Source organism: Veillonella parvula, from assembly GCF_032550495.1.
GTDB lineage: Bacteria > Bacillota > Negativicutes > Veillonellales > Veillonellaceae > Veillonella > Veillonella parvula_G.
The window spans coordinates 115,344-173,014 of the sequence record NZ_JAWFZJ010000003.1; the positions used below are offsets into that span (position 1 = coordinate 115,344).

54 protein-coding genes, 1 tRNA gene, 1 pseudogene and 1 riboswitch (1 of these 57 only partly in view) are annotated in these 57,671 nt (G+C 39.7%); of the genes and pseudogenes, 47 read left to right on the plus strand and 9 right to left on the minus strand.

Annotation, left to right across the window (positions count from 1 at the left end; all coding sequences use genetic code 11):
• The first annotated feature begins 442 nt into the window (after positions 1 to 442).
• Complete coding sequence (gene purB / locus E6X37_RS06885) at positions 443 to 1,786, plus strand: adenylosuccinate lyase (protein WP_118091184.1); 1,344 nt, start codon at positions 443 to 445, stop codon at positions 1,784 to 1,786.
• Between the two features lie 568 nt (positions 1,787 to 2,354).
• Here purB (E6X37_RS06885) and E6X37_RS06890 read toward each other — a convergent pair.
• Complete coding sequence (locus tag E6X37_RS06890; RefSeq protein ID WP_118091185.1) at positions 2,355 to 3,773, minus strand: sodium:solute symporter family protein; 1,419 nt, start codon at positions 3,771 to 3,773, stop codon at positions 2,355 to 2,357.
• A 273-nt stretch (positions 3,774 to 4,046) separates the two neighbouring features.
• On the opposite strand from E6X37_RS06890, the gene E6X37_RS06895 reads away from it, so the two are divergent.
• From E6X37_RS06895 to E6X37_RS06950, 12 genes and pseudogenes are all read left to right on the plus strand, one after another.
• Entirely contained in the window at positions 4,047 to 4,619 is a 573-nt protein-coding gene (locus E6X37_RS06895) for a hypothetical protein (RefSeq protein WP_004694476.1), read from the plus strand.
• Between the two features lie 8 nt (positions 4,620 to 4,627).
• On the plus strand, positions 4,628 to 5,197 hold the full coding sequence (locus tag E6X37_RS06900) for a hypothetical protein (RefSeq protein ID WP_316689708.1): 570 nt from the start codon (positions 4,628 to 4,630) through the stop codon (positions 5,195 to 5,197).
• A gap of 856 nt (positions 5,198 to 6,053) precedes the next feature.
• A complete protein-coding gene (locus E6X37_RS06905) occupies positions 6,054 to 7,274 on the plus strand; it encodes a hypothetical protein (protein ID WP_287531330.1) in 1,221 nt (406 codons plus the stop codon).
• 31 nt (positions 7,275 to 7,305) lie between these two features.
• Positions 7,306 to 7,881, plus strand: a pseudogene (locus tag E6X37_RS06910) (TonB-dependent receptor).
• A 449-nt stretch (positions 7,882 to 8,330) separates the two neighbouring features.
• Entirely contained in the window at positions 8,331 to 8,867 is a 537-nt protein-coding gene (locus tag E6X37_RS06915) for a flavin reductase (protein ID WP_302010179.1), read from the plus strand.
• A 708-nt stretch (positions 8,868 to 9,575) separates the two neighbouring features.
• Positions 9,576 to 10,019 carry a hypothetical protein gene (locus E6X37_RS06920; RefSeq protein ID WP_316581173.1) on the plus strand — a complete coding sequence of 148 codons (444 nt, stop codon included), beginning with the start codon at positions 9,576 to 9,578 and terminating at the stop codon, positions 10,017 to 10,019.
• A complete protein-coding gene (locus E6X37_RS06925) occupies positions 10,019 to 10,618 on the plus strand; it encodes a DNA-3-methyladenine glycosylase I (protein ID WP_077707825.1) in 600 nt (199 codons plus the stop codon). Before E6X37_RS06920 ends, E6X37_RS06925 begins: the two co-directional genes overlap by 1 nt.
• Positions 10,619 to 11,068: 450 nt before the next feature.
• A complete protein-coding gene (locus E6X37_RS06930) occupies positions 11,069 to 11,785 on the plus strand; it encodes a DUF554 domain-containing protein (RefSeq protein WP_316581174.1) in 717 nt (238 codons plus the stop codon).
• 355 nt (positions 11,786 to 12,140) lie between these two features.
• Positions 12,141 to 12,425 (plus strand): type II toxin-antitoxin system RelE/ParE family toxin, encoded by a 285-nt coding sequence (locus E6X37_RS06935; RefSeq protein WP_012864982.1) that lies wholly within the window; start codon positions 12,141 to 12,143, stop codon positions 12,423 to 12,425.
• Positions 12,426 to 12,441: 16 nt separating this feature from the next.
• The gene (locus tag E6X37_RS06940) at positions 12,442 to 12,762 is read left to right on the plus strand and encodes a HigA family addiction module antitoxin (protein ID WP_004694508.1); all 321 of its coding nucleotides are present in this window, start codon (positions 12,442 to 12,444) and stop codon (positions 12,760 to 12,762) included.
• 86 nt (positions 12,763 to 12,848) lie between these two features.
• Positions 12,849 to 13,202, plus strand: coding sequence for a Spx/MgsR family RNA polymerase-binding regulatory protein (locus E6X37_RS06945; protein WP_004698187.1), 354 nt, complete (start codon positions 12,849 to 12,851; stop codon positions 13,200 to 13,202).
• Positions 13,203 to 13,613: 411 nt separating this feature from the next.
• The gene (locus E6X37_RS06950; RefSeq protein ID WP_288565855.1) at positions 13,614 to 14,387 is read left to right on the plus strand and encodes a hypothetical protein; all 774 of its coding nucleotides are present in this window, start codon (positions 13,614 to 13,616) and stop codon (positions 14,385 to 14,387) included.
• Positions 14,388 to 14,495: 108 nt separating this feature from the next.
• On the opposite strand, the gene pgtP is transcribed toward E6X37_RS06950, so the two are convergent.
• Entirely contained in the window at positions 14,496 to 15,818 is a 1,323-nt protein-coding gene (gene pgtP / locus E6X37_RS06955) for a phosphoglycerate transporter protein PgtP (RefSeq protein WP_004694513.1), read from the minus strand.
• 328 nt (positions 15,819 to 16,146) lie between these two features.
• Between pgtP and E6X37_RS06960 the strand changes: the two genes are divergently transcribed.
• Positions 16,147 to 16,992, plus strand: a complete 846-nt coding sequence (locus E6X37_RS06960; protein WP_316581175.1) for an HAD-IC family P-type ATPase — start codon at positions 16,147 to 16,149, stop codon at positions 16,990 to 16,992.
• Between the two features lie 92 nt (positions 16,993 to 17,084).
• Here E6X37_RS06960 and E6X37_RS06965 read toward each other — a convergent pair whose 3' ends face one another.
• On the minus strand, positions 17,085 to 17,675 hold the full coding sequence (locus E6X37_RS06965; RefSeq protein WP_316581176.1) for a nitroreductase: 591 nt from the start codon (positions 17,673 to 17,675) through the stop codon (positions 17,085 to 17,087).
• A gap of 256 nt (positions 17,676 to 17,931) precedes the next feature.
• Here E6X37_RS06965 and E6X37_RS06970 point away from each other — a divergent pair, with 256 nt between their 5' ends.
• The 11 genes from E6X37_RS06970 to E6X37_RS07020 all read left to right on the plus strand — a co-directional run bounded on the left by E6X37_RS06970 (position 17,932) and on the right by E6X37_RS07020 (position 30,416).
• Positions 17,932 to 18,450 carry a MarR family winged helix-turn-helix transcriptional regulator gene (locus E6X37_RS06970; RefSeq protein WP_287541156.1) on the plus strand — a complete coding sequence of 173 codons (519 nt, stop codon included), beginning with the start codon at positions 17,932 to 17,934 and terminating at the stop codon, positions 18,448 to 18,450.
• Positions 18,451 to 18,604: 154 nt separating this feature from the next.
• Positions 18,605 to 19,003 carry a hypothetical protein gene (locus E6X37_RS06975; RefSeq protein ID WP_038125650.1) on the plus strand — a complete coding sequence of 133 codons (399 nt, stop codon included), beginning with the start codon at positions 18,605 to 18,607 and terminating at the stop codon, positions 19,001 to 19,003.
• 89 nt (positions 19,004 to 19,092) lie between these two features.
• The gene (locus E6X37_RS06980) at positions 19,093 to 19,863 is read left to right on the plus strand and encodes a carboxymuconolactone decarboxylase family protein (RefSeq protein WP_316581177.1); all 771 of its coding nucleotides are present in this window, start codon (positions 19,093 to 19,095) and stop codon (positions 19,861 to 19,863) included.
• A gap of 9 nt (positions 19,864 to 19,872) precedes the next feature.
• Positions 19,873 to 20,505 (plus strand): site-2 protease family protein, encoded by a 633-nt coding sequence (locus E6X37_RS06985; RefSeq protein ID WP_004694525.1) that lies wholly within the window; start codon positions 19,873 to 19,875, stop codon positions 20,503 to 20,505.
• Positions 20,506 to 20,857: 352 nt separating this feature from the next.
• Complete coding sequence (locus E6X37_RS06990; protein WP_004694527.1) at positions 20,858 to 21,091, plus strand: (2Fe-2S)-binding protein; 234 nt, start codon at positions 20,858 to 20,860, stop codon at positions 21,089 to 21,091.
• Positions 21,092 to 21,375: 284 nt separating this feature from the next.
• Complete coding sequence (locus E6X37_RS06995) at positions 21,376 to 22,524, plus strand: glycoside hydrolase family 3 N-terminal domain-containing protein (RefSeq protein ID WP_316581178.1); 1,149 nt, start codon at positions 21,376 to 21,378, stop codon at positions 22,522 to 22,524.
• A 254-nt stretch (positions 22,525 to 22,778) separates the two neighbouring features.
• On the plus strand, positions 22,779 to 23,930 hold the full coding sequence (gene fucO / locus E6X37_RS07000; protein WP_316581179.1) for a lactaldehyde reductase: 1,152 nt from the start codon (positions 22,779 to 22,781) through the stop codon (positions 23,928 to 23,930).
• 298 nt (positions 23,931 to 24,228) lie between these two features.
• A complete protein-coding gene (locus E6X37_RS07005; RefSeq protein WP_316581180.1) occupies positions 24,229 to 25,773 on the plus strand; it encodes a ClC family H(+)/Cl(-) exchange transporter in 1,545 nt (514 codons plus the stop codon).
• A gap of 52 nt (positions 25,774 to 25,825) precedes the next feature.
• The gene (locus tag E6X37_RS07010; RefSeq protein ID WP_012864970.1) at positions 25,826 to 26,275 is read left to right on the plus strand and encodes a GNAT family N-acetyltransferase; all 450 of its coding nucleotides are present in this window, start codon (positions 25,826 to 25,828) and stop codon (positions 26,273 to 26,275) included.
• 25 nt (positions 26,276 to 26,300) lie between these two features.
• Positions 26,301 to 27,095, plus strand: coding sequence for a sulfite exporter TauE/SafE family protein (locus tag E6X37_RS07015; RefSeq protein WP_008602031.1), 795 nt, complete (start codon positions 26,301 to 26,303; stop codon positions 27,093 to 27,095).
• Positions 27,096 to 27,593: 498 nt separating this feature from the next.
• Positions 27,594 to 30,416, plus strand: coding sequence for an FAD-binding and (Fe-S)-binding domain-containing protein (locus E6X37_RS07020; protein ID WP_008714663.1), 2,823 nt, complete (start codon positions 27,594 to 27,596; stop codon positions 30,414 to 30,416).
• A gap of 283 nt (positions 30,417 to 30,699) precedes the next feature.
• Here E6X37_RS07020 and E6X37_RS07025 read toward each other — a convergent pair whose 3' ends face one another.
• Positions 30,700 to 30,807, minus strand: coding sequence for a type I toxin-antitoxin system Fst family toxin (locus tag E6X37_RS07025; protein ID WP_227037232.1), 108 nt, complete (start codon positions 30,805 to 30,807; stop codon positions 30,700 to 30,702).
• 85 nt (positions 30,808 to 30,892) lie between these two features.
• Here E6X37_RS07025 and E6X37_RS07030 point away from each other — a divergent pair, with 85 nt between their 5' ends.
• A complete protein-coding gene (locus E6X37_RS07030) occupies positions 30,893 to 31,540 on the plus strand; it encodes a tetratricopeptide repeat protein (protein ID WP_038125720.1) in 648 nt (215 codons plus the stop codon).
• A 425-nt stretch (positions 31,541 to 31,965) separates the two neighbouring features.
• Here the strand turns inward: E6X37_RS07030 and E6X37_RS07035 are convergent, their stop codons facing one another.
• Both E6X37_RS07035 and E6X37_RS07040 read right to left on the minus strand, forming a co-directional pair.
• Positions 31,966 to 32,343, minus strand: coding sequence for a type II toxin-antitoxin system HicB family antitoxin (locus E6X37_RS07035; protein WP_008714666.1), 378 nt, complete (start codon positions 32,341 to 32,343; stop codon positions 31,966 to 31,968).
• Positions 32,344 to 32,352: 9 nt separating this feature from the next.
• Positions 32,353 to 32,529, minus strand: a complete 177-nt coding sequence (locus E6X37_RS07040; RefSeq protein ID WP_008714667.1) for a type II toxin-antitoxin system HicA family toxin — start codon at positions 32,527 to 32,529, stop codon at positions 32,353 to 32,355.
• Between the two features lie 247 nt (positions 32,530 to 32,776).
• Here E6X37_RS07040 and E6X37_RS07045 point away from each other — a divergent pair, with 247 nt between their 5' ends.
• Complete coding sequence (locus E6X37_RS07045) at positions 32,777 to 33,676, plus strand: DUF3829 domain-containing protein (RefSeq protein WP_008714668.1); 900 nt, start codon at positions 32,777 to 32,779, stop codon at positions 33,674 to 33,676.
• 93 nt (positions 33,677 to 33,769) lie between these two features.
• Here the strand turns inward: E6X37_RS07045 and rarD are convergent, their stop codons facing one another.
• Positions 33,770 to 34,666 (minus strand): EamA family transporter RarD, encoded by an 897-nt coding sequence (gene rarD, locus E6X37_RS07050; RefSeq protein ID WP_008714669.1) that lies wholly within the window; start codon positions 34,664 to 34,666, stop codon positions 33,770 to 33,772.
• 168 nt (positions 34,667 to 34,834) lie between these two features.
• Positions 34,835 to 35,010: riboswitch (cobalamin riboswitch) on the plus strand.
• Positions 35,011 to 35,300: 290 nt separating this feature from the next.
• Between rarD and E6X37_RS07055 the strand changes: the two genes are divergently transcribed.
• From E6X37_RS07055 to E6X37_RS07085, 7 genes are all read left to right on the plus strand, one after another.
• Positions 35,301 to 37,463, plus strand: a complete 2,163-nt coding sequence (locus E6X37_RS07055; protein ID WP_008714670.1) for a methylmalonyl-CoA mutase family protein — start codon at positions 35,301 to 35,303, stop codon at positions 37,461 to 37,463.
• Positions 37,464 to 37,467: 4 nt separating this feature from the next.
• The gene (gene scpA, locus E6X37_RS07060) at positions 37,468 to 39,657 is read left to right on the plus strand and encodes a methylmalonyl-CoA mutase (RefSeq protein WP_004694550.1); all 2,190 of its coding nucleotides are present in this window, start codon (positions 37,468 to 37,470) and stop codon (positions 39,655 to 39,657) included.
• Positions 39,650 to 40,903 carry a methylmalonyl Co-A mutase-associated GTPase MeaB gene (meaB, locus tag E6X37_RS07065; protein ID WP_004694551.1) on the plus strand — a complete coding sequence of 418 codons (1,254 nt, stop codon included), beginning with the start codon at positions 39,650 to 39,652 and terminating at the stop codon, positions 40,901 to 40,903. The genes scpA and meaB overlap by 8 nt, the downstream gene beginning before the upstream one ends.
• A 360-nt stretch (positions 40,904 to 41,263) precedes the next feature.
• Positions 41,264 to 41,521, plus strand: coding sequence for a hypothetical protein (locus E6X37_RS07070; protein WP_004698152.1), 258 nt, complete (start codon positions 41,264 to 41,266; stop codon positions 41,519 to 41,521).
• 301 nt (positions 41,522 to 41,822) lie between these two features.
• Positions 41,823 to 42,428 (plus strand): MotA/TolQ/ExbB proton channel family protein, encoded by a 606-nt coding sequence (locus E6X37_RS07075; RefSeq protein ID WP_316689709.1) that lies wholly within the window; start codon positions 41,823 to 41,825, stop codon positions 42,426 to 42,428.
• Positions 42,425 to 42,829, plus strand: a complete 405-nt coding sequence (locus E6X37_RS07080) for an ExbD/TolR family protein (RefSeq protein WP_004694558.1) — start codon at positions 42,425 to 42,427, stop codon at positions 42,827 to 42,829. Before E6X37_RS07075 ends, E6X37_RS07080 begins: the two co-directional genes overlap by 4 nt.
• A 4-nt stretch (positions 42,830 to 42,833) precedes the next feature.
• Positions 42,834 to 43,664: a hypothetical protein gene (locus tag E6X37_RS07085; RefSeq protein WP_058948289.1), complete on the plus strand. Its 831-nt coding sequence runs from the start codon at positions 42,834 to 42,836 to the stop codon at positions 43,662 to 43,664.
• Between the two features lie 154 nt (positions 43,665 to 43,818).
• On the opposite strand, the gene E6X37_RS07090 is transcribed toward E6X37_RS07085, so the two are convergent.
• Entirely contained in the window at positions 43,819 to 44,229 is a 411-nt protein-coding gene (locus tag E6X37_RS07090) for a hypothetical protein (protein ID WP_004698294.1), read from the minus strand.
• Positions 44,230 to 44,409: 180 nt separating this feature from the next.
• On the opposite strand from E6X37_RS07090, the gene E6X37_RS07095 reads away from it, so the two are divergent.
• The 10 genes from E6X37_RS07095 to E6X37_RS07140 all read left to right on the plus strand — a co-directional run bounded on the left by E6X37_RS07095 (position 44,410) and on the right by E6X37_RS07140 (position 54,916).
• Positions 44,410 to 45,357, plus strand: a complete 948-nt coding sequence (locus E6X37_RS07095; RefSeq protein WP_004698199.1) for a zinc metalloprotease HtpX — start codon at positions 44,410 to 44,412, stop codon at positions 45,355 to 45,357.
• Between the two features lie 146 nt (positions 45,358 to 45,503).
• Positions 45,504 to 46,799 (plus strand): adenylosuccinate lyase, encoded by a 1,296-nt coding sequence (purB, locus tag E6X37_RS07100; RefSeq protein ID WP_278467436.1) that lies wholly within the window; start codon positions 45,504 to 45,506, stop codon positions 46,797 to 46,799.
• Positions 46,800 to 46,922: 123 nt separating this feature from the next.
• Positions 46,923 to 48,086, plus strand: a complete 1,164-nt coding sequence (locus E6X37_RS07105) for an MFS transporter (RefSeq protein ID WP_316581186.1) — start codon at positions 46,923 to 46,925, stop codon at positions 48,084 to 48,086.
• A 273-nt stretch (positions 48,087 to 48,359) separates the two neighbouring features.
• Positions 48,360 to 48,713, plus strand: a complete 354-nt coding sequence (locus tag E6X37_RS07110) for a type II toxin-antitoxin system RelE/ParE family toxin (protein ID WP_255263897.1) — start codon at positions 48,360 to 48,362, stop codon at positions 48,711 to 48,713.
• Between the two features lies 1 nt (position 48,714).
• Positions 48,715 to 48,987 (plus strand): helix-turn-helix domain-containing protein, encoded by a 273-nt coding sequence (locus E6X37_RS07115; protein ID WP_004698285.1) that lies wholly within the window; start codon positions 48,715 to 48,717, stop codon positions 48,985 to 48,987.
• A gap of 74 nt (positions 48,988 to 49,061) precedes the next feature.
• A complete protein-coding gene (locus E6X37_RS07120) occupies positions 49,062 to 50,345 on the plus strand; it encodes an adenylosuccinate synthase (protein WP_315308495.1) in 1,284 nt (427 codons plus the stop codon).
• A gap of 539 nt (positions 50,346 to 50,884) precedes the next feature.
• Positions 50,885 to 51,229, plus strand: coding sequence for an ArsR/SmtB family transcription factor (locus E6X37_RS07125; protein WP_004694570.1), 345 nt, complete (start codon positions 50,885 to 50,887; stop codon positions 51,227 to 51,229).
• A gap of 2 nt (positions 51,230 to 51,231) precedes the next feature.
• Positions 51,232 to 52,764 (plus strand): DNA polymerase IV, encoded by a 1,533-nt coding sequence (gene dinB, locus E6X37_RS07130; RefSeq protein WP_315308497.1) that lies wholly within the window; start codon positions 51,232 to 51,234, stop codon positions 52,762 to 52,764.
• 88 nt (positions 52,765 to 52,852) lie between these two features.
• Positions 52,853 to 53,137, plus strand: coding sequence for a hypothetical protein (locus E6X37_RS07135; protein ID WP_004694573.1), 285 nt, complete (start codon positions 52,853 to 52,855; stop codon positions 53,135 to 53,137).
• A gap of 315 nt (positions 53,138 to 53,452) precedes the next feature.
• The gene (locus tag E6X37_RS07140) at positions 53,453 to 54,916 is read left to right on the plus strand and encodes a catalase (RefSeq protein ID WP_008714687.1); all 1,464 of its coding nucleotides are present in this window, start codon (positions 53,453 to 53,455) and stop codon (positions 54,914 to 54,916) included.
• Positions 54,917 to 55,069: 153 nt separating this feature from the next.
• Here E6X37_RS07140 and E6X37_RS07145 read toward each other — a convergent pair whose 3' ends face one another.
• On the minus strand, positions 55,070 to 55,951 hold the full coding sequence (locus E6X37_RS07145; RefSeq protein WP_287521324.1) for a hypothetical protein: 882 nt from the start codon (positions 55,949 to 55,951) through the stop codon (positions 55,070 to 55,072).
• Between the two features lie 265 nt (positions 55,952 to 56,216).
• Between E6X37_RS07145 and E6X37_RS07150 the strand changes: the two genes are divergently transcribed.
• The 3 genes from E6X37_RS07150 to E6X37_RS07160 form a co-directional block, all read left to right on the plus strand.
• Entirely contained in the window at positions 56,217 to 57,209 is a 993-nt protein-coding gene (locus E6X37_RS07150) for a 5'-nucleotidase, lipoprotein e(P4) family (protein ID WP_287521326.1), read from the plus strand.
• Positions 57,210 to 57,257: 48 nt separating this feature from the next.
• Positions 57,258 to 57,334: transfer RNA gene (locus tag E6X37_RS07155), tRNA-Arg, on the plus strand.
• 249 nt (positions 57,335 to 57,583) lie between these two features.
• Positions 57,584 to 57,671: the beginning of a DUF6630 family protein gene (locus tag E6X37_RS07160; protein WP_287531301.1), read on the plus strand. It continues 743 nt past the right edge of the window; 88 of the gene's 831 nt are visible here — the first part of the coding sequence; its start codon is at positions 57,584 to 57,586; the stop codon falls past the right edge of the window.

The window sequence follows — 57,671 nt, forward strand, 5'->3', positions numbered from 1 at the left end:
TTTTGTTACTTTCTCTCTTAAAATGAGGGGTGGATTATTGAAATAAAATAAGTGATATTTATAATATATTAAGTAATTATATTTATTATTTAGTGTGTATAAGATTGGGGAGCTTTCAAAGGATAAATATCATTTGCTATTTCCTAAGATTTCATTATTTTCGAGATGCGCTCGATGTTACGACTCGTCTGACTATCTTTTAATATTATAGAGATAAAGGTATATCATCAAATTAAGATGAATATGTACAATTGTATTAGATTAGTATTCTTAAACGGATTTATTTTGAGTACTGACAATTAAATTTAATAATGAGATGTATAATAAAGTATAGTGATTCAATCAACATAATTTGTATTAGGTATACTCTTGGCAAACCGCATATATGAATGTGTATGGTGTGCAATTCGATGATGTAGTTGGAGAATAGGAGGAGCATATTATGGCAAGCACAGTAATTGATAGTAAAGTGTTTGGTGCATTATTTAGTACTGATGAAATGAGACGTGTATTTAGCGATCTAAATCTTGTACAGAAATGGTTAGATACCGAGACAGCTCTTGCACAGGCGCAAGGTGAGCTTGGTGTAATTCCTAAAACTCAAGCTGAAGACATCGTTAAGTATGCTGATGCTAAGGCTCTTAATATTGACGAGATTGGCGAGTTCTATAAATCCTCTATTACCATTGTTCCTTTGTTGAAAGCTTTCAAAGAAATCCTGCCAGATAATGCAGGCGAATATGTCCATTGGGGAGCCACAAGCCAAGATATTGTTGATACAGGTCTTATCTTGCAAGAGAAAGAGGCATACCAAATTATCTTACGAGATATGAAAGTGTGCCAACAACATGTACTCAATCTTGTAAAAAAATATAAAGATACCATTATGTGTGGTCGTACTCATGTTATTCATGCGTTGCCGATTACATTAGGTTATAAAGTCGCTGTATGGGCCGATGAATTGGGGCGCGATATTCAACGGTTAGAAGAGATTGAAAAACGTGTATTTGTGGGGCAAATGTCTGGTGCGGTTGGTACATTAGCATCACAACCAGAAAAAGGCTTAGAAACACAACAACGCATGATGGAAATTTTGGGGCTCGGTCAACCGACCATCTCATGGCATGTTGCTCGAGATAGCCAAGCAGAGTTTGCTAGTACACTAGCTTTATGTGCCGGTACATTAGGCCGCATTGCTCATGAGATTTTAAGCTTACAACGTACCGAAATTCTTGAGTTAGAAGAACCGTTCTTCATGGGTAAAGTTGGTTCCTCTACTATGCCACATAAACGTAATCCTCAAGTATTAGAAAACATTATCGCTGTTTGTCGTAGCGTACGTACCATTGCTCCTGGTATTGCAGAAGCTATGATTTGTGAAAATGAACGCGATTGGGGATGCTTATTAACAGAATGGGAATCCATCCCAAGAGCCTGTGAATTATTGGCTGCTGCTTTAGAAAAATCTAAAGACGTATTAGAAAATCTTATTGTATATCCAAAACATATGGAACAAAACCTATACAAACTACGTGGCTTGATGATGAGCGAATGTATCATGATGCATTTGGCACCTCGTTTGGGGCGTATGACAGCACATTCCATTGTTTACCGTACATGTATGAAAGCCTATGAAGAAGAAGCACAAATGAAAGATGCCTTGATGGCTGAACCAGAGGTTACGGAAGCCTTTACAGAAGCAGAAATCGACTATATGTTGGACCCTCATAACTACCTTGGTCTAGCCGTTCAATTTGCAGATCGAGTACTACAAAAATATAAATAAATCACTATCCTATGAATACTAAAAAGCCCGTCCTAAGACGGGCTTTCCTTATATATTTATCTGTATATTTCTATTATTCGTTCCTTATTGTATCGTATATCAGTTCGCTCTATAATAGGTTTAGGATAGTTAGACGAGGTTGGGCCTCTCTTCGTCATTGAAGGGAGGGATAAGCCTATGAGTGATTATGAAATAATCATGCTCTTATTACAGGTAATAACGGTTGTTATTGCCTTTGAGGCATTAATAGCGCTTATTTGTCTCACAAAAGACAAATAGCCCTCCGTTGCCTAGTGTAACTAGATAACTGAAAGGCCATTTCCTAATCTTTTTTCAATTTCGAGATGCGCCTGACGTTACGACTCGTCTGACTATCTTCTTATATTATAGTAAGGTTATTATATATCGTCAAATTATGATGAACACGTGTATGGTATACAGTTTGATGATGGTATTGTAAAATGAGAAAACTCCTATTGGCTTTCACCGATAGGAGTTTTTGGTTTTATAATTGTAATTTTATAGCACTTTTAAGTCTATTATTAAGTTACAGATTATAATAAATTGATTATATTTCTTTTACATCATCAGGAATTGCTGGTGGAGCCGGTGGTTTACCCATGGATCTTTCAATAAATACCACAGCCACAAAAACGATGAGGCTGACGATGGAACCAAAGATGATAGACATGATGCCATATGGGTTGCCAACGAATTCCCAGTACACGCCTGCGATGGAGCCGAGCACGATGGACCAAATGCCAGCGCCAGCTGTTGCATTTTTCCAAGTAAGGCCAAGTAGGAATGCGGCGAATGGGCCAGCGGATCTCATTGTGAAAGCAAATACGAGCATCGGAATGATGGCTTTGCTTACGAGGGAGATTATGATAGCGATGATACCGAGGAATAGCACACATAGACGGCTATATCTAGTGAGCTGATCATCGGTGAGGCTTTTACCAAAATGATGTTCCACAATATCCTTGGTAAATACAGTTGCGGCGCCTAATAGGTCGCCTGCGCCTGATGAAAGTGTGGCCGATACGACAGCGGCCATAACGAAGCCCGCCATTACTGGAGGCATGAGGTTAAGTGCTACCGTTGCCACCGCATTGTTCGCCTCGATGTTCGGAAACTCAGCTAATGCTACAAGGCCTAATACGGCAGGAACAAAGGCGAATAGAGCCATAATAATCCCGCAAATGATAGAACCGAGAACGGCCGTTCTTTCATTTTTCGCTGCAAAGTACCGTTGAACTGACTCTTGCCCTGTGGAGAATGTCATGAAGTACATGATGACAAGGCCGATGATGGTTTTCCAACCCACCTTTGTAAAGCCTAGCTGTTCAGGTGGCAATTTTGTCACTACCGATTCCCAGTCACCTACATTGTGCAACACAAACGGCACCGCGAGGGAGAAGCCCCCAACGAGAACGAAGAAATGGATAACGTCTGTCATCGTTACGCTCCACATACCGCCGGACATGGTGTAAATTACGAGTACCGCACCGCAGATGAGGATGGCGAGCTCTGTTGAAAGTCCGGTGAGAACGCTAATAATGGTTGCAGTTGCTGTAATCTGTACGCCTGCTAGTGTAATTGTTGCCAGCATGGACAGAATGGAAGTAATGAGATGACTGGACGCGCCGAAGCGACGGCCGATGATCTCCGGTACAGTTGTTGCCATGGCACGCCGTAAAAGCGGTGCGATGAAAGCAACGAGAATAACACCAATCCCTGCAGATACGACGTACCAACCTGCAGATAAGCCCCACGAACCATACGCTTTCGCTGCTACACCTACGGTGCTCCCACCACCGATTTCTGTAGCCGCTAATGTGCCTGCCGTCATAAGAACCCCAATACGACGACCTGCGAGTAGATAGTCAGTACTATCTTTTACACGAATATGACAATACACGCCGACTAATAAATTCAGTAATAAATAGGCGCAAACAATAACCCAAATAATAGTCAGAGAATCCATATGACACCTCCAAAAATTTACACGATCTAGAGATTCATACTAAATCACCCTTACTACTTGCGGTGCATATATCAAGTATAGTTTAATTATCCATAAAAACTGGGGAAAATACAAAGAGGAGTTTCTTGGAACGTTGGAGAATGTATATATATTAGGAACTAAAATATAAAATTATTAATCATAGGCACAGCCTTGTTTGCATAGTATACTTATGTTAATAAGACTGTGCTTATTTTATTGAGAGACAAGATTCATTTTTTGAGAGAGGTTTTTATGATTCAACGTATTTTGATGCTAGCTCTTGTGTTGCTGGCTTTCACCATGCCTACAGAGGCAATTACTTATCAGGAATTGAAAACGTCGCCACAGTTTAAGCTTGTTTATTCTCAGTCGATGAATGGGCCCATAGAGAGTGGTGGCTTGTATATCTATTTAAACACTTATTCGATTGAGGCCCTACGCTATGCACCGCCACAGTATTCCTTGCGCGGGACTTACTATATTGTGATGGATACGTCTTATCAATCTATCATCAATGAGAGACAGCTCACCGTGGATTATGATACTAACTATTCGTTAGCGACACTTATTCATTCGTCTCGTATCATGAATCCGAGCCCGTCTATGCTGGCTTTGATTGAGGCTAGTGAAAGTAAGTCTGGTTTAGCTATGACAGGGGTAGATGTAGCGAGATATACATTTGATGGGGCGACAAAGCCAATGCATTATGTAAACGATACGCGTAAGGTCCCACTTAACCGTAATAATACTATTATATATGATATAGCGGATGCTATGTTTGTATCTGTATATCAGCAGCATTTTGATGATATTGTGGCCCAATGAGGTGGATGATGAAACGCATATATTTACTTTCACTATGGTTACTAAGCTGCCTCGTGTTGCCAATGCAAATCCAAGCCGTATCACAAGCTGACTTATTAAACGCAGAACGATTTGAACACATCGATTCGAGTGCTGACTCTGGAAGAGGAGATGGAAAATATTTGGATCTTTCATCTGTTAAGTCTGTAACGGCGCCGAATGGCCATCGTCGTATTGAAGCCGTCATTTATGTTTCCATGCCTGCTGCGAATATGATTCAAGGACTTTCAGTACAATACGATTACCAAATGGATCGTTCTTTGCGCCATTTGATTAATGATCATGATAGAAGTTTAAAACAAGGTGATAAGACCCCATATATCTCTATTTGGCGTGCAAAGCAAGGAAGTTCAGGAATTACAGGGACCGTTAATGATGGCGGTACCTATTACAATAATGGACAAATTCGCCAACAACGTATATATGCAGAAAATCTAAAAGCTATGATTCTACCTGCTGAATTTGGTGATGAAAAATATAAATTGCTTAATTTGATCTATAAAAAGATCTTTGGACTATCTTATGATGATGAGTTGTAATATTTATGTATGGCACTAGAGTGGTTAAAACAGTGAATAAACATAGATAAAACTTGTTTTTGGACTCCTAATAAAGCTTGTGCTTTTACTTATTTGGGGAATCTCTATTTGGGCTTTCTATACATTGCTCTATGATCGATATGTATTAGAAGCATATCCATTAAGGGATTATTTGCCAGTATTGATATTTACCTTTGGGAATATTTGGGTTTTACCGTGGCTTATTTTGTGGCATGAGAAACTATATCCAGCGTTTGATAAACCAAAAATTTATTATAGAGTGAAAGCTTGGTACTTTTCTTTGAAAGACCAATCTTTAGTGGGGATATTTATCTTTTATTAGTTTATTCGTATATTTATATAATATAATGCTTATTGTATCGCATATTAGTTCGTTCTATAATAGACTTAGGATAGTTAGGCGAGGTTGGGCCTCTCTTCGTTTTTGAAGGGAGGGTTGCTTATGAGTGGTTATAAAATCATTATGATTATCCTTGGGATTTTATCAGTCATGATATCCTTTGGAGCACTTGTGGCGCTTATTTGTCTAGAAATAGCAAAATAGCCCTTCGTTTCTTCGGAAATTAGATAAAACGAAAAGGCCATTTCTACATGTTATTTGTTTGTGAGATGAGCCTGACGTCACTACTCGTCTGACTATCTACTTATATTATAGGGATAAAGGGATATATCGTCAAATGGAGATAAACCTTATATATACCAATTATAGATATATCATACATATACTAAATTATAAAATTATTAATAATAGGCACAGCCTTGTTTACATAGTATACTTATGCTAATAAGGTTGTGCTTATTTATGTTGTAATGTGAGAGAAAAAGAGAGGGTTTTATGTTACGTAAAAGTTTGATTATCATGGCTGTACTAGCTGCTTTCACCATGAATGTAAGCGCTGTACAGATAGAAGTGCCAGCAGGACAGCCACCTATACCAGGGGCAGATGCGAATATCCCTGCCAATGCCTATGAAAACTATCGGGCCGGTAGCTTGAGCAATGTAGGAGCTAGTGATGTTATAAAATTACATTCTGAATCTAAAAAACGCATGGACATGTATGTAACTGACTGGGGACTAACACGAGATGAAGTCAATCAGATAGCAAGCGATTCGGAGAAGTTGATGGACTTACTTGTTAATGAGTCTGCAGTTGTGTTGTTGCATGATGAGCGTAATAACATTCGGGCATCTGTTCCTGGACTACTATTAGCAAGTAAGTATTACCCAAAACGCAGTGATGGTGAACGTTTATCTATTGTAAGAGAGAATTCCATATTTTTTGCGATTGGTACAAAACAGAATTATGATGATGCATTAGGCAAATTAAAATCAGAGCGAAAAGGGGAGTTTACATATCCGGGTATCACACATGGTAAATGGGCTATTGAAACTGAGTCTTTCGGTGAGAATACGCCTGCTATGGTTGTTGTAGTTGGTTTATTTAATCAACCGAATCAAGAATATATGGTAGGTCTTAGCTACAAAAATCAGCCTGTTACCGGCAAGCTCGAGCACGTTATGAGTAATTATGTAATTCCGTCGATTCGATCGTTAGATGACATGGATCATTATAGTGAAAGTATTCAATGGGATAATTTCACATATCGTATTCCTAAAGGGCTCAAACTAATAGCACAGAAATCGTTAAAGGACTCTGCCGAAATGAGAGACTATCGTGGATCAGGTATCCGACTTATTGTAGCTAAGAAACCTGTAAAAGTAGATGATAAATATATCTATTCATTTATTGACGAGATTTCGGAAATAAAGCCAGAAAGTCAAATCATAGGTGATGTACCTATTCAATCAGCATCTGTTTGGAATAATGGCGTTCCTAGTCTTTTAGTAGATAACTATCAACCAGGAAAAACGTCTTTAATGCATCGATTCTTACGTGATGACAAGAATGTATATATAATGAGCTTAGTTTATATTGATGGGGCTACGCCATATTCTCATATTCAGCTGCGTAATACGGTAGAATATTCTGATTTTGCAAATGTTGAGACACTGCGGAATAAAGTAATCCGTATGCAAAGTAAAGATAAAATGTAATTCAGTTGTTTATAAAATCGTTCAAGAGAACATGAAAAGAAAATACATGATTACGGGGCTTGTTATCGGCCTGCAATTGGTAAGTGGTTATAGTTATGTGACAGATGCAAGTTGGTTGAGCAAAACGTGGGATCGCCTTGAAACAAATGCAGCGAAATAGTCTTACGATTGGCCCAAAGCTGAGCAGTATACTCATTATGCGGGAGGACAACTTGTAGGTGCTAACTTACCAGACGAAAATATGATGGTTCTTGGTGTTTCATTAGGTAATACCTTTGATAGTGTGAAAGCAAGTTTGGGGCAGCCTACTAAAGAAACTAGTAGAGGACTCACCTATGGTGGTGTTACCTTTGGGAGTTTTAAAATGGATGGTGTAGAGTCAGTTGTTACCTATATGATGATCGAGAATCGTGATGCCACAACACATAGAGGCATTGCCGTAGGCGACTCCATGCGAAAAGTCCTTAATGTATACGGTAGACCTGATTTAGTAGACTCTAATAATCGATGGTTTTATGGGAAATATCGCTATCGTACGGATATGATGCATGGCATACTATTTGAACACAAAGGAGATAAAGTAAGTAAAATTATGATTTATAAATGATTATATTTTTACCATATCTATGAAAAAAGCCGAGCTTTTAATTCATAGAATTAGCTCGGCTTTTATTACTGTATTCATATATTTGTATAATATAATGCTTATTGTATCGCATATTAGTTCGCTATATAATAATCATAGGATAGTTAGACGAGGTTGGGCCTCTCTTCGTCATCGAAGGGAGGGATAAGCCTATGAGTGATTATGAAATAATCATGCTCTTATTACAGGTGATAACTGTGGTTATTGCTTTTGGAGCTTTAATAGCGCTTATTTGTCTTACGAAAGACAAATAGCCTTTCGTTATCTTAGATGATTCGATAACTGAAAGGCCATTTCTCAAGCTTTTTTGTTTTCAGAGATGAGCCTGACGGTACGACTCGTCTGACTATCTACCTATATTATAGGGGTAAAGATTTATATCGTCAAATTGAGATAAACTGGAGGTTCTTATGAAAGCATTTGAAACAAAGGATTATAAAGCTTTTACCATGTTTGAGAATCGTTGGGCTCTTGTTACTGCTGGAATGCTTGATGATTTTAATACATGTACGGTTAGTTGGGGCAGTATGGGCAACATATGGGGCCCTAATGGTGGCGATATATCCACGGTGACAGTGTACATTCATCCAGCGCGTTATACTCAAGAGTTTATGGCGAAATATGATACCTTTACAGTTAGCTTTTTCCCTGAAAGTTATCGCAAGGCTCTTGGTTATTTAGGTTCTCATTCTGGCCGCGACGAAAATAAGGTGGCAAATTCTGGACTAACGGCAGTTGCGGCAGGCGATGGGGTAACTTTCAAAGAAGCAGAGTTAACTTTTGTATGTAAAAAGCTATATGAACACCAATTCGATGAAGCCTATTTGGCAGAAAAGGTAAAAGATTATTACGCATCTAATCCTGCTGTATATACACAAGCTGGGCATGATCGTTGGGAACCACATTATATGTACATTGGCGAAGTAGTAGAGGCTATAGAACAATAGAAATATAGAACAATAGAAATATAGAATAATAGTTGTTTAGTTAATAGCTACTTAGCAAGATAGGGCAGAATGCATAATAGATAGATCCTATATAACATATGATTGTGTAGACGATAGATAAAATAAATACAGATAAATAAACGACAAACAAAAAAGGCAGCCCTGAGCTGTATCCCCAAAAATTGGACACCATTTTTGAGAGGTACAGTTTACGTTAGGGACTGCCTTTTTTGCTATTTTTATCAAAAGGAGAAAGTGAGACGGTATTTACTACCTGCATTTATAATAACATAGTTAATGAGTATAAAATGCCACATATTATTGGAATAAATCTATCTGATTTGAATCCTATATTTTTTAGAGCCCATGATTAAGAGAGGTCATGTCTTTGATGAAAAATGAATATACAAGAGCTGACTACAGAAAATGGCTTATATAGTGACTTCTTATGTTAATCAGTACTATAAATAGTGTAAATTGATAAAATTTTTATAAAATATAATCCCACAAGAACTGCAAAATCTGATATAATATTAATATGAAAATCGATGTATGTAAGGACTAAAAATGGTGTATATGAAGTGATTTTCTAGCCTAGAAAATCGCTATATCCTTGGTATTCAGTCGATATAATCGGAATGTTGTATATATGAAATGACTACGCAAATGCGTAGTTTTTATTATTTTTTGTTTGGTGTAGGTAGTCCCATGAGTGTAGTGAAGCCCTTATTATGGCTATTAGAACCGTATATCGTATACAAAGCCTATTTGTGGGGTGCCCGTTTCATGGCACAACCCTTCACGTGGGAAGGCGAATTAGATTGGTTTGCTTTTATGTTAACCCTATTGCTCGTCATTGATGTGGTGGCGTTGCCCTTGGTGATCTTCTATTGCCCTGGTTTGAATCCTGGGGTACGTGTTCCAGACTGGATTCGCCGTTTAGGAATGCCTATTTACACCATCCATAATTGGCTTGATAGTAAGGTGGGTGGCGACACATCTACGCCGATTATATGGCTTCGTAAAGCCTTGCATTCCTTGCTTTTATTCATTTATTATCTAGTGCCATTTTATGTGGGTGGTCATCTCATAATGGGCCTCGTAGTAGCGCTCATGTATGACGTCCTCGTATGGGCTCATGGAGGTGTGTGATGACGACTTGTGAATGGCCGACGACGCCTTTATATCAGGATTACCACGATTACGAGTGGGGCCGACCAATTCATGATGACCAACATCAATTTGAACATCTTTGTCTTGAAAGTCTCCAATGTGGACTCAGTTGGCTTACGATTTTGAATAAACGGAACATCATTCGAGCATGCTTTGATCATTTTGATATTGATGCGGTGGCTGCTTATGGTGAAAGCGACATTGAACGCATCATGCAGACGGTGGGGATGCTTAAGCATCGTCCTAAAATTGAAGCCATTATCAATAATGCTGCTGCTTTTAAACGTATTCAATCTGAATTTGGTTCGTTTTGTAACTATATTTGGGGATTTACAAATCATAAAACGATTATTTATGAAAACCATCCAGAAGGTCATTTTCCTACAAAGAATGGTTTATCTACGCGGATAAGCAAAGACTTAAAGCAGCGGGGCTTTAAGTTTGTAGGTCCTGTTACAATTTATTCGCATCTACAAGCTAGTGGCCTCATCAATGATCACGGTAAAGACTGCCCTTGCTTTGAAGAGATTAATAAAACAGCAGATATCGTATGGTTACCTGTAGACGATGAAGCGTAAGGGCGATAAGTATAAATTAGTTAACAATAGTTTTTATGCATACTTGTGTTTACATAATTGAATTTGTTGTTATGTGGAATTGGGTGTACACTAAAGTCGATGAGGCGATAGCGACTCATCTCATGTCGGCCCGCTTTATATATAAACACATATACTCTCTCTCTCCTAAGCGGGTCTATCATTAGTTCTCTCTCAACGCTATAAACTATACAGAGCCTCTATCTTTATTGGATAGAGGCTTTTTGCTGTATATAATGCTATAAGAGGAGCAATGCTGTATTAGGGAGACCTATAGCAGTATGAATCAGGCTCTATGTATGGTCCTAAAAAACTTTAATTAATCCAATTTCAACTATATATTTTATACCATATAAATTGATTTATTTCGATATGATTGATATACTGAAGTAAATTGATAGTGTTACTTTCACAATTAAAGAAGGGAAATATATGATTGGTTTGGGAACGGCCATTAATGTTGGCCTCATTATAGCTGGCAGCCTATGTGGCCTCGCGTTTGGTCGCTTTATGAAAGAAAATTTAAAGCAAACGCTCATGATTGTGAGCGGTATTATCGTGCTTCTCCTCGGTATGAGCGGGGCCATGCAGTATATGCTCGTCATTGTCAATGGATCTCTACAAACAACGGGCCCTCTATTGATGATTATTAGCATGGTTGTAGGTGCCGTTATTGGCGAAATTATTGACCTCAATCATTGGATTACCGTATTTGGTGACTGGGTGAAAACTCGCACTGGCAACGCTGGTGATCCAAAGTTTACGCATGCCTTTATCACGGCATCTTTGACGTTTACCGTAGGTGCTATGGGTGTACTTGGTTCCATTCAAGATGGCCTTACTGGAAATTATCAGACATTACTTTTAAAAGGCATCCTCGACGGCATCATCGTTATGGTTATGGTATCCTCTATGGGAAAAGGGGCGCTGTTCTCCTTTATTCCTGTAGGTATTACGCAATGGCTCATCACGGCAATGGCACATATTGCAGCGCCTCTGATGACACCTAGTGCCATCGATAACCTATCCTACGTCGGATCTATTCTGATTTTCTGCGTTGGTATCGACCTCATCTGGCCTGGTAAAGTACGTATTGCAAACCTTTTGCCAGCCATCTTCATGGCGATGGGGCTTACATTTTTGCTATAATTAGCATTACAATAATATATAGATTTTTATAAGAGACCTATATTCTCTGAACCTTTGATGTGTACTTTGTACATGATACGGTCGAGGATGTAGGTCTTTTTACTTTTCAAAATCAATTTAGTAGATGTGCGAATTAATGATAGTTTAAATTCAATTATGACAATAAGGTAAATTTATTACATTCCGAAATAGGTGACCAATAGAGTCATCGCAAGTGTAGGATTTAAATGATGTTTTATAGAATTCTTTTACCAAAATTGTTTGTAGAATAATTTCAATTCTATGTATAGTTATTCTTCAAGTATATGTTATTGAATTATACCTGTTTAACAGGTATAATCAAAGGAGAGATTCTATGATTATCGGATTTAAGGATAAGGAAACAGAAAAAGTTTACTATCAAAGCTTTTCCAAACGCTTTTCTCCGTTTATACAAAGACTAGCTCTTCGTAAATTACTATTGTTAGATAATGCTGAATCATTACAAGATTTACGTTGGCCACCAGGTAATCGCTTGGAGTTGTTGCAAGGTGATCGATTTGGACAGTATAGTTTGCGGATTAATAGTCAGTATAGACTGTGTTTTAAAGTGAAAGATATTAGTAGTTTTTATGATGTAGAAATTGTAGATTATCATTAATAGAGAGGAAATTAATATGGAAAAGTTTATTCCTACACCTACCATTAGTGAAATATTAAAGGAAGAGTTTATGGATCCATTAGGACTGTCTGCATATCGATTAGCTAAGGATATACATGTGCCTGTTTCACGGATTCAAGAAATATTGAATGGTACACGGTCTATTTCAGCAGATACATCGTTGCGTTTAGCGAAATACTTTGGTGTTTCGGAAGGGTATTTCTTGCGTTTACAGATGGATGTTGATTTGCGTACCGCAAAACTTAGTGAGGGTATGGATGAAGTATTATCCTCTATTACACATTGTGCTTCATTAGAACCCGTAGACTGTCAATAAGAGATTGATAATTTTCGATGTATTTGGTAAAATTATCTTAAATTAGTAAGTTGTTACAACATTGAATATTGATATAAGGAGAACCTATGTTATTCGTTGAATATCCTAAATGCACAACATGCAAAAAAGCAAAGAAATTCTTAGATGATCACAAAATTAAGTACACAGATCGTGACATCAAGTCCGAAAATCCTACAGCAGAGGAAATCGCTGCTTGGTATCCACAATCTGGCAAGGATTTGAAAGCATTCTTTAATACTTCTGGTATGATTTACCGTGAACAACAATTAAAGGATAAATTGCCAAACCTTAGTGAAGAAGAAAAACTAGCTTTATTAGCATCTAATGGCATGCTTGTAAAACGTCCTATCTTGGTTCTTGAAGACAAAGTACTCGTTGGATTTAAAGAAGCAGAATGGATTGAGGCGTTGAAGCTCTAATTTCATATTAGTTAACCGAAAGAACAGGTCCCTAAAAGCCTCCATAGCGAGCTAAGTCGTTTTTAGGGACCTGTTCTTTCTTGTTTTCAATAAAGAAATTAGAGCTCACGACTAGGATCTCTTTTACGGTTAAGATATTTTTCATTTATCAAAAATTTTGATTTGTATATAACTTATATATTTTGTATAATATTTACATAATAGATATACCCCTATGGGTACTATAAAAATTTAGAATAGAAACAAAAGGTACTCCAGATCGGTAGTTGATTACTGTTAGGTTAATATTAGTACGATATTAACACAAGATTAGTGTCATATTGCATGGGTGTACCTTACTATTTAACAAATTGTTTTGTATTTTATTTCCGGATTAAGTAAGGCCGGTATCTCATTTATAGAGAGGTCTATATGAAGTTTTTACAGTCTTTATCAGCGCAGGTTTCTCTGCGTACGCAGGGGGCTATTTTGGCACTCGGCTTGTTATTTATTATATTAGATGCGCTTACGGAGCCTATGAACCCAGCTATTGATTTGGCGTGGGTAACGGTCATCATTTGTGGCTTGCCATTGCTCATTAACAGCGTGCAAAGTATTTTGGATCATTTAGAGATTCATGCTAATTTTCTCATCGTGATAGCTATGGTGGCGCTTATTGCGATTGGAGATTATCATACGGCGGCTTATGTAGGACTCATCGTACATGGTGGTTTTTTCTTAGAGCAGCTTATTACGGGCGACGTACATTATACATTGGATGATGATATGTTGCCGACCATGCCTACACAGCTTGTAGCCTTGCGTCAGGGCATCAACAATTATTCATCTGTTATTGTTGTGGCTGTTATGTTGCTTTCCATGGGTTCCTATGCATTGACGCAGAACTTTATGCATACCATTACATTGCTAGTTATCCTTTGCCCGTGCTCTTTGGAACTCGTTCTTGTGGCACTCATGATGGGCTCTCTCGTAGATGAAAACTCTCCAACAGCGGGGCTTTCAAAAGAGGCAAAACAATGTCATTTGGGCTTACTCATCGTGTCCATTTTGTTCCACGTTGCCATTATCGGTGCTGGTGTGTTAGGATCTATCAATCCTGTAACGGCCGCTGCATTGCATGGCTTGGCGCGACTTGGTCTCGTGTATAATTTGAAAGTATTAAACGGCTCCTTGTGCATCGCATAAATAATTAAACTCCCCTAGTAATCATAAGTATTACTAGGGGAGTTTTGTATATACAACAGTGAGTTGTACAGTACGTATTTATACATTACGTATTATACAGTACATATTCTATTGTTGTCCTTTGTCTCCAAGGGTGAGGAGTAGGAATACGATGGATAGGATACATGCACCAACGAGGGCAATGAAACCACCATCCCAACCGTAGAGGTCAACCATGAGACCCATGAAAGCACCAGCACCGGCAGAACCGATGAGGTAACCAAGAAGGCCTGTAAGGCCAGTAGCACCACCTGTTGCTACGCGTGGCACCATATCTGCTGCTTGAAGGCCAATCATCATAACAGGACCGTAGATGAGGAAGCCGATAGCGATGAGTGCTAAGTTATCGATGAGAATATTGCCTGCAGGGTTAAACCAGTACACGAGGATCGCCAAGATAACGAATAACATAAAGCAAATCGTAGCTGGAGCACGACGGCCACGGAATACGCGGTCACTCAAGTAGCCACTTACGAGCATGCCTGGAATACCAGCCCATTCGTATAAGAAGTAAGCCCAACGGGAACCTTCTTTTGTGAAGCCTTTCACAGCGGTTAAATAGGTCGGAGCCCAGCTAACTACGCCGTAACGGATGAAGTATACAAAGATATTTGCAATCGCAAGATACCATAAGTATTTATTATGCAAAATATATTTGTAGAAGATTTCTTTGAAAGTACTTTTTTCTTCATTTTCTGTATGTGTATGAACGACTTCATGTTTGTATTCTTCGATAGGCGGTAAGCCACAGGATTGAGGCGTATCTTTCAACAATACAAAGGTAATAATCGCTAACACGATAGAGATAAGGGCAGGGAAGAAGAAGATACTATGCCATGTACCGAATAGGTAGATGCCAAGCGTAGCAAGAGGAGCGATGATGCCACCACCTAGGTTGTGGGAAACGTTCCACCAGGACCACCAAGCACCGCGTTCGGAACGGGAGAACCAAGTTACCATGTTTTTCGCATATGGAGGGTAGCCCATACCTTGGAACCAACCGTTTAATAAGGCAAGAACGCACATGATAGGAATACTGCTCATAACACCTGGTAAGGTGCCGAATAATAACATAACTAAAGCACTAAGCAATAGACCTACTGTGGAGAAGTATTTTGGGTTAGAGCGGTCAGACGCATTACCCATAACAAATTTACTTACGCCGTAAGCTACGGATAAGATGGTCATAACTATACCAAGATCCGCTTTGGTGTAGCCGTACTCAGCAATCATGTACGGAACAGCTAAACTAAAGTTTTGACGGATCAAATAGAATGTAGCATAACCAATAAATGTACCTGCAAAGACTTCGCGACGAAGACGTTTGTAGGTGGAATCGATTTGCGCCTCTGGTAAACGTTCAATATGAGGAGCAGGAGAGAAAATCGACATCGTTACACATCCTTTCTACAACATGTCATTTGTAATAATACCATGTAGGGTATGTAGTCGACTATACTTAATTTTTTATTATAATAAATAGTTATTAGAAAACTGAATTATGGATAATATTAATTAGGGTGAAATAGTATTGAATAGGTTGAAAATATCAGAATATCTTCTATGTAAAAATTATCAATTTGCAAATATATATATGAATAACTGTTCATGCATTTGCGTAATGAGGCTATGTATGAATAATATAATCTTATTGAATCCGCATTTTCCTGTACTTTTGAGTGTACATATCATTATATATAAGCTTTCACAGGAGGTACGTATGGAACGGTGGAGCAAAATAGCAGAATGGTTCGATTTGAATCGTGAAAAAATTACATTAGTAGCCGGCGGTATCGGCGTAGTATTTAGTTTATTAGGCATTCGTTTAGGCTTGCCCTTCGACTGGGCTTGGTTCACAATTCTATTGTGTGGCCTTCCTATCGTGTGGAGCGCAACGGTTGCTTCGGTAGAGACTAAATCTGAGCATCCATTGGGCAAGGCCATCGTGAATGGCTTTGCTACTCGTTATGGTGAAAGCTTCGATTCCATAGATTCCTTCCGTATGGTTCCTGGCAAAGGCTTAGAGGCGACTGTACAAGATAAAGCCGTTTTGGCTGGTAATGAAGCAATGATGACCTTTTCTAATATTTCTATTGCTGACTCTGTGAAAGAGGCTGTTCATGAGCATTTGAATCGAGGTGCATCCATTGTATATGTTACCGTTGATGGTGTAAACGATGCACCAGCCCTTAAAAAATCCGATGTGGGTATCGCCATGGGCGGTGTTGGTAGCGATATCGCGGTAGAGGCAGCAGATATCGTTCTTGTAAACGATAATGTAAAGGAAATTCCTCACTTAGTGGCATTATCTAAACGCATGATGACTACTATTAAAATTAATCTTTCTTTCTCTTTGCTTTTGAATTTCGTAGCTATCATCTTGGCTATGATTGGTACATTATCCCCAGTTTGGGGCGCCCTCGTTCATAACGCTGGTAGTCTTCTCGTAGTAGCGAACTCTGCACTACTCTTACGATGGGCTTACAAATCTAATCACGTAGTAGAGGATGATCATTCCGTACTCGTAAAAGCAGCACGCAAACGCGTATTTGAAGGGGCATGGTAGATTTTACAAACTCAATTAGAGTTGTGGGATAGATAGCGCTTTTGTATTGACCTAATTATCTTATAGGAATAGCTAAGAAACTAATAGTATCTTTAATCAATATATGTTACAGGATAGCCTTTTGGTTCGATTTCGCGGCGGTTAAGGCCGTTTGGCATATCTGGATAGCCGATAGCAAGGCTAGCGTAGACTTTTTCGTCTTCGCTAAGACCTAGTTCACGCATTTTGGCTTGGATGCGTTCATTATCTTGAAGATGACGGATTTGGTTAACCCAGCAACTACCAAGGTCAAGTTCATTGCAAGCAAGCATCATGTTTTGCATAGCACATGACACGTCAGCAAAGTTGTTGGCATAACTTGGTTTACTAGCCAATACGATGAGTACAGGCGCTCCATAGTTGAATACAAATTTGCCTTCGGCGGACATCTTAATGATATTCACCATGTAAGGTAAAGTATTTTCTGTAATCGGCATTTTGCCGTATTCTTCCTGAACAAGAGTTACTAATTCGTTGAGCACATCTTGGTTTGTGATAACCATGAAATGTGTTAATTGTGTGTTGCCACCAGATGGAGCACGGCGACCTGCGTCGAGCACTTGATCGATGAGCTCTCGAGATAATTGATCAGCTTTAAACTTACGTGTACTATGACGAGTTTTAATACATTCTAAGGTATTCATGAGGGCCTCCTGTGACAAATGGAATCTGATATAGAGTTTCTTTTATTATACTACAAGGAAGGACCTAGTAGGGGACGTATAATTTCTTCCTATTAATTCTATAGAAGTGCCTAATTCTTAACGAATAAGAAAATAAATATTAATTAATTGACAAATTTAAAAATATCTGTTCAAAGTGGGCTTTTTGCGTTGACTGTTTACCGTAAAATTGTGTATAATTAATTAGTAGATAATTGTGTGCATATGGAGGTAGAATATGGCAGAAATTGGTGTACTTGAAGGGTACAAACATAAAGAAGATGTTCCTGATTCAGAATATTTAAGATTGGAAAATCAATTGAGCTTTCCACTCTATGTAGTGGCGAAGGAAATTGTTAATGCATATCGTAGTCACTTAGATCCTTTAAATTTGACATATACTCAATACATCGTAATGATGGCATTGTGGCAATATGGTGATTTATCCGTTAAGGAATTGGGACAAGTATTGCGCCTTGATTCCGGTACATTAACACCACTTTTAAAGAAATTAGAAGCAAAAGCATTCTTGAAACGCAAACGCAGTCGTCAAGATGAACGCGTAGTTATGGTAACTCTTACCGACTCGGGTAAAGCATTACGTGATGTAGCGGTTCATATACCACGCCGCTTGGCTGAATCGTCAGGTCCTATATTTGACGTAGATGAGACACGTCAATTGCGTATGTTGCTTAATAAATTGCTAGAAGCAATCGATAACGCAAATGCAAAAACAGCAGAGAACATGAAGGGCTAATTTGATATAACCTCATATGCATATATTCTGTAACTTTGGAAATCTAAAAATTTTATTAAAAATGTGATATACTATACATATAGCGTATTGTATTCAAGTCATGTGAGAGTATGACTGATTCGTGATTTGCCCTCGTGGCACAAAGGAGATCATTATGAATAAAAATTTATTAGGTGCATTTGTATTAGCCGGTACATTATTAGTAGGTGGTGTTGCAAACGCAGCAAACTGGAATGGGTTAGCTAACTACCCAGAGGTTCCAAATAGTGCAAATGGTACAGAAACGTATTTCTTTGATAAAGCATCTGAGTTTAAAGGTATCGATAGCAGCCGTAACAACGTATTTGGTGTTAATGTAATTAACATGCATAATAACCAATACGGGGAAGCTACATTGTTCAAATATCTTGTTAATCCAAGCTTACATACTGTATATCGTTACGCTCCAGATGGTCAAGTTTACCAAATTCAACCTGGAACAAATGAGTTCAATATGTTCATGGCTGCTTGGAAAGAAGTATACGGCACAACTTTCGAATTCCCAGCGTTATAATCTGATGGCCCGTGCCGTAATAATTACATAACTATTGCTGGTGAAAGCTCCTTTTGGGCTTTCACCAGTGTTGTTTATGGAGGTTTTTTATGTCTAAATCTGAATTTGCTCAAGCCTATACGGAGCGTATGTTCCCTGATATTGCAGCCCCAGCAGGTTATATTGATCCAGAGTTTGAAATATTGTTTGATAATTTTGCCTTTGATGAAGTCATCACCGAAGAAGGCCGTAATGTACCGGCAAAGGATCGCTTCTTAGCCATTCTCGCTACATTAGTAGGCGCCTCCGCTGTTGATGAATATGCATTAATGCTACCGGCAGGATTAAACTTTGGCCTTATTCCTGATGAAGTGGTAGAGCTCATTTATCAAGCGGTGCCCTATCTTGGCATCGGACGTGTGCGCCCATTCTTTAAGGTGACCAATAAGATTTTTGACTATCGAGGAGAGGCTATTGTTGATTCCTCTCGCAGCACTATTACTAGTGAGTCTCGTCTAGAAAAGGGCGTAGAAAAACAAGTGGAAATCTTTGGGGAGTCTATGCGCAATTCTTACCAAGAAGGGCCAGAAGATATTCGTCATATCAACAAATGGCTTGCCAATATGTTCGGCGATTACTATACGCGTAAAGGCCTTAGCGTGGCTCATCGTGAAATGATTACCTTCTGTTTCTTGGCGGCTCAAGGAGGCTGTGAGTCTCAACTCAAGGCTCATGTAGAAGGCAATTTGAACGTAGGAAACAGCAAACAATATTTGATTAATATCGCATCCCAATGCGTGCCGTATATCGGCTATCCCCGTACCTTAAATGCCCTTCGTTGCATTCAAGAGGGCTTTACCGCATGGGAAGCCAAACAATAAAGGAGTTTTATGTTATTTTCTGGTATTAGTTTAACGATGATTTTAGCGTCTATTCCAGCGCTTATCATTGCAGCTGCTGGGCATGAATTTGCTCATGCCAAGGTAGCAGATATGCTCGGCGACTCTACGCCGCGCTCCATGGGCCGCTTGACATTGAATCCCGTGGCACATCTTGATTTAATCGGCTCTATAGCATTCCTTATCGGTGGGTTTGGATGGGCTAAGCCTGTAATGGTTGATACGTCTAACTTCCGCGATCCTCGCACAGATTATACCTTAGTATCTATTGCGGGACCTGCGTCTAATGTGCTGATGGCCTTTTTAGGCTACTTAGCACTTCGTTTTCTTGAAAGCTACGGCTTGTTGACAAATGAATCATTAGAGTTAGTACTGACACTGATTGTTGTATATAATATTAACTTTGCCATTCTCAATATGATGCCAATACCACCACTTGATGGTAGTCGCATCATTACAAGCTTGTTGCCTAGGGATTTGCAATTTACATTGGAACGGTTAAGCTTTGTCAGCTTGATTGTACTTATCTTATTGCTTAATACACCTATTGCAGATAAGATTTTCATTCCATTACAACAAACGATTTTACAATTCTTTGACCGTATCGTGAGCATTATTTTATAGGATTTAGATTAAGGCTGATATGGTAAAAGCTATATGGTAACACTATGTAGAAAATACTATATAGTAAACACTTTATGGTAAGTCCTATCATTCAAATTTTATTTTACATTCCTCACTATATTAAAAAGTATCGATATAATTTGCTAAGTATGATATACTAAGTACAGAAATCGTAAATTTTCGATATATTAATATGACAGTGTATTATTAGATACTATCGATAGAGTAAATTGATCCACTACATCGATATGTAAATCAATACACTAAATTGACACGTAAATCGATATATTAAATCGATACATTAAATTGATACAGTATATAGATATTCAAGTGAATAAAAGAGGAATTACATATGAATTTTGAAGAAAACCAAGTGCCAGAGGCGATTCTGGACAAGCTCACAAAGGTGTGCACTTGCCGTAGCATTACGCGCAAAACGATTAAGGAAGCCATTTTAGATGGTGCTCACACGTTTCCACAAGTAAAAGAAGCAACTCGCGCTGGCACGGGCGCTTGCGGTGGCAAAGGCTGTGGGCCTCGTATCGTAAAGCTCTTAGCGGAAATGAAAGAGCAAGGCAAAATTTAATTTGCGAAATGTAACATACACATTTTACACATCCAAAATGTAAGATACATAGTTTACACTCCAAAATGTAAACTATAATGTTTACACAACAAAAATGAAACATATAAAGATTGTTATTTGATTCTCTCAATGGATATACCCGTTGGGTTTTCGAGTAACAATCTTTTTGTTTTGTAAGATGCATGTACTATACTGCTGCTTGTCGTGTATTGATTATGTTGGGCTCGTTTATATTTTTTGATATACTATACATATTACTTTTTAGAGATTTAAGGGAGGTATGCATGTTTCGACGCTTCGTAGCAGCCACTATGATTGGTGCATTAGCACTCACAACGGGTTGCGGTTTACATAATCCATTTACTTCAAAGGCAGAGCCTGTGACCTATGAGTCTGTGGCACAAAGCGAACTTTCACCAGAGCAAAAGGTGGACAAGTTAGTGGCGAATATGTCCGATGCAGACAAGGTGGGCCAATTGTTGATGATTGGCATTCACGGCACAACGCTAAACGATGACGCTAAATTTATGCTCAACGAGTACCGCGTGGGCGGCATCATCTTGTTTGATCGTAATATGGAGTCTAAGGATCAAGTTAAAACGCTCATTACAGATATTAATAAGGCTGGTAAAAGCGCCGGTTTAATGCCATTGTTCCTCGGCATCGACCAAGAGGGCGGTGCAGTAGCGCGCATGGATGATAAGCTCATCAAGGTTCCTCCCGCTGAGGAGGTAGGCAAAATGCCCGTTGAGCAAGCTGTATCCTTGGCAAAACAGTCTGGTGCAGAACTAAAAGACTTGGGCTTTAACATTAACTTTGCTCCTGTGGCGGACTTAGGATTAACCTATGGTCGTTCTTATAGTACGAGCCCTGACGAGGTCGTTCGCTATGCAGGCGCCGTTGGCAAGGCTTACGATGAAGCGGGCTTGTGGTATTCCTATAAGCACTTTCCGGGCATTGGTAAGACCGATGTAGACTTGCACGCGGATACAAGCATCGTTCCTGTATCTAAAGAAACATTGCTTTCAGAGGACACAAAGGTATTTGTAGACCTCATCAAACAGTCCAAACCGAATACCTATACAATCATGGTGTCTCATGCGATGTACCCACAAATCGATCCAGATCATCCTGCTAGTTTATCGAAAGCAATCATTACCGATTGGTTGCGCAAGGACTTGGGCTATAATGGCGTTGTGGTAACGGACGATATGGACATGGGGGCCCTTGCAAATCACTATACTTTTGGCGATATGGCGGTGCAATCCATCCTCGCCGGCAGTGATATCTTGCTCGTATGTCACGAATACGAACACATGCAAGAGGCGTATAATGGCATTATGAAAGCCGTGAAAGACGGTCGTATCTCGAAAGAACGACTTGATGAATCGGTGAAACGGATTTTGCTTATGAAAATGAGCAAAATTTCTTAAGCTATTTAGTTTTATTAGCAGGAATTAATTAAGCGTATAACGAATATAGAAAGTGGAAGTACTATTCATTGAAATCGCATCTGAGTTGACACTTAATGGAGACAAACTTTAGAATCGTTACAATAGAAAAATATATAGTGTATACATAACGAGTTTTCAAGGATTTTATTAAACCGATAGAGAATTAATAGGTAAAGTGATTCTCTGTCGGTTTATTTTTTATTGTATAGTTTGTTTTGTTAGGAGTGAAGTATATGGCTCGCAGAATAATGTTGAACGGTACGTCCTATTTTGGACAAGGCGCGATTCAGGAGATTGTGAACGAAATTAAGAATCGCCATTTCAAAAAAGCCCTCGTTACATCTACGCCAGATTTATTTGAATTTAAAGTGGCTACTAAAGTAACGGATTTACTTGATGCGGCAGGCATCGATTATGAAATCTACGATGGTATCAAACCAAATCCTACCATCGAAAATGTAACGGCTGGTGTTGAGGCTTGTAAGGCGGCTGGTGCCGATGTTATCGTTGCCGTTGGTGGCGGTAGTCCAATCGATACAAGTAAAGCGATTGCTACCATTATTACGAACCCTGAGTTCGCCGATGTACGCAGCCTTGAAGGCTTGACGCCTACTAAGAATCCTTGCTTGCCAATCATCGCTGTTACAACAACATCTGGTACGGCAGCAGAGGTTACTATTAACTATGTTATTACGGATGTTGAAAAGAACCGCAAATTCGTTTGTGTTGATCCTCATGACATTCCAATCGTTGCCATCGTGGATCCTGATATGTCTGCGTCTATGCCAACAGGCCTTTGCGCTGCCACAGGTATGGATGCCCTCGTACACGCCGTAGAAGGTTATATCACAAAAGGTGCGTGGGAGCTAACTGATATGCTTCATTTGAAAGCTATCGAAATTATTGGTCGTTCCTTGCGTAGCGCTGTGGCTGGCGATTATGCAGGCCGTGAAGCTATGTCTTTAGGTCAATACATCGCGGGTATGGGCTTCTCCAACGTAGGTCTCGGCATTGTTCACTCCATGGCGCATCCATTGAGTGCTGTGTACGATATCCCTCATGGCAAGGCTTGTGCGATGTTGTTAACAGCGGTATTGAAATTCAATGCCCCTGCTACAGGCGAAAAATACCGTGAAATCGCACGTGTTATGGGCGTTCCTGATGTAGATAGCATGAATCAAGAAACCTATCGTCAAGCAGCAATCGATGTCATCCAAAAGCTAGCTGATGATGTAGGCATTCCTAAATCCCTTAGCGAAGCTGGTGTAAAACAGGAAGATATTCCATTCCTCGCTGAATCTGCTTTCAACGATGCATGTACACCTGGTAACCCACGGGATGCCTCTTTAGAAGAAATAATCGGTATCTATGAATCCATATTCTAATTAGCGTCTTTACATATTTCAAATGCCTCCGAATGTGTAAAGAAAATACATTTACACACTTGCTTAACAAAACTAGCCATCTCTTTTTAGAGGTGGCTAGCTTTGTGTTTAAAGCGCTATCTATTGTTTTGTGACTCGGACCCTTGATCTCGTGTTCAGTGAGAAAGCTATTTTTATACGTAATCCTTTCTTGAAAATGGTGGTTTACATAAGTATACTAAGGATATGAATGCATAGTTCGTGTAGACCTATGTCGGCAGAGGAAGGGTTGGTTTTGGTCACTGCTAAGGAGGATGTTATGAAATTATGGAAATTTAATAAGCGTAGTTCTACCTTGGCAGATATGTCCATGAATCGAGTGCTCTTAACGGAGCTCATTGCAAAGGGTGCTCTTGTTGGGGTGATTGCCGGCTTTTTTGGGGCATCATACCGCTATTTGATACTTGAATCAGAGCATATCAGGTGGCATTTGATGGATGATATTACTATGGAATGGGCCATAGGTTGGCTTGTGGTCATGGTCATTTTTGCGTTTATTGTAGATCGATTGCTCGCATGGGCCCCATTGTCTGGTGGTTCTGGTATCCCGCAAATCGAAGGGGAAATGCTTGGACTCTTTGATATGAAGCCCTATCGGACACTAGTATCTAAAATGATTGGTGGCGTACTGACCGGCTTTGCAGGATTTTCCGTAGGTCGTGAAGGGCCAGCCGTACAGATTGGTGGTTCTGCTGGGAAGATTGTGTCCTACTGGATGAATTCGGGGCTACGAGAACAGCGTATTTTGACATCCGCAGGTGCTGGGGCAGGCTTAACAGCTGCCTTTAGTGCGCCCGTATCGGGGGCGATGTTCGTCTTTGAAGAGGTACATAAAAGCTTTTATCCGTATCTCGTTGTACCAACCTTCGTGGCAACTTTGATTTCTAACTATATTACAGTTAGTATCTTTGGACTTACACCAGCGCTGGGCTTTACGGTGACCTCAGGGGTTCCTCTTGAATATTTCCCGATACTGCTCATGGTTGGTGTTATCATGGGGCTATGTGGCGTGTTATTTTGCCGTATGATTTTTGCTTTCAAGAGGTTCTTTGACTGGCTCAAATGTTCTCGATTCTTGAAATTAGCCCTTACCTTTGTGGCGGTGGCGGCCATTGGCTTTGATTCGCAGCTCCTCTTGGGTGGGGGCAATGACCTTGTGGGTCAGCTTGCCTTTCAATCTCATGGCGCATTGCTCTTAGGTGGCATCGTATTAGGCAAGATTTTACTTACCACCTTCTGCTATGGCAGTGGTGCTCAAGGGGGCATATTTTTGCCCATGCTCGTAATTGGTGCTGCAACAGGTGCTTTTTGTGAAAGCTTACTTTCAACCTTAGGACTTATTTCTCCTGATTTTGTACCACAGTTCGTTATCTGTGCCATGGGTGGCATGTTAGCGGCCGCTATGCGGACCCCAATTTTGGCGATTTTGCTCGTTCTTGAAATGACGGATAGTTTCTCTAATATTTATGCTATCGGTATCGTTACGCTCGTGGCCTATCTTGTGGCGGAGCTTTTAAAAGAACCGCCGATTTACGATTCCTTGTTGCAAGCCATGAGTGGTCAAAGCAATCTAGAATCGGTGCAAACCTTCTTTCAAACGAAGGTGCCTGTGGTGGCAAACTATACAGATGTACAATTACAAGATTTGGCCTTGCCAGATGGGACGCTCATCGTAAGCATTCGTCGCAACGGCACATACATTGTGCCCCTTGGTGATGTGAAGCTCGAGCCAGGCGATGAATTACAAGTCTCCTGTGAACGTGGCCGATTGAAGGCGGCTAAGGAATTTTTCCAATCAAATTAGTCATTATATCTAAAGCTAATCGTTGATTCGTGGTATATATTAGGAGTAGTTTATGAAAATTGTGAAAGCTACTGAGTCAGATGTATTGGATCTGTACCGTTTGCAATTGCTTACATTTGAAAGCGAAGCGGAGATGATTGGAAGTCGAATGGTTCCTGCATTGATGGAGTCGGAAGAGGAGTTTAAAGCTACTTTCACCCAATGGCATACCTATAAACTGGTAGATGATGGGGGAAGAATCATCGGAGGTATTCGCTATCAATATGACGATGGCGTGGTAGAGGTCGGTCGCTTGATGGTGCATCCAAACTATCGGCAACAAGGGTTGGCTCGGAAGTTATTAGTTTTCGTAGATGAACAATGCAGTCAAGACCGGCGTGTATTATATACATGTACGAAAAGCTGGATCAATATAAAGTTATATACAAAAATGGGGTATAAAGCCGTTAGAGAAATACAGGATGAAACGGGATTATCTTTTGTATATATGGAGAAACAATAATTCAAACGGCATGGGAGGTCTTAATGTGATTGATAATATAGTGGTATTCTATATATTCTTTACCATAGTTGGCTTTTTAGCAGCTATGATTGGTACCATCATCGGTGCCGGTGGAGGACTTGTTTTTGTGCCTCTTTTTATGTATTGGTTCCCTGAGTGGTCTCCGTCCATGATTGTAGGGACGTCACTCTTTTCTGTTATGTGTAATGCTATTTCTGGATCTATAGCATATCTGAAACAAAAAAAGGTATACATTAACGCTGCTATTGTCTTTAGTTTAGCTACCTTCCCAGGCGCTATTTTAGGGGCCCAAATGTCTGGATGGTTCTCCGGTAAGGGATTTATGTTTGCCTTTGGATGCTTTATGCTGTGTGCATCTGTATTGATTGGTTTTAAAAATTTTAGAAAAGGGGAACGAAAGGAAGAGTCTCTGACTCTTGAGCAGTTGAGCTATAGCAAACCTATCGGTATTAGTATTAGCTTTTTTGTTGGCTTTATTTCGAGTATCTTTGGTATCGGTGGTGGCCTCATCCATGTGCCGGCTTTGATTTATCTCATGGGCTTTCCTACCCATATGGCAACGGCTACAAGTCAATCTATTCTCGCCGTATCAACAACGGTGGGGGTTATTACACATTTAATTGAAAGCCACATCATATTTAGTATTGCTATCCCTACTAGTATTGGCGCTATCTTTGGTGCTCAAGTAGGTGCTCGTATTGCAAAACGTCTCAAAGCAAAAGCTATCCTCGCCCTCATGAGCATAGCTGTCTTTGCATTGGCGGTACGCCTCATTCTTAAATCTGGTATTTTGGGATAATATGGTTTTATAATTAATCTATCTTTAATAAGCATAATTTAGTAAAGCTCTCTAATGGTGATTCGTAAGCGTTTATCATTAGAGGGCTTTCTGTATTTTCAGCATTTTATAAAAGGGTATAACTAAAAGTCATAGAGAACTATAAATGAGAATGAAAAATTTAAAATATATAAATCATACTATTTTTATGCATAATGTTAGTAATGTATTTACTATAGAATTATAGGTAGTACGAATCGTTATTTAGAGAGGTTTTAGCATATAATTACTGACTATATCTATACATGCTTAATAAATAAGGATTCTTGATTGTATATGAGGAAAAATGGGTACATGATAATGCTAATGAGATGTACTTTCAACTGAGGGAATAAAAGGGTAATGCATATCGATTTTTATTAGAAGAGATATAAATTATGCATAATTATAGTGAGGAGAATGAGAACGGCGTATACTAAAAGTAATAGATTCCTTAAGAAAGGATAGGAGGAAATAGAAGTGAGTACACTTATTAGAGATTATGAACGTTTTGCCAAGGAGGCAAATGAGATTTGTAAAGGTCGCGTATACACCGATCATTTACGTCGTTATGCATATGGCGTTGATGCGTCTTGCTATAGCTATTTACCAAAGGTAGTTGTTAAAGCTGAAGATGAACGAGAAGTAAGACGACTTATTCGTTTGTGTCAACAATGTGGGACACCATTTACATTCCGTGCGGCCGGCTCCTCCTTGTCTGGTCAATGCTCCAGTGAAGATGTGCTCATCGTATGTAATGATGGCTTCAAGAAAATGGAAGTTATTGATGATGGGAAAGCCTTGAAATGTGAATGCGGTGTTATCGGTTCCGATGCGAATGATTTATTGAAACCGTACAATCGTAAAATTGGTCCAGATCCTGCAACGCTTGCTACAGCATTAGTAGGTGGTATCTTGAATAATAACTCCTCTGGTATGTGCTGTGGTACGGCGCAAAACTCTTATAAAACAATTCGGTCCATTCGCGTTGTATTATTAGATGGCTCCATCCTTGATACGTCTGACCAAAAGAGTATTGATCAATTCCTTAAAGAAAAACCTCAAATGGTAGAGGATATCTTACAATTGCGTAAGGATATTTTGGCCGATGAAGAATTGACACACTTGATTCACCATAAGTACAAAATCAAAAATACCACAGGTTACGGCTTGAACTCCCTTGTTGATTTTGAAGATATTATTGATATCATCAACCACTTGTTCATCGGTTCTGAAGGTACATTAGGTTTCGTGTCTGAAATCGTATATAACACTGTTGAGGACGTACCGTATAAAGGTTGCGGTCTCATGTTCTTTAAAACATTGAACGATGCATCTCTTGCTGTTGTAGCCTTGGCTAATATGGGTCGTGACAAGGTTGTTGCTGCGGAAATGATGGACTATCAATCCCTTAAGGCCGTTCAAGCGCTAGACAATGTGCCTGACTTCGTTCGCGAAGTTCCTGAAGGTACAAGTGCTATTTTGTTCCAAACTGAAAGCTACTCCAAAGAAACTGTCGATGAAAACTTAGCTTTTATTAAAGATAAATTGAAAGATATTCCAACAGCTATTCCAAGTCTTTACTCCCAAGATCCTAAAGAATACGATTCTTGGTGGGCTATCCGTAAAGGCATTTTGCCAATCGTTGGTGGTCAACGTAGAAAAGGCACCACTGTTATTACAGAAGACGTATGTTTCCAAATCGAAGACTTCACTAAGGGCATCGAAATGCTTACCGAATTATTCCACAAATACGATTTCGTAGACGGTGGCGTAATCTTTGGACATGCGTTATCTGGTAATGTTCACTTTAACATTACACCTGACTTCAGCGATCCTAAAGATACTAAGAACTTCGGTGACTTGGTAAAAGAAATGTCTGAACGCGTCTCTGGCTTCGGTGGTTCTTTAAAAGCTGAACATGGTACAGGCCGTATGGTGGCACCGTTTATTGAAATGGAATGGGGGCGTAAAGCGTACGAAATCAACCGTCGTATTAAAGCTATCTTTGACCCTGAACGTATCTTGAATCCTGATGTTATCATTACTGATGACCCAGATGTGTATAAGAAAAATCTTAAAGCTCAATGCGTTATCGATGATGCTTTTACAATCTGTATGGAATGTGGTTTCTGTGAAAAACATTGTCCAAGCCGCAATTTAACATTGACTCCTCGTCAACGTATTGCATTGTTGCGTGAAACAAAACGCCTTGAAAACGAAGGCAATTTCACATTGGCTGCGGAACTTAAAAAAGGCTATGAATACTTTGGTGTAGATACCTGTGCTGCGTGCTCCATGTGTAAAGGTCTTTGCCCGCTCAGCATCGATACTGCTCAAATTGCATTATCCATGCGCCGCATCAATCCTCCAGCACCGGAATTAGCTAAGAAGATTTACGATAATTTCCCTACTACACTTCAAATGGCTCGTGCCGGCGTAAGTCTCGAAGGTATTGCAGGTTCTATCGTTACACAAAAAGCGATTTCCAAGATTACAGAAGGCTTACATGGTGTAACAGGTATTACTCCGTACATTCCTAAGACTACACCTAAGGCCAATCGTTACAGATTGAGAAGCCGTATTAAACCGACTAATTTTGAAAAGGTTGTATACTTTAGTACTTGTGCGAACCGCGCCTTCAAACCTAATCAAGGTTACGACGATGAACGCAGCTTGCAACAAGTAGTGGAAAGCCTTTGCAACAAGGCCCATATCGATATTATCTATCCTCAACATATCGAAAACCTCTGCTGTGGCTTGAGTTTTGAAAACTATGATGACGTTCATGAGCGCGCTGTTAAGGACTTACACGATGCATTGATGCAAGCATCTCAAAACGGTAAATATCCAATCGTGATCGATCATAGTGCATGTTTCAACCATGCTTTCAAATACATGCCAGACTTAGAAATCAACGATATTTCTGAATTCTTGTGTAAATACGTTGTACCTCATCTCGATATTGAAAAATGTGATGAACGGGTCATCGTACACAAACAATGTAAGATTAAATCCTTGAATAAATCTCAATATATTGAAGATTTGGCTCGTCTATGTACAGACCATGTATTCAACATTAAATCCTTTGCATGCGATGGCTTTGCTGGTCAAAAAGGTTTCTTCACACCAGAACTCAATAAATCTGCTACCAAAGACCTCGCAGCTGAAATCGCTGAATACGGCGCAACATTAGGCGTAAGCTCTAGCTCTACCTGTGAAATCGGCCTTGGCGAAAACGGCGGCATCCCATTCGTTGGCGTTGCATTCTTATTAGATCGTTGTTCTAAGGCTAAGAAATAAGTCTTGTATATCTATTGCTATTTACGTTAATGGTGCTAGTAGTTTACACTAAGGGTACTAGTAGGTTGGGTTAAAGTAACTGGTAGTTTATATTAATGTTGCTTTAATATTGCTCGTAAATTATGTTAAAACTACTAATAGTTTTTAGGAGTTTTATGAGATTTATTGCTAATTCTTTATTTTTCTAAGAAATGTGGTATACTAAACGTAGGTAGTAGAGTGTATGAAATTACCTGCAATATAACCAAAAAAAGGACGAGTGGCAGCTCGTCCTTTTTCTTGCTTATTTTTTGTTTTTATTGTTAAGCCAGTAGCTGTAGGTAGTTACAACTAAGGCAACAATAATAGGGGCAAGCAAGGTGCCCCAGAGTGCATAAAACAGCTCCTGCAATATACCACCTCCTTTCGGGAGGTATTTTATATTATATCATCATGCTAAGGAGTCTTGTATATAATTAATGATCGGAGAATTCTTAATGAAGAAATTTGTGCTTTTCTTTCTTTTAATAATAGCTCTTACGGGATGTGGATTGAATCAAAATACGAATAGTAATAAAACAGAATCAAATGCAACTAGTTCCGCCACTGGAACGGGTTCCTCTACATCTGCTGCGGGAAACAGCCAAGCGACTACCAAGCAAGATGACCATCTAATTACAGCAAAGCAAGCCTTATCTGTTGGTGAGTATGCGAAAGCCATAGAGGAAGCCACTGCGTCTATTAAACAAGATGCTAACAACGGAGAAGCCTATTCTGTACGCGGCTTTGCAACAGCATTAAATGGTGATGCGGCTAAAGGGTTGACAGATACTAAAAAGGCTTATGATTTAGATCCTAGCAATGTGGCTAATTACTATAATATGGCCATGGTATATAAGTTACAAGGTCAGTTAAATGATTCTAAACAATGGTTTGAAAAGGTATTGGAAAAGGACCCTAGTAACACCTGGTCTGTGTATGGTATTGCTACCATTTATGCAGACCAAGGGGATGATACTAAGGCCCTTGATTGGCTAGAAAAGGCTATAAAAATTGATCCTTCTGTAAAAGCTGTTGCAGCTGAACAAGACCACTTTGAACGCTTTCACAATAATAGGCGATTTAAAACATTGGTTGGGTTATAGACATGGATGTGAAACAGGTGATTCGCCTTATTATAAAGGTGATAGGATTTATATATTGGCTTATTTTTCTATACCTTGGCGGTCTAATGGTCGTAGACTGGTCAGGGTTTATGACTCGGTACAATATTGAAACACCAATTTTCCTTAGCTATATAGTGGTGGTAGGGTGTATTGTTATGCCTTATTTGGTGTTTTATTGGAAAAAACTGAATCCTAATGTTAAACCGCCCTATTTGGTGCGATGTCTTAGTGCCTATATGAACCGTCTAGAGGACCAACATAGTATATGGTTTGATGTGCTATATGTACTCAAGCTACTGCTCTATTTTGTAACAATCCTGTGGATGATCTGTATACTATTACTCATCTTAGCAGCTATTGCATGGACAATAGTTCTAATTTTACTGAGCAATTGATGATGTAAATTACATTGTTTTCTCTACTAATGCTTCTTGTAAAAGTTGAGAAAAATTAATTCCTTTAGCCAATGCTCTGTCGTTAAGCCATGCAGGAATCGTTAAGGTTTTCTTTACGGACTTACTATTTTTAGCTAAATCAATATCTGTTTGCACTAATGTAGGATATGTTGTATCGGTACATGGTAAGCTGCGAATAGATGTGGGGGTAGGTAGAGTTTGTCCATCTTCTAAAGCGCCTAATATATAGAGTTCCATAGCCTCTTGTGCATTGGTTATTAATTCTGTTAGTGTTGAGCCGGTGCTACTAGTGTATTCGAGATCTGGAAATTCGGCCCAGAAACCATCGGCATCATCATGGATTATGGCAGGGTATATAAATTTCATAGGTCCTCCTTATTTTAGTCCCGTACGTTTCAAAATGGCATTTAATAAACCGATAGGTACATCTTTTCCATGTACGGCAATAACTTCAACTTGATCATCCTTTTTTAAACGATGATGACTACCTCGTTGCCGTACATCCTTCCAGCCATTTTGCAGTAATAATTTAAGTAAATCCTTATCCTTCATATTCTCTCCTTTTATGATAACACGTGTATACGTACAAAACAATTATTAGGAGTTATACATTCTTATTTATAGTCTAACAGTATATAAAGGAAAATAGGGGTGACCATTGGTCACCCCTGATTCTATTAGTCACTTGACAAAATTGATAAATGACCTTTATATATTAATCCTATTCATAAAAATCATATTAGTATATAATTAATATGTATAAATTAGGTTGTGTATTGATGGAAGGAGAGGATTCATCATGAAACCATTTGGTAAAAGGGTAGTAATGGCTGTGTTGTGTGCGGCGACATTGACATCCCCATTTTTTTTGAGCGGTTGTAGTATGTCAGAACTATGGCAGGGTACTGAACAGAGCCGTAAGGAAATTGCGCAACGGTCTGAGCAGGATCAGGTGCAGTTATTTAATCAATATGTGAAAGCTGTAAGTCGATACAATCGCATGGCTGTAATGTTTGATTATGCGAATACGCCAACTCTTAATGAGTTAAAAGCTGGGCAGCATTTAACTGTATTTAATGCGCCGAACTTTAAGCAGCTACAAAAAGAATTAGAAGAGGCTAAGCAAGCCGGTATTCCTTATGATGAAATGAAGGAGCCTTTAGATAAGTTGCTTTCAAAATTGAATGAAATTACACCGGTGGCCGAAGAGCTCGATGCATACTATAAATCTAAAGGGTATACCACAGATAACTATGCTAAGGAGCAACAATTAGGTCCTAAATATGTTCAATTGTATGAACAATTTGTTCCTATTTATGCTGACTTTGATAATGTTATGCATAAAATCAATACGGACCGCTTGCAACAACGGTTACAACAATTGCGTGATGCAGGCAAGAAAAATGCAGCTGCAGCACAAGAGGTTCATTTGCGACTTACTGCGGTCCTAGAAAAGATCGATAGTGAAAAACAATTAGATGTAAATGCTATCAATCAAGAGTTGCAAGCTATTGGTGATGTATCAAATGGTATTACTAGTCCTAAGTATGATTCTGTTAAAACCTCTGTAAACTCTACAATTGGGGCAATCCGTACCTATATGGGTTCAAAACAAGATAATGACTATAATCGTATGATTGAGGCCTATAACCATTACATTTCTAATCTGAATACGACCAATATGAATGAGTTAGATTAACATGAGTTAGATTAATACGTTTATATAAAAGAAAGCTGTATCAAATGAGAGTATCATTTGATACAGCTTTTTAGTTGATATATAGGATATACCTTACTTTTTTAGGCTAATGCGCGTTGTAATTTGGCTCGATAACGAGAATAATACTAAGGCTATCCAGATACAACCGAAGGCAATCATCTGTGGTGTGCCAAAGCTTTCACCAAAGTAAAAGATGGCTAGCAACAAGGCAATGGTAGGGGATACATATTGCAAGAAACCTAGTAGGTTGAGCGGCAATAGCTGCGCACCATAGGAGAATAGAACCAATGGGACAGATGTAGTTAGACCGCAGGCTATGAGCAATATGGTCGTATACCAGTCTGTGCCGAAATAGGACCACACGGTATTATCGACCATGGTCGTATATAGTAAGGCTAGCGGTGTTAATAACCAAGCCTCAAAGGCGATGCTCGTAAAGGGAGAGATGAGCAGTTTCTTTTTTACGGCTCCATAGAGACCGAAGGAAACGGCGAGGATCATCGACACTAATGGCAAGGATCCTACCTGATAGGTGAGTAAGGCGATGCCGATGGTAGCGATGAGGACACTCAGCTTTTTCGGTATAGATAGAACCTCTTTAAATAGGATGACACCTAATACTACATTGAAGAGTGGGTTGATGTAATAGCCAAGGCTCGTGTTCATAACTTGATTATTGGCGATGGCCCAAATGTAGGTGAACCAGTTTACACTGATGATGACTGCCGCAACTAAAAGTAGGAATAGTTGTGAACGTTGTTCTTTTAGTAATTGAAAGTCCTTTTTGAATTGTTTAAAATGTAGGCCAAATACAACGATCGCCATGCAAATACCTGACCAGATAATGCGTTGTGCCAGTATATTATACGGTGAAACATGGTTTAATAATGCCCAATATAGAGGGAGTAAGCCCCAAATTATATAACAACTAAGGGCTGTGATTAACCCTTTTTTACTTGTATGGTCCATAATGCCTCCTCGTGATAGTACTTATTATATCATTAATCCTTAAATTCTTAACTCATGCATTTTAGTTATTGCATATGATTTTCAGTTATAACTTTAGTTTTGGTACTTATGATTAAATGTTATGTTCATTGACTTTGTGCATATTGTTACACTATATTGGACTTAGAACAACGAATATAGAGAATAGGTGTCGTAAGACTTAATAGAGAAATCGGTATAAGCCGATGCGGTCCCGCCACTGTAAGGATGAGCCTGCTTTCATATATGTCACTGGAGTAATCTGGGAAGGCGAAAGCGAGGTGATGATCCCGAGCCAGGAGAACTGCCTATTTGATAATCACCGTTATGTACCTACGAGCGATAGGAAGGGGATTGGGGTATGCTGGCTACAGTATTTTTTAGTGTACCTTTCAATAAGAAACCTTACGTGTCACTTTAGGTGGCACGTTTTTTATTGCCCTTAGAGTGGATGTTGAGTATATGCGTCAAGTTTTATAGACATTAAACCGATGGACACATTTTGAGGTTGATGTGGTCCAATAAGATAAAGCTCGAGTGATTCATATATCTAACAATTCGCAGGTACGGTGCGCTGTTTCTCGGTATGGTTTCGAGTTGAAAAGGAGGCACATATATGTCTGACAAAAAGACTTCAAAGGATGCTGAACGTGATTTATTAGCACCTGTATCCTTTGATGAGTTTAAGAAACCTACGTATGAACAATGGCAGGCCGAGGTTGAAAAAGCGTTAAAAGGTGGCGACTTCCATAAGAAGATGTTCACTAAGACCTATGAGGGAATTACGTTACAACCAATTTACACGCCTGCATTGCATGGAGAAAAAATTCCAAAGGGTGTATATCCTGGAGCAGGTGAGTTCCTACGTGGCACAAAGGCAAGTGGTTATATTAAAGACTCTTGGGGCGTATCCCAATATGTAGACGAATCCTTTCCTAAGGATGCTAACCATGCAAGTTTATACGAAATTGTAAAAGGTGGCACCATTCACAATATTCGCCTTGATGAAGCAACACGCCATGATCAAGATGTGCAAGTAGGCGCAGCTGTTGGTATCGGCGGTACATCTCTGTCTACTATGGATGATTGTAGCCAATTGATTGAACGTTTTAATTTAAAGGAAAATCCTTTATACATTGAAACAGGTGCTTCTGCAGCTATCTTGCTCGGTATGCTAGCCGCTACGGTGAAAGGCTCTAAAAAACAGACCTCTGACTTGAAAGGTCTCGTTGGCGCAGACCCTATTGGTGTTTGGGCTAAAGATGGTACATTGCATATGTCTTTAGATACAGCCTTTGATGAAATGGCACATACTGTTGTATGGGCTAAAGAACAAGCTCCAGAGCTTAAAACTGTACTTGTATCTGGCGATGTATACGCTAATGGTGGCGCGAACGATGTGCAAGAGGTTGCGTATGCATTGGCGACAGCGGTTTGCTACGTACGTCAATTGGCACAACGTAACATCGATATTCACACTATTGCTAACAGCATGATGTTTACATTCTCCTTGGGTGCAAACTTCTTCATGGAAATTGCTAAATTACGTGCATTACGTGTGCTTTGGGCGCGCATCATGGAAGCGTTCGGTGCCGAAGAAGCTGACCGTGCTGTTCATGTACACGGCAGAACATCGGCTTTCACAAAAACTGTATACGACCCATATGTAAACTTGTTGCGCAATACAACACAAGCATTCTCTGGCGTTGTAGGCGGTTTGAATAGCCTTGAAGTGTCCCCATTCGACCAACCAATTCGCAAAGCTGACGATTTCTCTCGCCGTATTGCCCGTAATATTCAAGTGATGTTACAAACTGAGTTCGAGTTACGTCAACCAGTGGACCCTGTAGGTGGTTCTTGGTATGTGGAAACATTGGCAGCTGAATTATGCGAAAAAATTTGGGCCGAGTTCCAAACTATTGAGTCTAAAGGTGGTATCATAGCAGCCTTGAAAGAAGGCTATCCACAAGCTCAAGTTAAAGCAGTTCTTGATGAACGCTTCAAAAACCTTGCATTCCGCAAAGATGTGGCTGTAGGTAACAACATGTATGCGAATATGACTGAAGAATTGCTTGATCCAAAACCAGAAAATCAAGAAACATTGCGTCAAAAACGGGTTGCTCAAATCGAAGAGTACTTGGCGAGTGCGGAGCCAGATGCTGTTGTGAAAGCACAGGCTACCCTAGAAGCAGGTACGACAGAGCCAGGCGCTTTGATTGGCCTTATTGAACTCGGTGCATTACAAAAATTAACAATACGTCAAATCCGCAAGGCTTTAGATGCTGGCGATATTGCATCCGAAACGATTGAATCCATTGCAGCCCATCGCTGGACTGAACAGTTTGAAGCACTTCGCATGCGCACTGAGAATTATAAACAACGTACGAAAGATAATGTGAAGGTATTCTTGGCCAATATGGGCCCAATCCCTCAACATAAACCTCGTGCGGACTTCTCCACAGGCTTCTTCGAAGTAGGGGCTTTTGAAGTTATCAAAAATGATGGTCATGAAACAACGGCTGATGCGGCGAAAGCTGCTCGTGAAAGTGGTGCTGATGTTGTTGTTATCTGTTCTACAGATGATACCTATCCAGAATTGGTACCACCACTCGCTAAGGAATTGAAAGAAACTATGCCACATGTAACGGTTATTTTAGCAGGGGCACCTCCTAAGGACTTAGAACCTGTATACCGTGAAGCTGGCGTGGACGACTTCATTTCTGTTCGTGCAAATTGTTACGAAATCTTGAATACGTTACAAGATAAGAAAGGGATGTGAGCTCATGTTTAAAAATCCAGACTTCTCCTCTCTTGGCTTGGGATCTCAGACAGCAACATCTCGCGATGCATGGCTTGCTGAACTTCAAAAAGAAACAGGAAAAAGCTTTGAAGATTTATATAATACAACAATGGAGCAAATCCAACTAAAGCCTCTCTATACAGAGATGGATTATGAAGGAATGACACACCTTGACTATATGGCTGGTGTACCTCCATTCTTGCGTGGACCTTATTCCACAATGTATGTTACTCGTCCTTGGACAGTACGTCAGTACGCTGGTTTCTCCACAGCGGAAGAATCCAATGCGTTCTATCGTCGTAACTTGGCAGCGGGCCAAAAAGGTTTGTCTATCGCCTTTGACCTTGCTACTCACCGTGGTTATGATTCCGATCATCCTCGTGTAGTAGGTGACGTTGGTAAAGCGGGTGTTGCGGTAGACTCCATCCTCGACATGGAAATTCTATTCTCTGGTATCCCTCTTGATCAAATGTCCGTATCCATGACAATGAACGGCGCCGTATTGCCAGTAATGGCGTTCTACATCTTGGCTGGTGAAGAACAAGGCGTAGATAAAAAGGTTATGGCTGGTACAATTCAAAATGATATTTTGAAAGAGTTCATGGTACGTAATACCTATATTTACCCTCCAGCTACATCTATGCGTATTATCGGTGATATCTTTGCGTATACATCCCAGTACATGCCTAAGTTCAACAGTATTTCCATTTCTGGCTACCATATGCAAGAAGCGGGCGCTACTGCAGATATCGAATTAGGTTACACATTGGCCGATGGTCTCGAATATATCCGTACCGGTGTTAATGCAGGCCTTCATGTTGACCAGTTCGCACCACGGTTGTCCTTCTTCTGGGCAATTGGTAAAAACTACTTCATGGAAGTGGCAAAAATGCGTGCGGCTCGTATGTTGTGGGCTAAGATTATCAATAGCTTCGGCTCTGAAAATCCTAAATCCATGGCACTTCGTACACATAGCCAAACATCTGGTTGGTCTCTTACAGAACAAGATCCGTTCAACAACGTGGCTCGTACATGTATGGAAGCGATGGGTGCCGCGTTAGGTCATACGCAATCTCTACATACAAATGCGCTTGACGAAGCCATTGCGTTGCCTACGGACTTCTCTGCACGTATTGCGCGTAACACTCAGCTTTACATCCAAGATGAAACTAAGGTATGTAAGGTTATCGACCCATGGGGCGGTTCCTACTATGTAGAAGCGTTGACTGATGAATTGATTCGTCGCGCTTGGGGTCATATCCAAGAAATCGAATCCCTTGGCGGTATGGCGAAAGCTATCGACACAGGGCTTCCTAAGATGCGTATCGAAGAAGCTGCCGCACGTCGCCAAGCTCGTATCGACTCTGGTCGTGAAGCAATCATCGGTATCAATAAATATCGTCTAGATAAAGAAGATCCATTGGATATCCTCGACGTAGATAACACAGCTGTACGGGAAGCGCAAATTCGTCGTCTCGAACAATTGCGTGCTAACCGGGATGAAGAAAAGGTTCAATCATGTCTTGAAGCGATCACAAAGGCTACAGAATCGGGTGAAGGTAACTTGCTTGCCCTTGCACTTGAAGCGGCTCGTGCTCGTGCATCCTTGGGTGAGATTTCCTTTGCTGTTGAAAAGGTATGCGGTCGTCATAAAGCGGTTATTCGCTCTATTTCCGGTGTATACTCCAGCGAATTTGAAGATGACGATGTAATCAAAGAAGTACGCCAAATGGCAGATAACTTTGAAGAACTCGAAGGTCGTCGCCCTCGTATCATGATTGCGAAGATGGGCCAAGACGGTCATGACCGTGGTGCCAAAGTTATCGCTACATCCTTCGCGGATATGGGCTTTGACGTGGATATCGGACCTTTGTTCCAAACTCCAGAAGAAACAGCACAAGATGCGGTGGATAATGACGTTCATATTGTCGGATTTAGTTCTCTTGCGGCGGGGCATAAGACATTATTGCCTCAACTTGTAGAGGAACTCAACAAGCGGGGCCGTGGAGATATTTTAGTTGCCATCGGCGGCGTAATCCCTGCTCAGGACTATGAATTCCTACGCGAACATGGCGCAGTGGCTATCTTTGGCCCTGGTACAGTTTTGCCAGTAGCGGCGAAAAAATTACTAGAAACATTGACTAGTCACGTTCAAGACGAGTCTCATGACTGATAACAAACGGCCTACTCCGGATGAATTGCGCAATACACAGGACGCAACTTTCACCACTGGTGAAGGCAAAGCCCCTGAATTAGGTGTAAAAAACGCAAGCACCGAGGGTAGTACCTATCGTCCCGACTGGGTGCCAGAAGAAGCGAAGAAAGATGATACTTACGCGTGTCACGTAATGAAAGGCGTCAAGGAAATGCATGACGGCCTCTTATCTAGTTCAGCTCATCTGGCTCCAGCGGTACGTCCCGTACAGCGGCGAAAGAAATTGACTGTCGCTGATTATGTACGCGGTATCGAGCAGGGGGACCGCGTTATACTTTCACGGGCTATCACATTAGTAGAAAGTAATAATAAGGACCATTTCAAACTAGCTCAACAGGTGTTGCAAGCCGTATTGCCTCGCACGGGCAAGGCATTGCGCATCGGTATTACTGGTGTGCCTGGGGCTGGTAAAAGTACGTTTATTGAAGCCTTCGGTAACATGCTCATTGAAGCGGGTTACAAGGTTGCCGTACTGGCTGTAGACCCTACGAGCCAAGTCACAAAAGGCAGTATCTTGGGTGATAAAACGCGGATGGAAACGTTGACGAAACACCCAGAGGCTTATATTCGTCCATCGCCAGCTGGTGGTACACTAGGCGGTGTGGCTCGTAAAAGTAGAGAAACTATGCTACTTTGTGAGGCTGCTGGGTACGATATTATTCTCGTTGAAACCGTTGGGGTTGGGCAAAGCGAAGTTACCGTGCGTTCCATGGTAGACTTCTTTATGCTCATCGTTTTAACGGGGGCAGGCGATGAATTGCAAGGCATCAAAAAAGGCGTTATGGAACTTGCTGATGCTATTGTGGTCAACAAGGCTGATGGAGATAATCTCAAACGAGCACTCATTGCTCGTAGTGATTACGATCGGATGTTACATTATATCCGTCCAGCTACGGAAAAATGGAAGACTCAAGCCTATACATGTTCAGCTGTTACAAAGGATGGCCTCGATGAATTGTGGGATGTTATCCAAGAGTTTACTGAACAAGGCAAAGAAAATGGGGTCTTCTTAAAACGTCGTCAAGAACAATCCCTCCGTTGGGTACGCGATATGATTGACGAACACTTGCACAACCTATTCTTTAACAATGTAGTCATTCAAGGTCGCATGGGCGAAGTCGAAGCCGCTGTCTTAGACGGTGAAATGAGCGAATCTCAAGCCGTTGAAGAACTTATTGGCGTTTTCGATAAGTCTTTACAATAAGTAGATCGGTAAATACATATTGTATTATTAAATATAATCGTATTGCTAAATATATATTAGATAAGCCGGCATAACTTATCTTAATACGCACTCCACTAGCAATCGTATGCATTTCGATATAACTACAGATGTATTTGTAAAAGGCATAGTATCAATGTTCACTGTTGGATTTGGACCAATAGTAGTTGCATACTATGCCTTTTTCTATGTCATAATAACTAATTGCGACTAATTATTTGCTATTAATTGTCTAATAAAAGATGATTAATATATAAGTTCATCTTTTTAAAATGCAAAAATCAGTGTATAATTAAGTTATATTATTTATTAATCGTTTAATGTTACGAGAGGGGCATTCAAATGAACAAAAAATTATTATTACCTGTAGGTGTAGTCGTTCTAATTATTGGTATTGCGATTCTATTATTAAATCCAGATCCAGGGGCGGCTAATTTGGAAATTGCGAGAAATGCTACAAATGCTCAAGCGGCAGCAAAGGCGATTTCTGAGAATAACCAATCTTACACATTGTGGTATTCTATTGGTATGTTCTGTAGCGGTTTAGGCATTGCACTGTCAGTAGGTGGCTTCATTGTAGGCTTTATTAAAAAAGACTAATCTATTTAGGAACGTATCAAAGGCTGTACTAGAATGTATATCATTTCTAGTGCAGCCTTTTTGTATTTTAATTTTAGGGTTATAGGACAAAACGTGTTGGTTTTGCCCTATAACCCTAATTTTATCCTGTGGACTTTAGCTAGCTTATGTCTATCTAGCGAATTAGTCTATATTTATCTTGCAAGTCATCCTATATCTATTTATGTTGTGGTTTTACGCTCTATATCTGTTTTCGGTGGGATAAAACGTGGTATAATTAACCCGGATAGAGCCTAAAAGTATGTGGCTTTTGGAGGTTAGTATGAGTAGTATAGCGCATTTATTTGTAGCTGGTGGATTTGTTATGTATCCGCTGGTGATTTTTTTACTGTTTACCTTGATGATTGGCATTGAACGTATCTTTCTATATCGCAAGTTTACAAAGGATTTGCGCCGTTTTAATAAGGTCTTAGAGAAGAATCAATCTTGGATTATGTTACCAAGTGTTTTGGAACGGGATACAGAGGAACTTGGTTCTTTATTTGCCCGTGCTATCCGCAATGCAAAGAATTATAATGGCTTGGAAAACCGCCTTCAAGATGTAGTGTCGTACGCTGATGAACGTTTAAAACGCGGCCTTAGTTGGCTCAGCATGATTGTAACAATGGCTCCGTTATTGGGGTTGCTAGGGACGGTCCTCGGTATGATTCGTGCGTTTGCTGTGGTAGGTGGCGACATTGGGGCTCCGACCATTATTACAGATGGTGTTTCTGAAGCCTTAGTGGCAACGGCTACAGGTTTGACCGTGGCCATTATTGCCCTTGGCTTTCACAGTTACTGTGCGGCAAAGGTCAATGATTCTGTGGCGACATTAGAACATGAGTGCGGCAACATTCTTGATGCGTACAACGAGGAACATGATATATGAGACGACGCACGTTAGGGGTTAAAAAAGAGCCTACCATCATGATTATTCCCATGATTGATATCGTATTCTTTTTATTAGTATTTTTCATGGTAGGCACGCTGTACATGAATACAGAGCAACAAATTCCGCTTAATTTACCATCTGCATCGACGTCTACAGCGAAATCTATCGAACCTATCACCATTACCTTGACCACAACGCACACGCTGTATATCGATAATCAGGAAATCTCTTCGGATCGCTTGGCGCAAGAGGTCAAATCTATCGTTACACAAGCACCTCAACAAGCCTTTGTGATTCGTGCTTCAAAAGATGTATATTATAACGATGTTATCGAGCTTTTGGACATGCTCAAGGTGAACGGTGCTAAATATATTAGCGTCGCTACGGAACGGAAGTGATTCCATGTTTGAATCACATTATCTGAAACCTTTTATTATATCTTTAGGCATTACCATCATGCTTATCTCTGGCATGGGGCTTTCCTTGCGTGGTATCGTTGGAACCGGTGTGGCTTATGATGCCGCAGAGGTTAGCTTTCATCTGCCTGAGGATAGTGAAAGTGATGCGAAAACTACCGCTATTGAGCCTATACCTAAGGATAAGCCACCGGTTGAACCTCCGACTCCAGAAGGGCCTGCGCCTAAGGCAGATCCTCTTGTAACGGAAAATACAGGTGATGAAAGTGCTCACAATTTAAATGCCAATAAGACTACATCTAATGCTCGTCGTGAATGGGCCGTTCCCAAGGCCATAGAATCGGAAACGACTAATAATGAACAAGCTGTAGTTACGGGTGGAAATGATTCCAAAGACGGGAAATCCTCTAAGCCTGACAATGCTCCTATAGGTAAGGATATAACATCTGATCCGAATGCGAATGGAAACGGCTTTGCCGAAGCTAGTGATTTATCCTTCCTATCTGATCTTGCGTGGGGGCTCCTAACACCAGGGCAACAAGCGCTTTTACAAAAGTCGGATATCAACCCCCAAGAATATTTACGAACTGTACAAGAACAGGGGAAGGGGTCAATTGTAACAGGTAAGGTTGTAGTGCGCGTTAACTTTGACGTTAATGGACATGTCATCGTAGGAGAACATACACCGCTCATCGCAGAGGATGTACCGCAACCAGTCAAAGAGGAAGCAATGCGCATCGTTAAAAGCAGTGGTTCTATTATCAATCGAAGAGGGGAACCTGTATATCTAGCAGTTCCTGTTGTATTAGGACAATAAAGAGGCATATCTTACATACATTAGTATGGGATATGCCTCTTTGTTATGGTTGTAAAAAATGATTGTATTGATTGATACTATGTATTACTATGAAATACTTGTTCTATCTGAGTCATGTTGAGTTATATTTCAAGGATTAATTATATGTATTGTATTAATTTTGATTGGTAAGTATTGTTTTCGTGGAGTTGAAGACGGCTAGATATACGATGGCGCCGCCGATGAATAATGTGACTTGCATAGGAGTGCTGAATTGATCAGCTCGCCACAATGCAAAAGCATAGAAGAACATGGTAATCAACATGATGAGAAATGCGATGATAACGCGTACATTTGTGTTTACTGCTAAGGATGTAGTAATACGCGATTTATTCGTCATTACGTAAATTAAAGATACTACGATGTCTGCCGTAAAGATGGAGAAGATAAAGTTATAATCAAACTCGCCAAAAAGGACTACCGCCAAGCCGATAAAGCTGAGCCCAAAGAATAGACGTAATAGAATACCTATAGTATTAGATTCGTTGCGCTGTGCGCGGCGTTCCTTACGATTTAAAGTTGCCATGAAAGCCTCCCCCATAGTAGAAATGTTTGTTACTATTAGTATAAAGCTCGTGTATAGATTGAGCAATTATTCGCAGTACATTTAGTCTGTATGTTTATTATATATCACAATGTATAGCTATGATATATTATAAATTAATTTATTACTATATAACTATATGAGAAATCAAAGTGAGAGATTATGATTCAAGTTATTCTTACCTATATTGTTAATGTTATTATTGTATTTGTATTTTTTCCTATTTTAGAATCTGTAGTTCAATATGTGTATCCGTTTTCATGGGACTGGCTTATAAAACCGCTACATTTAGTGGATAAGCTCGATGTATATATTATTATATCCTTTGCGTTGCCTATTATTGTGGCCATCGGATTATTTTTGCCACCTTTTAGTTGGATTGTCCATGTATTGCAAGGTGAAAGAAAACCAAATGCAGAAGAATCTGAATATATTGAACCGCTGTTTGAGGAATTATGTGCATTTAGCGGTGTAGCACGTAACTCACTGATATTGCGCATGCGTACAGATGAGGAAATTAATGCCTTTGCATCTGGATTAAATCACATTACGATTTATACAGGAGCCTTGTATTCGTTAGATAAACGGCATTTATTAGGTGTTCTTGCCCATGAATTAGGCCATTTACGACATCGTGATACTATCTATTTAACCATTACCTATGCTATGGATCGACTAGGGCAATTAATTTTAAATCTTGTAATATATCTAAATTTTGCTTTAAATATACTGGCTATTATACCAATTGTTAATATCGTAGTACGTATTATTCAATTAATTCTTATCGTTATGATTGCAATCGTGAAATATGTACTTCTATTACCGAAGTGGATTACCTATTATTTTGATAGCCGTCGTCGAGAGTATGCTGCTGATGCCTATGCCGTTTCGATTGGTTTGGGGCGGGAGCTGCGTGATGGGCTGGTTTCATTAGGCCTTGCTACTGAACAAATTGGTATTCTAGAGAATGGTGAATTATATGATTGTGAAAGTACAGGATTTTTCAGTCGCTTGTTTATTACTCATCCAAAAATGATTAAGCGAATACAACGTATCAATGAAGGGATAGAGGTATATAATCTCAAGCAAAGTCTTAAAGAAAATCGTTAAAGTGATAATTAATTTAATAAACACGAACGATAAGTAAAATTAATATAATTATCATTCGGAAAATTTAGCTCCGTTCGTTGAATGGAGCTTTCACATATGGTACAATAATCCTATAAATCTAGCTTTTATCATGCAAAGGAGACATCATGATACCACGTTATACACGAGAAGAAATGGGCCATATTTGGAGCGAACGCAACGAATTCGACACAATGTTATTGGTGGAGACCCTCGCATCTGAGGCACAAGCTGAGTTGGGCGTTATTCCTAAAGAAGCGGCGAAAACAATCCGGGAAAAGGGAAATTTCGACGTTGAGCGCATTCATGAAATCGAAAAGGAAACGAACCATGATATCATTTCCTTCGTAACAGCAGTGGGCGAATACGTAGGTCCTGAAGCGGCTAAATACATCCATCTTGGCCTTACCTCTACAGATGTGAAAGATACGGCGCTTGGGTACATGATGAAACAAGCCTGCGATATCTTAATTGGTGACTTAAAGCGTTTGCACGAAGTATTGCGTCGTCGTGCAGCTGAGTTCAAATATACTCCTATGATCGGTCGTACCCACGGCATCCACGGCGAACCAACTACATTCGGTTTGAAATTGGCGTTGTGGATGGCAGAGGTAGAACGTGATATTGAACGCATGGAGCATGCGCGTAAAAGCGTTGCCGTTGGTAAATTGTCTGGCGCTGTTGGTACATACTCCAATATCGATCCATTCGTAGAACAATATGTGTGTGAAAAATTAGGCCTTGAGCCTGTTAAAATTGCTACGCAAGTGGTGCAACGTGACCGCCATGCTGAGTTGTTGTCTACCATCGCTGTTGTAGGCGGTACATTAGACAAAATCGCATTGGAAATCCGTCACTTACAACGTACAGAGGTACGCGAAGCAGAAGAATATTTCAGCCCTAAACAAAAGGGTTCCTCTGCGATGCCTCATAAACGCAACCCTATCACATGTGAAAGAATTTGCGGTATGGCTCGCTTGCTTCGTGGCTATGCACAATCTGCTTACGAAGATCAAGCATTGTGGCATGAACGCGATATTTCTCACAGCTCCGTGGAACGTGTGATCTTGCCGGATGCGACAATCTCGTTAAATTATATGTTGCACCTAACAATTCGCACCATTGATAAATTGTTGGTATACCCTGAAACCATGCTTAAAAATCTTAACCTCACAGGGGGACTCGTATTTAGCCAAACAATTTTGACACACCTTGTAGATAAAGGTGCGGTACGTGACGAAGCATACCGTTGGGTTCAAAAACATGCTATGGAACGCTGGCTTGAAGGCAAAGACTTTGCAACAGGTTTAAAAGCTGATGAAAATATTAAGAAATACATGACTGATGAGGAAATTGATGCATGCTTCGATCCATATAAATTGCTAAGACATGTAGATACAATCATGGCTCGCTTTGGCCTATAATTGTAGGGTACTTCCCACATAACATATGAAAGACTAGGGTAGGTATAGACCAACCAGCCTATGGTACAATGGTACATGCAATAGGCGTTGGCTGTGCCTACCTGTTTTGTATTAGGAGGTTATATGAAACGTATCATAAGAAAGTACGGACCACCTATTTTTCACTGCATTAATGACTTTGGGCAAGGTTCATTAGCTGCGTTGATACCATTCTTTATTACTAACTTTGGACTTAATTATTATCAATCGGCGTTTATTATATTTTGTAACACCGTAGTTGCATCCATAGCTCAGCCTATTTTGGGCTATGTAGCAGATCGTTGGCGCGTGCCGTGGTTCATTCCTGTAGGCTTTTCGGTTACATTGGTATCCATTAGTGCTATAGCGATTGCTACGAGTTACGAAATGATTCTTGCTTTGTCGCTCTTGGCCGGGGTAGGGGCCGCATTATTCCATCCTGAGGCAGCTCTACTGGTAAATCGTACGCAATCTCATGAGCTTGGTAATGCTATGGGGCGCTTTGCAGTCGGTGGTAGCGCTGGCTTTGCACTTGGACCTCTCATCGCTGGGGGTGTATATGTCTTTGGGGGACAATTCCTTTGGGTATTTACGATTATCGCGCTACTTGGCGTATTGCTATATCTCTATGCCTTTATGGGCGAGGGTGAAGCTGATACCGATGATACTGCTGATACTGGTAACCGTGAAAGTCGTTCTAAGGTTCTTAGTACTGCTACAAATGATTGGGCGAGCTTTGGTAAGTTATTTTTTGTGATTGCCTCTCGATCTATACTCTTCTCTGTATTGGCTATCTTTATTCCTATTTTGTATATTACCGTTATTAATGGTGAAGCTAGTGCATCTAGTTTGGCCCTTACTGCGTACTTTGCGATGGGGGCCGTTCTTACCTATATGGGAGGGGCTTTATCTGATAGACTTGGATTTCTTAAAACTGTACGCTTAGGTAATCTGATTTTCTTGCCTTCTGTTTTAGTATTTATATTTGTGTCTAATATTTGGGGCTTCTTTGGTGCCATGATACCGATGGCCTTTGGTGTGTTCTCACAATACGGGCCAATTACGGTGTTAGGTCAAAAATACCTTGCTAAAAATGCGGGCTTTGCATCTGGTATTACGCTAGGTCTTGGCATTACCTTAGGTGGCCTTGTGGCACCTTATGTAGGACATCTAGCAGATATTTATGACGTACAAACTGCATTGATGACATTAATACCTGTAGGGTTGATAGGGCTCTTAATGAGCTTCTGGCTAAAAGAACCAAAATAACATCGCTGCAATAGGGTCATATTAAAGACATAATAGCATGTAAGTAGCAAAATCGTATAAAAGAACTAAAATAGAATATTTTGACTCGTTAAAATGTCAATACATGGGAGGTGACCATTGGTCACCTCCCATTTGTTTACTTTAATAAACCAGTTATCTATATTGGATATAGTAAGACTTTAAATTTTTATATCTCTATATTTCTGTATCTTTACTGGATATATGTTTTAACATATAATTGAGGTAAAGATTTCTTCTAGTATTAGGAGGAATATGATGGATACGTTTTCTGTTGTTTTTTATGAAACTCTAAGTGGAGATAAACCAGCAAAAGTATTCTTAAATGAACTTTCAGATAAGCAGCGAGCTAAAACAATTCGAGATCTAAAGATACTCGAATTATATGGCAATCGTTTGAGAGAGCCTCAGTCTAAATATTTAGAAGAGGGCATTTATGAGTTGCGTACAAAACAAGGTTCAAATATTTCTAGGATATTATATTTCTTTTTTGTGGGAAAATGCATTGTTTTGACGAATGGTTTTGTTAAAAAATCTATGAAAACGCCTAAGGATGCAATTACATTGGCTGTTAAGTATAAAAAGGATTATATTGAGAGGTATAGATAATATGGAAACGTTAGATCAATATTTAGAAAAGCAATTAAAAAATCCGAAGTTTAAAAAAGAGTGGGATGCCTTAGATGATGAATACCAAATTATTCAGAATATAGTTGAGGCGCGATTAGCAGCACATATGACGCAAATGCAATTATCTGAGTTAACAGGTATTACACAGTCTGATATTAGTAAGATTGAAAATGGCAATGGAAATCCATCTTTGAAAACATTGCAGAAAATAGCCCGTGCGTTTGGGAAGAAACTAAAGATTGAATTTGTATAAATACTTTCACAGAATCCGAACATTGTTGTATAATAAAAATGAATTGTTTCGACTGTTACATGGAGGATATAGATATGGCAACTAGTATGGTTATCGGCACTCAATGGGGTGACGAGGGGAAAGGTAAAATTGTTGACTGGATCGCAGAACGTGCGGATGTTGTGGTGCGCAGTCAAGGTGGTAATAACGCGGGTCATACTGTTGTAGTTGATGATAAAGCGTTTGCACTTCGCCTTTTGCCAAGTGGTATCTTATACGATAACAAACAAAATATTGTGGGTACTGGTGTTGTTATCGACCCTAAAGTTCTGTTACAAGAAATTGAAGGCCTTGAAAAGCAAGGCAGATCTGCTAAAACCCTTCAAATTTCCGACCGTGCACATGTTATTATGCCATACCATATCGCTCTAGATACTGCGGAAGAAGCATCTAAAGGGGATGCTAAAATCGGTACTACTAAAAATGGTATTGGTCCTTGCTATGCTGATAAAATCAATCGTATCGGTATCCGTATTTGCGATTTGTATGATATGGAAGCATTTAAACAAAAATTAGCGTACAATGTAGAGTTCAAAAATAAAATGCTTACGAAGGTATACGATGCTGAACCTGTTAACTACGATGAAATCTTAGCGGATTACATCAAATACGCTGAAGCGTTGAAGCCTTATGTAACAGATACTAATGCGGCTGTTCTTAAAGCTGTAAAAGAGGATAAAAAGGTATTGTTCGAAGGTGCTCAAGCTACTATGCTCGACCTTGATCATGGTACATATCCATTTGTAACATCCTCTCATCCAATTGCAGGTGGTGCTTCCACAGGCGCTGGTGTGGGTCCTAACTACTTGAAAAACATCTTCGGTGTAGTAAAAGCTTACGCTACGCGCGTTGGTGCAGGTCCGTTCCCTACAGAGCTTCTTAACGAAACTGGCGATAACCTTCGTGAACTTGGTCATGAGTTCGGCACTGTAACGGGTCGTCCTCGTCGTTGTGGTTGGTTAGACCTCATGGTTGTAAAATACGCAGCAGGTCTTAACAGCCTTGATTATTTGGCTATTACTCGCTTGGATATTCTTGATACTTTCAAAGAATTGAAAATCTGCGTAGGTTACAAATTAAATGGTAAAGACGTAGAAGGCTTCCCAGCTAACTTGAAAGATCTTGAAGCATGCGAAGCAGTGTACGAAACATTGCCAGGTTGGGAAACTGATATCTCTGGTATTCGTGAATACGACAAATTGCCTGAAAATGCTCGTAAATATGTAGAACGCATTGCTGAAGTAACAGGTGTACCTTTGGGTATCGTATCCGTTGGCCCTAACCGTAGCCAAACTATCGACTTAGTAAATGTATTCTAAGCTATACTAATTTGATATAATAGGAAATTTGTATTTGGTAGCATTGATATAATATTATACATTTTAATATTTTTTGCTATGCAATCGATTTATAGAATTATACAGATATGACCCCTCGTAGAGGGGCCTTTTGTGTTGAATAGATGTAGAATATAAACGTGGATACTCTATATCTAATCCTTTAGGTTGCTACAGTGGTGCGGTATATCGAAGTATGCTATATAGTTATTAAAGTGTGAGTATATCGAGAAATATATAATGGATAATAGAGCGCAATTGTTATATATACAAAAAAATGTATATTCAGATAAATCTATAAAATGAAAATTTGTTTAAAATATTCATTTTATACAAAGAGATACGTGCTTAAATTAGTTTATAATAAGACGAAATTTACTTATCTATAATTTTTTTGTATTCATAATAAATTATTAAGATACAAATATAAAGAAAAAAATAGATTTACATTAAGAAATAGTATATAATAATACCAAGAAGTAGATTGATATTTTTTGATAAGGATCTGAGGAGTTAAAGATATGGTTGAAGTTTCTTACGAACGTTTAGCGACGATTTTTAAGGCATTAAGTGATGAAACGAGATTACACATCATCGATATGTTGTCTTGCAATGAATTATGTGCAGCCGATATTTTAGCGAGCTTCAATTTGTCTCAATCTACGTTGAGTTACCACATGAAAATCTTAATTGATGCAGGTGTAGTTAACTCTCAACGTAATGGTTTATGGACGCGTTACTCCATTAATGAAGCTACATTTGCGGATATTTTAGATATTCTCCCTCAATTATACAAAACTAAAGATGAGTGCATTTGCGCGCAAATTAAATACTGCCGCATTTCTGAGCACGAAAAAGAAGCGTAACAATGAGACGTTGGATTATGCATGTTGATATGGATGCATTCTTCGCGTCCATAGAACAACTGGATCATCCAGAGTATAAAGGCCACCCCGTAATCGTGGGTGGTCTTTCTTCACGTGGTGTTGTAGCTACCTGTTCCTATAAGGCTCGAAAATTTGGTGTTCACTCTGCGATGCCAATCTCGAGGGCTAAGAAACTCTGTCCTGATGGCATCTATGTATATCCTCGGATGGATCGATATAAAGAAGTGTCGAACCAAATTTTTTCCATCATGAAAGAATTCACCCCTTATATTGAGCCTCTATCTATTGATGAAGCCTTTCTTGAAGTGAGCGGCATGTCTACCATGTATAGTGGTCCTAAAGCGCTAGGACAAGCCATTAAAGATCGTGTATTCGAGCAAACAGGACTTATTATCTCTGCAGGCTTAGCACCCAATAAATTTCTTGCTAAATTAGCCTCTGATTTAGATAAGCCAGATGGTCTTGTGGTCATCCCATACGGTCGTGAAAAAGAGGTGCTAGCTCCTTTGCCTATTAAACGTATTTGGGGTGTTGGCCCTCGGACAGAGAAAATTTTAAAAGCTGGTGGCTTTCATCTGATACGTCATATTCAGTCTTTGCCTGATGAAAGCACTTTAATTCCTCTTGTTGGAAATCAGGCAAAGCGCATATGGGAACTCGCGAATGGTATCGATGATAGACCTGTTGAAACAGACCGAAAGACACAATCGATTGGCGCTGAGGAAACCTATGAAGAAGATCTCACAGAAGGCCGTGCTATTGAATTAGAATTTAGGTACTTTGCAAACCGTTTATCGAAACGGCTTCGGAGACGTAGCCTTTATGGACATACTGTATCTATCAAGGTTCGGTATGATGATTTCACTACCGTATCACGGCAGAAGCGGCTAGATACGCCGTCAGATCATGAGCATGTATTTTTTGAAACTGCGCTGCTCTTGTGGAATAAGCTCATGCAAGATAAAATGAGTAAGAATCCGAAAGGTACAAAGAAAGACGTAGAAGCACTAGGGGCAACTATGAAAGTGAAATCTACTGATTTTAGATATAGTAGTTCTAAAGATAATCGTTCTAACCATATTGGTTCTAAATATAGTACTTCTAAATATAGTAGTTCTAGTGAGATTACTTTTATGGATCCGCCTGGTCCTATCCGTTTATTAGGCCTTACTGTGAGTGGTCTCGATGAGGAGGTTCCTATGCAGGACAGTCTCTTTGAATCCCCACAGGATAAAACAGAGGATAAGCTATCTAGTGTGTTAGACTCCTTAGAGTCTAAATTTGGTGAAACCGCTGTCATGAGTGGGGCGTTATGGCAACGCTTTCACGGAGACAATGGAATACGCAGAAAACGGTCAGAGTTGAAAGCGGCAGTGGATGCACAGCCTGATCAAGAGGATGGGGAGTCTATTAATGTTGATGTAGTCTCAACTAAAGAGGCTAATCGGTCTACAATTGCAGATACACACCCATCTATTGAAGGACCTAAAAAGACCGTCAAAAAGGACTTATAAAGATTATATTGAATACTTTCGCTAATATAATTGTTCGTGTTACAATATGGGTGGAGTGTTAATAAATTACCGCAAGAGAGGTATAGATATGAGTTTATTTCGTGTGGCCATTCATTATGGCGTAAACAGCAATGGTTTCTTGTCCTATGATACAGAAACAAAAACAGTGTCCGTAGATTTACCTGAACAAGAGTGGGTTGATAAGGTAATCGCTTACTTGAATAATGAACATGCTATTGAGCATGCTACAGGTCTTGATACGTATGAACGATTGACCGTAAAACCATTAGAATCTTTGGATAATCTTAAGTTAGCTTTAACACGTATGTGGGAAGCGATCGACGTACAAGTTGATTGGAGTCGTCCGGCATAAATTGAATGAAAACACCTTGTGATCTACAAGTTAGTAGAAACAAGGTGTTTTTTGTTTTGCGTATTTTTGTAGGTATATCTTAACAGAATTTAAATATATAACATTGAAATTCTCATTTTAAAATTATAAATGATATCGTGTATACAAAATTTATAAAGGTTTAGGGTTGTTATGTTAAAAAATTTGTGCTATTCTAATTACATATTAATGGATAATAATTATCCATTAATAATTTTATCGTAATTGAGATATATGATTTAAAAATTATGTAAAGTAAATTACTTTAATTTTGATCTCTAAGTAGGAGTTTGTAACATGAATAATGAAAAGAAACTAACAACCGCCTTTGGCGCTCCCGTACCAGATAATCGCAACTCTGCTACAGCAGGTAAACGTGGTCCTGTATTGATGCAAGATGTTTGGCTCATGGAGAAATTAGCGCATTTTGAGCGCGAAGTGATTCCTGAACGCCGCATGCATGCTAAAGGATCCGGTGCATTTGGTACTTTCACAGTAACTAACGATATTACAAAATATACGAAAGCAAAAATTTTCTCTGAAGTAGGCAAGCAAACGCCGTTATTCGTACGTTTCTCCACCGTTGCCGGTGAGCGTGGTGCGGCCGATGCAGAACGCGACATTCGTGGCTTTGCCGTAAAATTTTATACGGAAGAAGGAAACTGGGACCTCGTAGGTAACAATACACCTGTATTCTTTATCCGCGATCCATTGCAATTCCCTGATTTGAACCGCGCTGTAAAACGGAATCCGAAAACAAATCTTCGCGATGCGACAGCAAACTGGGATTTCTGGACTAGCTTGCCAGAGGCGATCCACCAAGTAACAATCGTCATGAGTGACCGTGGTATTCCTAAATCCTACCGCACAATGCATGGTTTTGGCAGTCATACATACAGTCTTATTAACGAAAACGATGAGCGCGTATGGGTTAAATTCCATTGGGTTTGCCAACAACCGATTGAAAATCTTTCTGACGCTGAGGCGGCTAATGTGGTAGCTAGTGACCGTGAAAGTCATCAACGTGACCTCTTTGAGGCTATTGAAAGAGGCGATTTCCCTAAATGGAAATTATGCATCCAAGTGATGACCGAAGAACAAGCTAACAATATGCCATACAATCCATTCGATTTAACAAAAGTATGGTATCATGACGAATTCCCATTAATCGAAGTTGGTGTGATGGAACTTAACCGCAACCCAGAAAATTATTTCCAAGATGTAGAACAAGCTGCATTTGCACCAACAACTATCGTTCCTGGTATCTCTTTCTCTCCTGACAGAATGCTACAAGGTCGTTTGTTCTCCTATGCGGATGCGCAACGCTATCGTCTAGGGGCAAATTATTATCAAATCCCTGTTAATGCCGCTAAATGTCCTGTAAATATCTATCATCGCGATGGTCAAGGACGTATAGATGGAAACCATGGGTCTACAATTGGCTACGCACCAAATAGCTTTGGTGAATGGGCTGAACAACCGGAATTCAAAAATCCTCCTCTCGACGTATCTGGCCCAGCCTACCAATATGACTTCTATGAAGACGACTCTGACTTCTTTACACAACCAGGTAAACTGTTCCGCCTCATGAGCCCTGAACAACAACAAGTCTTATTTGATAACACCGCAGCAGCTATGAATGGCGTACCTGATTTTATCAAAGAACGTCATGCAAAACATTGCTACCAATGCGATCCCGCTTATGGTAAAGGCGTTGCTAAAGCCTTGGGCATGAACATCGATTTCAGCGATGTAAAATAAGATTAATGATACTATTTAAACAATATTAAAATAGTTTATCTACACAACACTAATGCGATAAAAGAACTTCCTTAAACTAACACGAAGCCCCTCCTTGCTATGTAGCTCATAGTAAGGAGGGGCTTTTGTTGTGGAGAGTGTATTTAAATATTACTAATCAAATTTTTTACTTGTTAGATCTTGATACATAAGCTTAGCAATTTCATATTGTGGATCACCCGGTTGTAGCTGGTGTGTCGGTAGTTTAAATACAGTTTCAGCTATTTCACTTTTCTTGATATCGATACCTTTTACATCTTCAGAACGACTTATAGAAATGGTATGCGTTGTTGGGTTTATGAAGTACGCATTTACATCGATGCTGAAAGCTTTATTTTCGTCTTTTCTCATGATTGTACGTAGAATCATAGCTGAAATAGCAGTAGTATCATTTTTTTCACCTAATAGCTGCTTAGATGTATAGTCCACATAATCTGCATAGACATAAATATCGCCAGGTTTGGCCTTGTCATAATCTTGTGTGTAGGCCTCTACTAAACGCAAATCGAGTTGTCTCCCAAATGGTTGAGAGAACATTTCGCTTTGTAATGCTCGTGTTTCATTAACAGGTGGATACATAGGTATTGCTTTTAAACCTTTTAGCATATCCGCGCGAGTTTCATTTTTTCGTTTAGCACGACGTTCCGCACTGACCTTGTCTAAGCGTTCACGCTCCTTTAACATGGCCTTTTCTTGTTCTTCTTTAGTTTTGTAGGTCTTTACGGATACAACACGGTTACCGGTCATAGTGACTGTCGAATAGACGGGCTTATCTTTAGTAGGCTTTCCCTTAGAAGCAGCAAGAGTAGATTGGACCATAGCCGGTGTTGCACTTTCGATAGATTTTTTTAGCTCTGGAAGATTGGAGTAATCCATATCAACCATAGCAGTATCTGTGTTTTCGGTAGATTGCACAGGGGCAGCTGCATATGCAGATGATATAGCTAATACAGCTAATAGTGAACTGACAATAATTGATCGTTTACATAGTTTCATTACATATACCTCTCTTTAGTAAGAAATCTCTAATACCATCGATAGCTGTATTATAGCATAGTTTTTACATAGATAAATTTAAAACCGTATTTATTAACTTCTAAAAGAGCCTAAGCAACTATCTGAATCGATTTATGGTATGGTGCATAGGATCTTTTTTTGCTTTTAGAAATATACAAATTTTAAAAGGATTTTAGTATAACTATGTAGAATTATATGATGTGTTGAATTTACACGAAATGTTACATGTGAATAGGAGGCAGTTATGAAATCTAGTAGTTTGGCATGGTATGTGGCGGTGGCTTGTATTGGAGGAAGCCTTTGTATGGGGCCTGTGGTACAAGCGGATTCTCCGACTAAGGTAAAAACAAATAGCCCTGTTTCTGCTGCTGTTGTAACGCAGGCTCAACCAGCTCAGCCTGTTACTGTTACAGCAGTTAAGAATGATGGAGTTAGTGCTACAACAAATAATACAGTAACTAATAATGTAGTAGCTAATGATGTAGCGGCACAGGAAGCCCTCAATCAAAAGCAACAGTACCAAGCCGAAACTGAAACGATGGGCTTGCTATGGATGCGTACCTCTGCAGAGTACAGAGCGTTGGCGTATCAAGGGTATAATGTGGCAATGAATGCCGTTAAGATGGCCGTTACTGATCCATCTCATCAAAGAAAACCTTTAGCTATCGTTCTTGATGCGGACGAAACCGTAGTGGATAATACCAAGTTGATGGGTGAAAGCATTGTAAATGGTAATGGCCGTTTTGATGCTCCTTGGTGGCGTCAAGCCGTGTATCAAGGCAAATCGCAAGCCATGCCTGGCGCTGTTGAATTCCTAAATGAAGTACATAAACAAGGGGTAGAAATTTTCTACGTATCAAACCGTTACGCCCCAGTAAACCTTGATGTAACGATACAGAACTTTAAAGAATTAGGCTTTCCATCTGTTGATAAAGACCATGTACTACTATTCGAAAAAGACTCTGACAAACAACCTCGCTTTGATATGATTGCTAAAAAATATTATGTCATTGTATATATGGGCGATAACGCCGGTGATTTCCCAATCGGCACAAAAGGTAAGACACTAGCTGAAAGAAATAGCATCATCGATGCTCATAAAGAAGACTTTGGTACTACCTTTGTGGTATTCCCAAACCCTGCTTACGGATCTTGGGTAAGTGCATTAGCTAAAGGCTACCAAAACCTCAGCCCAGAAGAACAAAAACAAGTAAATAACCAATACCTACAACAATAAGGACGCCTTGCGTATACTTTATTAAAAACGATATAATAAAGTATACATGCGTCTATAGCTCAGTAGGATAGAGCAGCAGTTTCCTAAACTGCGTGTCACTGGTTCGATTCCGGTTAGGCGCACCAATAAAATAATTAATGGGCATATGTTTTTTAGTATTATGTCTTTTTAGGAGCCAAGACTTAAATCTTGGCTCTTTTTAGGTTTTGAGACCTAAAACACTGTCTCATAGAGCAGAATCGATTTGAAAACCTATTTTATCAGAAATTATTCTTATGCTAATTAAACATAAGTTTTATGATAAGTATCTCTTTATAATGATATAATTAAGATAATTATTGTATGTAAACGGCAGTGTATAGTGGAGAGTGTATATGAGCTTTTACAATTGGATTCAAGAAAAGCTCTTCGATAACTACAAGGAGTGGCATATGAAGAGCCCTGATTATAATCGAAACGGCT

Bases quoted from the DNA above. Each gene is read 5' to 3' on its own strand.
- purB (WP_118091184.1), top strand. From the start codon at position 443: ATGGCAAGCACAGTAATTGATAGTAAAGTGTTTGGTGCATTATTTAGT.
- E6X37_RS06890 (WP_118091185.1), bottom strand. From the start codon at position 3,773: ATGGATTCTCTGACTATTATTTGGGTTATTGTTTGCGCCTATTTATTA.
- E6X37_RS06895 (WP_004694476.1), top strand. From the start codon at position 4,047: ATGATTCAACGTATTTTGATGCTAGCTCTTGTGTTGCTGGCTTTCACC.
- E6X37_RS06900 (WP_316689708.1), top strand. From the start codon at position 4,628: ATGAAACGCATATATTTACTTTCACTATGGTTACTAAGCTGCCTCGTG.
- E6X37_RS06905 (WP_287531330.1), top strand. From the start codon at position 6,054: ATGTTACGTAAAAGTTTGATTATCATGGCTGTACTAGCTGCTTTCACC.
- E6X37_RS06915 (WP_302010179.1), top strand. From the start codon at position 8,331: ATGAAAGCATTTGAAACAAAGGATTATAAAGCTTTTACCATGTTTGAG.
- E6X37_RS06920 (WP_316581173.1), top strand. From the start codon at position 9,576: ATGAGTGTAGTGAAGCCCTTATTATGGCTATTAGAACCGTATATCGTA.
- E6X37_RS06925 (WP_077707825.1), top strand. From the start codon at position 10,019: ATGACGACTTGTGAATGGCCGACGACGCCTTTATATCAGGATTACCAC.
- E6X37_RS06930 (WP_316581174.1), top strand. From the start codon at position 11,069: ATGATTGGTTTGGGAACGGCCATTAATGTTGGCCTCATTATAGCTGGC.
- E6X37_RS06935 (WP_012864982.1), top strand. From the start codon at position 12,141: ATGATTATCGGATTTAAGGATAAGGAAACAGAAAAAGTTTACTATCAA.
- E6X37_RS06940 (WP_004694508.1), top strand. From the start codon at position 12,442: ATGGAAAAGTTTATTCCTACACCTACCATTAGTGAAATATTAAAGGAA.
- E6X37_RS06945 (WP_004698187.1), top strand. From the start codon at position 12,849: ATGTTATTCGTTGAATATCCTAAATGCACAACATGCAAAAAAGCAAAG.
- E6X37_RS06950 (WP_288565855.1), top strand. From the start codon at position 13,614: ATGAAGTTTTTACAGTCTTTATCAGCGCAGGTTTCTCTGCGTACGCAG.
- pgtP (WP_004694513.1), bottom strand. From the start codon at position 15,818: ATGTCGATTTTCTCTCCTGCTCCTCATATTGAACGTTTACCAGAGGCG.
- E6X37_RS06960 (WP_316581175.1), top strand. From the start codon at position 16,147: ATGGAACGGTGGAGCAAAATAGCAGAATGGTTCGATTTGAATCGTGAA.
- E6X37_RS06965 (WP_316581176.1), bottom strand. From the start codon at position 17,675: ATGAATACCTTAGAATGTATTAAAACTCGTCATAGTACACGTAAGTTT.
- E6X37_RS06970 (WP_287541156.1), top strand. From the start codon at position 17,932: ATGGCAGAAATTGGTGTACTTGAAGGGTACAAACATAAAGAAGATGTT.
- E6X37_RS06975 (WP_038125650.1), top strand. From the start codon at position 18,605: ATGAATAAAAATTTATTAGGTGCATTTGTATTAGCCGGTACATTATTA.
- E6X37_RS06980 (WP_316581177.1), top strand. From the start codon at position 19,093: ATGTCTAAATCTGAATTTGCTCAAGCCTATACGGAGCGTATGTTCCCT.
- E6X37_RS06985 (WP_004694525.1), top strand. From the start codon at position 19,873: ATGTTATTTTCTGGTATTAGTTTAACGATGATTTTAGCGTCTATTCCA.
- E6X37_RS06990 (WP_004694527.1), top strand. From the start codon at position 20,858: ATGAATTTTGAAGAAAACCAAGTGCCAGAGGCGATTCTGGACAAGCTC.
- E6X37_RS06995 (WP_316581178.1), top strand. From the start codon at position 21,376: ATGTTTCGACGCTTCGTAGCAGCCACTATGATTGGTGCATTAGCACTC.
- fucO (WP_316581179.1), top strand. From the start codon at position 22,779: ATGGCTCGCAGAATAATGTTGAACGGTACGTCCTATTTTGGACAAGGC.
- E6X37_RS07005 (WP_316581180.1), top strand. From the start codon at position 24,229: ATGAAATTATGGAAATTTAATAAGCGTAGTTCTACCTTGGCAGATATG.
- E6X37_RS07010 (WP_012864970.1), top strand. From the start codon at position 25,826: ATGAAAATTGTGAAAGCTACTGAGTCAGATGTATTGGATCTGTACCGT.
- E6X37_RS07030 (WP_038125720.1), top strand. From the start codon at position 30,893: ATGAAGAAATTTGTGCTTTTCTTTCTTTTAATAATAGCTCTTACGGGA.
- E6X37_RS07035 (WP_008714666.1), bottom strand. From the start codon at position 32,343: ATGAAATTTATATACCCTGCCATAATCCATGATGATGCCGATGGTTTC.
- E6X37_RS07040 (WP_008714667.1), bottom strand. From the start codon at position 32,529: ATGAAGGATAAGGATTTACTTAAATTATTACTGCAAAATGGCTGGAAG.
- E6X37_RS07045 (WP_008714668.1), top strand. From the start codon at position 32,777: ATGAAACCATTTGGTAAAAGGGTAGTAATGGCTGTGTTGTGTGCGGCG.
- rarD (WP_008714669.1), bottom strand. From the start codon at position 34,666: ATGGACCATACAAGTAAAAAAGGGTTAATCACAGCCCTTAGTTGTTAT.
- E6X37_RS07055 (WP_008714670.1), top strand. From the start codon at position 35,301: ATGTCTGACAAAAAGACTTCAAAGGATGCTGAACGTGATTTATTAGCA.
- scpA (WP_004694550.1), top strand. From the start codon at position 37,468: ATGTTTAAAAATCCAGACTTCTCCTCTCTTGGCTTGGGATCTCAGACA.
- meaB (WP_004694551.1), top strand. From the start codon at position 39,650: ATGACTGATAACAAACGGCCTACTCCGGATGAATTGCGCAATACACAG.
- E6X37_RS07070 (WP_004698152.1), top strand. From the start codon at position 41,264: ATGAACAAAAAATTATTATTACCTGTAGGTGTAGTCGTTCTAATTATT.
- E6X37_RS07075 (WP_316689709.1), top strand. From the start codon at position 41,823: ATGAGTAGTATAGCGCATTTATTTGTAGCTGGTGGATTTGTTATGTAT.
- E6X37_RS07080 (WP_004694558.1), top strand. From the start codon at position 42,425: ATGAGACGACGCACGTTAGGGGTTAAAAAAGAGCCTACCATCATGATT.
- E6X37_RS07085 (WP_058948289.1), top strand. From the start codon at position 42,834: ATGTTTGAATCACATTATCTGAAACCTTTTATTATATCTTTAGGCATT.
- E6X37_RS07090 (WP_004698294.1), bottom strand. From the start codon at position 44,229: ATGGCAACTTTAAATCGTAAGGAACGCCGCGCACAGCGCAACGAATCT.
- E6X37_RS07095 (WP_004698199.1), top strand. From the start codon at position 44,410: ATGATTCAAGTTATTCTTACCTATATTGTTAATGTTATTATTGTATTT.
- purB (WP_278467436.1), top strand. From the start codon at position 45,504: ATGATACCACGTTATACACGAGAAGAAATGGGCCATATTTGGAGCGAA.
- E6X37_RS07105 (WP_316581186.1), top strand. From the start codon at position 46,923: ATGAAACGTATCATAAGAAAGTACGGACCACCTATTTTTCACTGCATT.
- E6X37_RS07110 (WP_255263897.1), top strand. From the start codon at position 48,360: ATGATGGATACGTTTTCTGTTGTTTTTTATGAAACTCTAAGTGGAGAT.
- E6X37_RS07115 (WP_004698285.1), top strand. From the start codon at position 48,715: ATGGAAACGTTAGATCAATATTTAGAAAAGCAATTAAAAAATCCGAAG.
- E6X37_RS07120 (WP_315308495.1), top strand. From the start codon at position 49,062: ATGGCAACTAGTATGGTTATCGGCACTCAATGGGGTGACGAGGGGAAA.
- E6X37_RS07125 (WP_004694570.1), top strand. From the start codon at position 50,885: ATGGTTGAAGTTTCTTACGAACGTTTAGCGACGATTTTTAAGGCATTA.
- dinB (WP_315308497.1), top strand. From the start codon at position 51,232: ATGAGACGTTGGATTATGCATGTTGATATGGATGCATTCTTCGCGTCC.
- E6X37_RS07135 (WP_004694573.1), top strand. From the start codon at position 52,853: ATGAGTTTATTTCGTGTGGCCATTCATTATGGCGTAAACAGCAATGGT.
- E6X37_RS07140 (WP_008714687.1), top strand. From the start codon at position 53,453: ATGAATAATGAAAAGAAACTAACAACCGCCTTTGGCGCTCCCGTACCA.
- E6X37_RS07145 (WP_287521324.1), bottom strand. From the start codon at position 55,951: ATGAAACTATGTAAACGATCAATTATTGTCAGTTCACTATTAGCTGTA.
- E6X37_RS07150 (WP_287521326.1), top strand. From the start codon at position 56,217: ATGAAATCTAGTAGTTTGGCATGGTATGTGGCGGTGGCTTGTATTGGA.